The organism is Sphingobacterium sp. UBA7625 (genome assembly GCF_002484085.1).
GTDB classification, from domain to species: domain Bacteria; phylum Bacteroidota; class Bacteroidia; order Sphingobacteriales; family Sphingobacteriaceae; genus Sphingobacterium; species Sphingobacterium athyrii.
This window is the reverse complement of sequence record NZ_DLJD01000003.1, coordinates 345,733-394,109: the sequence shown is the minus strand read 5'-3', so window position 1 is coordinate 394,109 and position 48,377 is coordinate 345,733. Positions and strand designations below refer to the sequence as shown.

The following is a 48,377-nucleotide window of genomic DNA, read 5'->3' as shown; positions in this document are numbered from 1 at the left end:
CTGATCTATACCTCCGGCACCACAGGAAAGCCAAAAGGTGTCATGCTCTCCCATAATAATATTTTTTCGAACGTACTTGGTGCAGCTGAAATTACTCCATGTAAAGTATACGACCGGGGTCTCACTTTTCTACCTCCCTGTCACGCTTATGAACGAATGGTACTGTATACTTACATGTACTTAGGCTTTACCATACATATTGCCGAATCTTTTGACAAAATTGGTGATAATTTAAAAGAAGTAAAGCCGCATATCATGACTGTGGTTCCCCGTATTCTTGAGAAGGTTTATGAAAAAATCATGAAAACGGGACATGAACTCACCGGATTCAAAAGAAAAATATTTGATTGGGCAGTAACCGTTGCGGAAGAATATGATCCGAATCCCGCAAAAAGAAGTTTCGCTTATACAATGAAGCTTAAACTAGCCAAACAACTTGTGCTCAATAAATGGTATGAAGCACTCGGTGGCGAACTCTTGACTGTCGCCTCAGGATCAGCATCATTACATAACAGGCTGACAAGAGCGTTTTTGGCGGCAGGTATTCCGCTATACGAAGGATATGGCATGACCGAAGCTTCGCCTTTGATCTCTGTCAACCATTACATGAAAGGAGTCCGTATTGGTACAGTCGGGCTACCCGTGCGCTTTGTAGAAATCAAACTCGCCGAGGACGGAGAGATATTGGTCAAAGGACCCAATGTGATGATAGGATATTACAAAAATAAAGCTGAGACTGACAAAACCATTATTGATGGATGGTTGCATACCGGCGATATCGGCAAATGGGAAGACGAGAAATTCCTGAAAATCATAGACCGCAAAAAAGAAATGTTCAAAATATCCGGTGGCAAGTACGTGATTCCACAACCTATTGAAACAAAACTTGTCGAATCCAAATTTATTGAACAGGCCATGGTTATCGGTGATGGCATGAAATTCGCCTCTGCCTTTATTGTGCCCAATTACGCTCACTTATTGGATTGGGCCAAAAATGACGCACCTGAACTCGCCGATATGACCAAAGAGGACTTTCTGACAAATCCAGTCATTATCAAAAAGGTGAATCAGGAAGTGCGTCGCGCCAATCAGCATTTCGGCAACTGGGAACAAATCAAAAAACCTATTATTCTAAGAGATGAATTCACGGTTGAAAATGGCGAACTGACGCCGACATTAAAAATGAAACGTAAAGTCATTCTCGAACATCATCAGGAAGAATTCAATAATCTATATCAGATGGAGACCGATTGATCTCAATCACTCCTACTTTAATGTATTTTCGCAATTATCAATAAAAAGTATCACATGAAATTATTAAAGGATAGAATCCTTAATGACGGCAAAAGCCTCGCTGGGGGCATACTCAAAGTAGATAACTTCATCAACCACCAGATGGATCCCGTGTTGATGAAGTCTATTGCGGTAGAATTTGTCCGTCGTTTTGCAGATCTACCCATCAACAAGATCATAACGATTGAGGCCAGTGGCATCGCACCAGCTATTATGTTGGGATATCTCTTGGAACTCCCTGTTGTTTTTGTCAAAAAGGCTAAGCCCAAGACTATGGGCGATATGTATGTTAGTGAAGTACATTCTTTTACTAAAAACCGAACCTACGATATATGCGTAAGCAGAGAGTTTCTCGCTGCGGATGACAAGGTGCTCTTTATTGACGATTTTCTAGCCAATGGCAATGCAGCATTTGGCATATTAGATCTCATCCAACAGTCTGGCGCAACCTTATTGGGTATGGGCTTTATTATTGAAAAGTCCTTTCAGGAAGGAGGCAAAAGATTACGGGAATTATCCGATATCCGAATAGAATCTTTAGCACGCATAAAATCTTTGGAAGTGGATAAAGTCAGCTTCGAAGAAGATTAATGGCACAAATAAAAGCCTCATTTCTGTCAAGAGTGAGGCTTTTAAGCTTAAACAACAAGATAAATTATATTTTTAATCCCAACGGTAGTCATCGTAAAAATCTTCGGGGTGTCTGCTGATAGGCACATCTTTTACCACGCGTATATTAGCTGCACCCAGGTTAACATTCAACATAAAAGAAGGTACACTTGCAGAAAAACTCCATTGTCCATTTCTCATATAAACATATCCATTTCTATAAGGGTCGTAGAATGTTTTATAATCCCTAAAGTAAACGTGGTGTCTATTATCATATCGATGTGCCCTCGCCCATGCTGGAGGTCCATGTCGGTATCCTTTGCGGTAATTCTTGGCTACTTTATTGTAGTACTTCCGCTCTTCCTTTTCTCTTTTTTCCCAATATTTGCGTTCTTCCTTATCCCTTTTTTCCTCGTATTTTCTATACTCTTTATCATGTTTCCATTCTCTATCATTTCCGCGGTGTTGAGCTGACGATTCTTTTGGAGTTATCAAAGCAAGTCCTCCTATTGCCAATGCGAAGTATAATATCTTTTTCATAACAACACAATTAAATTTGTAAATCAAGTACCCTATCGCCTATTTTTTCACTTTTTTATAAGCGTTTCTATTGGTATGACTTTCGTGTTTGAACAAAGGTTTAATTGATCCCCATAAAATTAATTTGTCCGGATATGAATCCGTTCTCATTCCAGTCAATTTAACGTATCTTTGCAACATGTCCAATACAGGTTATATTACTGAAGATACGATTGTCGCATTGGCGACACCCTCCGGAGCTAATGGTGCGATTGCTGTAATTCGCGTTTCGGGTCAACAAGCAATTAAAATTACCAATGCTATTTTCAAGGGTAAAGACCTCAGTCAGCAAGCCTCCCACACGATTCATTTTGGAACCATCCGTGACGGTGATGAGATTATTGATGAGGTACTGGTATCCTTATTTGTCGCGCCCAATTCCTACACCAAAGAAAATTCAGTAGAAATATCTACGCATAATTCCAAATACATTATTGAGCGTGTTATTCATTTGCTTATCAAACAAGGCGCCCGGGCAGCCCGAGCTGGCGAATTCACGCTTCGTGCCTTCCTAAATGGCGGAATGGATCTTTCACAAGCCGAAGCTGTCGCTGATTTGATTGCCTCCAATTCCGCAGCATCACATCAAATAGCCATGCAACAAATGCGGGGTGGATTTTCCAACCAACTTAAATCCCTTCGCGAAGACTTGATTCATTTTGCCTCCCTCATTGAGCTCGAATTGGATTTTTCGGAGGAAGATGTAGAATTTGCTAATAGAGACCAGCTAAAGAATTTAATCAATAAAATTAAGGTCATTGTACAAAAATTGATTCTATCTTTTGAACAGGGAAATGTGTTAAAAAATGGCGTTCCCGTGGTTATTGCCGGTAAGCCAAATGTAGGCAAATCAACCTTATTAAATGCTTTTTTAAACGAAGAGCGGGCTATCGTGTCGGACATTGCAGGTACTACACGTGATACCATCGAAGATGAAATTAACATCCATGGGGTGACCTTTCGATTTATTGATACCGCAGGTATTCGTGAGACCGCAGATATTATTGAAGCAAAGGGAGTTGAGCGCACCCGTGCAAAAATGAAGCAAGCGAGACTTATTATTTATCTCTTTGATCCGCTACAGGACAAAGTAGACGAAGTGCAATCACAGTTGCAGGAAATTCAAAACCTTCAAATTCCATTTTTGACCATCATCAATAAGGCTGATCTATTATCTGACCAGCAAAAAGATGAATACGCTTCACTGAATCCCCTTTATATTTCGGCTAAAGAGCAAATCGGTGTTGAAGAATTAAAAGAAGAACTTATCAATAGGGTGCAGCTCGGAAATTTGAATACAGAGGATGTCATGGTCACTAATATCCGACATGTCGAAGCTTTGCAGAAAACATCTGACTCACTTGAGCGCGTACTTTTCGGCATTGATAATCCGGTCACCTCGGATTTTTTGGCGATGGATATCCGTCAGGCGCTATATCACCTTGGTGAGATCACGGGAACTGTGTCAACAGACGATTTACTGGATAATATTTTTTCCAAATTTTGTATCGGCAAATAAGTACGACAGATAAAACAAACTAAAACAAACCAAACGATTGATTATTAACTATTTACAAAAACATTGATTTTGTAGGAGTTTTTCAAAGTTTGGTTAGTTTTGTTCAATTTTGTCCCCCAGTTGTCCCTCAAACCAATAATATTTTATTTTTTTTAACCCGGGAGAGTTAGTGTCACTTAAGGTAATTTATTGTACCTAATTGTACTTAAATGTACCATAATGGACCTTAAGCCAAATTATCTCTTCCACAAATAAAATATTATGAAAATCAAGAAGATTTGCGAACATTGTGGACTTGAATTTATTGCCCAAACAACAGTAACCAGATACTGTTGCAAAACCTGTAATTCCAGAGCTTACAAGATTAATGTTAGGGAACTTAGAGAAAAATTGACTGAAGCAACTCAGGAAGTTTCCAAACCACAATCAAAACCTAAAGAAGATTTTAACTCTTATTTTGCACTCAAAACCCTTGATTACTTAACAGTCAAGGAAGCTGCTATTTTATTGAAATGTGATAGGAGAACAGTCTATCGAATGGTTAAAAATGGCAGTATTCCTGCAGCTAATTTATCTATCAGAAAGATTCGTCTATTAAAGAAAGATATCGATGCATTATTTGAAGTCAAGCCGAAAGTAATCCAAAATCCAACAGAAGATTTGGAAAAGATTGAGTGGACACCATTAAAAGATTGCTTCACAATGGGCCAAATTCAAAAAGAGTATAATATCTCTCCCACTTCCTTAAAAAATCTTATAGAAAGACATAGTATCCCAAAATTTCAGAAGGGCAAATTCGTATATGTACCAAGGGTTAAAATTGAGTATATTTTAAAGAGGATTGAGTTGGGTATCTATTCAGGATAACACTAATTTATTTGGCATTCTGACGCCAAATTTCTCCTAAGAGAGCCATAAAATCTGGCTTGCACTATCAATTTTTAATATTACTCAAAAATCCAAAATTATGTCAAAAGTAACATTAAGGAAAAAACCTATATCAAAAGGCAGACAATCTTTATTTCTGGACATATGGCCTCCCATTTATAATCCAGAAACAGGAAAAATGGAACGAAAACACTATCTAAAATTATATATCTATAATCGTCCCAAAAACGAAACTGAAAGGAAGTTCAATAAAGAAACTTTAGCTCTAGGAGAATATGTAAGAGCTCAAAGGCATATAGAATTACAAAGCAAGAGGTTTGATTTTATTTCTGAAGAAAAGATGAAATCAAACTTTATTGAATTCTTTGAAGCAGAAGCTAAAAAAAGGAACAACTGTTATAACTGGGTAATGTCTGTTAGATATTTTAAGACTTTTGTAGGGCCCGAAATTCCATTTAATGAATTGAATGAAACTATATGTGAGGAATATGCAGATTATTTGTTAACATGCCCCGCATTGGGACGCAGAAAAACCATAAAAAAGAATACGGCTGTAGCTTATTTTGGAAGATTTAAGCTGACATTAAAAGAGGCTTTTAAAAAGCGCTTTTTACCCACAGACTTAGGTTCAATAATTGACAGTATTGCACCGCAGGAAACCCATCGTCCATTTTTATTCATGGAGGAATTAGAAAGAATGGCAAATTCTGAGTGTCGAAATCCAATAGTAAAAAAGGCAGGACTTTTCTCTGCTATGACCGGTTTCAGATATTCAGATGTTGAAAAGCTATTATGGAGTGAAATTCATGGAACCGAAGGCAATTATTACATAGTTTATAATCAGGAAAAAACAGAAAATGCCGAATATCATCCAGTATCCGATCAAACTATAAAATTGTTAGGTTCACGAGGAAAGTCTGATTCAAAAGTATTTGAAGGGTTAAATTATCATAACACAGTAGCAGAGTTGAAAAAGTGGTTGGCAAATGCGGGTATAGAAAAACATTTCACCTTCCATGGTTTTAGACATACCTTTGCGACCTTACAAATTGCAGCTGGCACATCAATATATACAGTTTCAAAACTATTAGGTCATAAAGATATCAAAACAACGGAGATATATGCTAAGATAGTTGACAGTTTAAAGAAAGAAGCCTCTGAAAAAATTAAAATCAATTTGTTTGATATAGGTAAGAACATCGCGAATATCGATCAGATTGATCCTCCAACAGATAATATTAATATCTAATAATTTTCAGATTTAATTAAATATTTAATAGCGTTAAACACCTTTAAAAGACAAATTACGACAGATAAAGTCAATATTAAGCATTCTTTTCACTGTCTTCCTACCTTGAAAAAAAAAGTATGGAATATACATTTGATCAAATACCAAATATTCTTAAAAGAATTGAAGAAAGATTGGACAGTTTAGAAGAAATTCTATTGGATCGTATCCAAAATGAAATGCCGGAACTTGACTTTGTTGATGCAAAAGAAGCTTGCAAAATTTTAAAATTATCATTACCAACATTATATTCTAAAGTGTGTCTACGCGAAGTACCGTTCTACAAAAAAGGAAATAGACTGCATTTTTCTAAAACTGAATTATTAGAATGGATTCAAGGAGGAAAAGAAAAATCCTTACATGAATTAAGTAGTGATGGGAATGATATTTTAAAAAGAGTAACCAAAAAAAGATGGCCCTAGAAACCTTAGCAGAATTCAAAACCTTCCAATCATAAATTTGGAAGGTTTTTATTTACAATAGTTTGATCCTTTTAAGGGTTTTTCAAGTCACCTTGATATTTCTTCAATACTATGTCCCCTACTTGTACAAAACATGTTAATTAATTTATGTTTTATTAAACGGTAAGAGAATATCACACTACGAATATTTGCTAAACACACTCAAATATTAAACAGCAAATAATTACACCTTACATTAATTTAAATTGCTTTTGAATCAAATTATGAACGAATAAAATATTTCAATAAAAATTGAAGAATGTAATAAGGTTATTAGCAAAATAATATATAATTAATTGATAGATTAAATAATTCGCCACAAAGGGAAAAATATTATATTTTTAAGATTGCTGATATCACTGGACCTGATAATGAGAACCTTTCTAATATTTTTACCATGACAAAATCAATTTATGATACTATAGTAAAACGTATTGAAATTCAAGAATGCAAGATTACACTAACCAAGGAAAAAGTTATTAATGAAGCCTATCAAATGGCGACCTTTCTCCAAGAAATATTAAATGAGACAAAAGCTATTGTTTCTAATAAGGGTTTCATTGATAAGGAACAGGAGATCAATTTTTTTAAATACGTAAAACCACAACTTCTCGGAAAGCTTATTTACTATAACAAGATTTATAGGATTGAAACATCTTGTCCTGCGAAGGCTGGTGAACTTTATAAGATATATTTCGAAAAAGAACTTGAAAAATTAAACAATGAATTTCAAGAGCATTTTGTAGATTCAGATTTTTACCGATATATAAAATCAGGTCGTAAGGATCTTGATGAAAAATATTTTGCTTTAGGAAATATTGATATTATAGAAGGTCTAAATAGTTTTGTCTTTGAAATCGATCCGAATTTTTCAACATACTATGACTACAAAGTCGCTCATATTACCGCAGATGAACTATTATATACTTATATAAGAAATAGGCTGAGCCCAGAGAATGAATATGAATCACCATCGCTAACATATACCAATTACGATGATATGTTCTGGACCGATTCTAAGAACGCTCTAATAGAGCTAATATATGCACTTTACGCTGCCAGGTCTTTATCCAATGGTCGATTGGCAATATCAAAAATCAGTACCATCATTGAAACACTTTTCCAGATAGAGCTGGGCGATTTCCACCATGCTTTCCACCGAATGAAAGTCAGATCAGGAAGCAAGACAGCTTTTCTTGATCATCTTAAAGTAAGTTTAGAAGAATACATGAACAGAAATCTTTAAGATAATTAGATTGAGACAGCCAACAGGTTGTCTTTTCTTTACCAAGTTATGCCAAGATATGCCAAGTAGATCCAACAAACCAACAACATTGAAATCCTTCATTCATAAAAATTACAGTATCTGAAAATTAAAAATGACAAAAAAATATTTTCACTTTCCTTTGGCAGTACTTGATTAAACTTGGGTTACTGGACTATTTTACTCTAAGAAATTTGTCTGTGAACAAAAATTTTAAACAGATGAATATTGACAGATTAGAATTTATTGCTTGGATGGAAAGAATCATGGATCGATTCGATTTGATTTCCGAAAGCGTAAGAGAAATGAAGAAAACTAACAATGCAATTGATGGAGAAGAATTGCTAGACAATCAGGATTTGCTTCAAATGCTAAAAATTAGTAATCGTTCATTACAGAGATACAGGTCTGATGGTAAATTACTCTATTACACTATTAGTGGTAAGCTTTATTACAAATTATCAGATGTCCACCAATTTATTCGTGATAGTTTTAACACTCCCACTAAGCGTAAGAGGAAATTGAAAGCCGAATAATACCTTAAAATTCCAACTTAGTTATTGCTATTGATTTATAAAATACCTTGATCTGAGATTTACAAAAATTTAGAGTTATGAGTACTAATCAATCCAAAAATCAGAAATCTGATCAAGCAAATGATCTAACAGATACGTTGCTTGTCCATGATACAGAAACCAATAAAATTCTCGCTGTTAAAGGAATAAAGAAAAAGTCCGGCAAAAAACCTGGTGAAAAAGATGAGCTTGAAACGGTTGATCCAACTAAAAGAAAAGAAAATTCTTTTTTGAAACTCAACAAAAATGAAGATATGCTTTCCAATTTTTTAAAGAATTTTTTTAGTCAGATCGGCAATCCCACACGCTTCAATTTTTTTAAAGTTCCTATTGAAACTGCTGTCATGATAGCAAAAAAAATGCAGCAATTTATTGATACAGCAAAACTTGAAGGTAAAGAGCTCCTAGAAGGACTTAAGGATATTTTGAGTAAAAACAATAATAAAAATACTATGGCACAACAACAAAACAAAACGGAAAATAGTAATGGTAATCACTATTCCATTGAAAAAATCGACTGGAAAAGCTTAGAAAATCTTGGGTACAGCCGCGAGGAATTTGAGAAATTTAATCTTTTGGACTCTCTGTTAAAAGGTTTTAAAACAAATGACATGCTAACAGTATCGTTAAAGGTTGGAAATCAAGAAATTGAAACCCAAGCTAAGTTATGGCTTGAACAGGGAAAGGATGGTCTAGCAGTATTTAACATGCTTCCCAAAAAAAATGAAATTGAATTAGATAAGAAATTTCAAGGACATGAATTTACCGAAGAGGATAAAACCAACCTATTAGAAAGAGGAAATATGGGAAGAGCTGTAGAACTAATTACAGATAATAATACGAAGGCTTTCCATGTGATAACGCTAGATAAGGATACAAATCAATTAGTTTCTTTTCCGGTTGAAAAGATGCATATTGATGATATTATCAAAGGAGTGACCCTTACTCCCGATCAAAAAAATCTTTTATTGGAAGGTAAGCCTGTATATCTTGAAGGGATGCTTTCTAAAAGAGATACTTTATTTAATGGTGAAATCCAATTTAATGCTTTCAAAGGTCATATTGAATTTCAATTTGATAAAGGAAATATCAAAATTCAAAAACAGGATAACTCTCAAAACCAATCTGCAGAAATACCAAAAACTTTTAGAAGGAAAGAATTTACTTTCGACCAGTACAATAAACTTAGCAAGGGTGAAACAGTATATATCACCGATTTTAAGGATGGTGCTGGGAAGGAATATCCGGGATATGTATGGCTAAATAAAGAAAAAGGAGAATTAGATTTTAATTTTAAAAACCCCAATAAACTTAAACAAAATGCAACCACAGCTGAAACTCATAAAACCCAAGTCGCTGTTAATTCCGATGGGAAAACAAATGAAGCTACTAAAAATATCAAGAAGCCATTAAAATCAGGTCAAGGTACGCCTGCTAATAAAAGGCAGCAGAACACGCAAAAAGAAACCAACAATGCGCCTAAAAAAAGAGGTCGAAGAGTATCCTAAAATAAATTAATATGAAAGCAGTAATAGCAGAAAAACCAAGCGTTGCGCGAGAAATTGCAGCACTATTGGGAGCAACAGAAAAAAATGAAGGTTTTTTAAAAGGTAATGGTTATATCGTTACCTGGGCAATAGGTCATTTAATTTCTTTGGGAATGCCTTCGGAATACGGTATTACCGGATTTCAAAAAGACAACTTACCAATATTGCCAGATCCATTCTTACTTACAGTAAGAAAAGTCAAAAAAGAAAAAGGATATCTTGACGATCCAAGTGCTGTTAGGCAATTAAAAATAATAGAAACTATTTTTGAACAATGTGACAGTATAATTGTTGCAACTGACGCTGGTAGAGAAGGTGAACTTATATTTAGATATATCTATAATTATTTGAATTGTAAAAAACCTTTTGAACGACTATGGATTAGCTCGTTAACAGAAAAAGCTATTGACCAAGGCTTTGCCAATCTAAAGCCAGGAACCGATTTCGATGGTTTATTTTTTGCCGCCCAAGCCAGAAGTCGTGCGGATTGGCTTGTAGGGATAAATTCAACTCAGGCATTATCTATACAAGCTGGAAATGGAATTTATTCTTTAGGAAGAGTGCAAACCCCAACTTTGAGCTTGATTTGTAAGAGGTACATTGACAATAAAAATTTTAAAATTGAAACCTATTGGCAATTGGAGCTCAAATATTTAAAAGATGGATCGACTTTCTCCAGTATATCGAAGGAAAAATGGGATGATAAAGAAAGAGCAACCGAAGTTTTAAAATCGATTGAGCGTTTAGGAAGTTCTATTGTTAATTCAGTCGATAAACGTAATTCAAACGAACAGCCACCCTTATTATTCGATTTAACTTCTTTACAAAAAGAAGCCAATAAGAAATTAGACCTTACCGCTGAAGAGACTTTATCAATTGCACAAAGCTTATATGAGCAGAAATTCATTACATATCCCCGAACAGGAAGTAAATATATATCTAATGACATTTGGCCGGAGATCCCAGATTTAGTCAGAGCTTTGGAAAGTCGTGCTGGCTATAAAGAACGGATAAACAATGTAAAATGGGGCCGATTCAATAAAAGAATTGTAAATGATCTTAAAGTTACCGATCACCATGCATTACTGATAACAGATAAAATTCCTTCAGCGTTATCGAGTAAGGAAAATGCTATCTATGACATGATTGCTATTAGGCTTCTTGAAGCAATATGCTACCAGTGTACAAAAGAAATTACGGAAGTTAAGCTGGAATCACTGCACTTTGAATTTATTCTGAAAGGAGCCCGTGTGATTGATCCGGGATGGAGATCTATACAAAACCTCTTTAAAAATGAGGACAATGATGAAGAGGTAATATTGGATATACCAACATTAAAAGAGGGAGATTCACTCAGCATTAATGAGGCAAAGATTTTAGAAAAAAAGACGCGTCCACCAGTTCTTTACACTGAGGCAGGTCTCCTATCGGCAATGGAAAATGCAGGGAGGCAAATTGAAAATGAAGAAGAGCGTAAATCACTTAATAATATTGGGATTGGAACGCCAGCCACTCGCGCAGCTATCATTGAAGTTCTGTTTGATCGAAATTATATTGTCCGGGAGAAAAAAAATCTAGTTCCAACCAAAAAGGGAATTCAGGTTTATGAACTCGTAAAAGAAAAGAAAATAGCCGATGTCGCTATGACAGCGCAATGGGAGCTTGCTCTTCAAAAGATAGAAAATAATGAGTTAAATGCTAATCTATTTCAAAATGAAATGGAATCCTATGCTAAAGAGATTACCACAGAACTTCTATCTACTGAGTTTGTACCAAATACATTGCAATTAAAATGTCCAAAATGCAAAATTCATAATTTAATATTTAATGAGCATGTAGTTAAATGTCCGGATAAGAGCTGTGAATGGATTCAGTTTAAGAAGGTCTGTGAGGTTGCCCTAAGTGATAAGGAAATGGAAAACTTAATTACCAAAAAAAGGACATCACTTTTGAAAGGCATGAAAAGTAGGTCAGGAAATAAGTTTGATGCATACATCATACTGGACGAAAATGGTAAAACTTCATTTGAATTTGATAAAAAAAAGAAAAAAAATAAGTGATTTATAAGAATGGCGGTTCCAAAGACCGTCATTTTTGTTATTATTCTAGAATTATTATAATATGAATTTTTGCTTTGAATAAAGGAAAGTTATGGTGTTTTTCTAGAATCGTAACATCATTCTGTTGCATCATGTTGTTTTCTCCCTCTACATTTGTTTGAATTATTTCTCACGACAGTTTGAAATTTATATCGGAAAAAAATGGTAATGACCTTTAAATTTCAACTGTGAGAAATGAAAAAGCTAAAAAACCATTGTCATGCAAAAAAAGAGAATTTTTACGGAGATAGTAGTTGTATTATTGGTCATTTTGTTCCTCTATACTGGTGTAAGCAAATTTGTGGATTTTGAGGGGTTTACTTATGATTTAAATAATCAGCCCTTTCATAATAGCTTAACACCATTGTTAAGGTGGTTAATACCAATAACTGAAATTTCAATTGTGTTAGCTCTATTATTCGATAAAGCCAGATTGATGGGTTTATATGCATCATTGTTTTTGATGAGCTTATTTACAATTTATACAGCGCTAGTTCTATTTCATGTTTTTGAGTATGTGCCGTGTTCATGTGGAGGCGTCATAAAAAATCTAACATGGCCACAACATTTAATTTTTAACCTTTTTTTCGTTGTGATCACTTCACTCGCTATTCGAGTAAACAAGAAAAACTCGTCAGATCATTTACTTTATAACCAGTTACAATAATTTAGATCAGTATAAATGAATTAAAATTATTGGGTCCAAAATAAGGGGAAGCTGAAAACCTTCAAATTAGAGTAAGCAACAAATCAAAAACTTTTTATTATGAAAAATTTTAAATTATTATTAGGTGCGGCAGTAGTATTTGCCGTTGGAAGCGCTTTTACTGCTAGCAACAAAGCTTATGCAGGAGAATATGTTTTAATCGCTCCTAATACTTATGAGCTTAAAACAAATCGACCTGCCGGAGAATGCCGAGAAATGCCAAGTCAAATTTGTGATTATACCAAAATTAATCCATCTGGCAGTAATACAGATCCAAATAACTTCACCCCTAATACGAGAAATGCCCAATGGGTTGAAGGTGAGGACTAAAGAATATTTAAGGTGCTATCATTAATGGCACCTTAAATTTTGTAGTGAATTTATTAATTTAATCTCTTTCTTTATTAGAGTGCTTAGATTTTGACTCCCATTATAAAGATATTTTAAACTTCTAACAGATTGTAAATTTCTGTATTAATCGCTTTATTTCACTATAATCTCCATTGTATCTTGAAGTGGAAAATTAAAGGTCATACTCCAACTAAAGAGCTATTTTGATATTTTATGATTATGTTAATTACCATCCAGCAAACAAGATAAATTCGTCCAATCATTTACTTTATAACCAGCTAGAATAATTTAGATCAGTATAAGTGAATTAAAATTATTGGGTCCAAAATAAGGGGAAGCTGAAAACCTTCAACCAGAGTAAGCAACAAATCAAAAACTTTTTATTATGAAAAATTTTAAATTATTATTAGGTGCGGCAGTAGTATTTGCCGTTGGAAGCGCATTTACTGCAAGTAATAAAGCTGCTGGAGAATATGTGCTAATTGGTTCTACTTACCAATTAAAATCAAGTAGACCTTCGGGGGATTGTGTAACTCAATCTAGTCAAACCTGTGATTACACTAAAATCAATCCGTCAGGTAGTAATACCGATCCTAATAATTTCCAACCTTATCACACAAATGCTAGATGGGTTGAAGAATAGGAATAAGAACAGTTTAAGCCTAAGGTGATATCTATTGGTAAAACCTTAGGCTTAAAATTTTAAAGAAGTGAGTTTATTAATTGAATTAAATTCATCCTATTTTTTTCATCATATGGTCTAGGCGGATTTAAACTTGCAATCTTTCCCAACTTATCTATAATTAATACTGTTGGATATCCACGTATATTATAATGACTAATAAGTTTGTCTTCTGAACCATTTCCGTTAGTATATAAGTTTAGACTTCCTCGATGCGAATATTCTAAACTTCGCACAGATTTAATCCACTCATATTTACTCTTGTCGATACTAATATTGATAAATTTTATTTTAGGATTATCTTTATAGATATTATATATTTCAGTCATTTGATCGTTAAGAATACGGCAATTTGTGCAGCCTGTAAAATAAAAATCTATCAACAAAACTTTTCCTAAAAAATCACTTTGTTTTACGACGTTTCCTAGAGTATCCTGCAAAGAAAAATTATATGCTAAGCTTCCTGCCAAAGAACTATCGCGATATTTTGTTAATAAGTCAATACAGTAAGGTGTTTTAACTGAATTTGTAACTTCAATAATAATATCAGAATATTTGTCAGATTGTAATTTTTTAACAAGTAAATATGAGGTTAACAACCTATCCTGAAATAGTCCGCTAAAATCCTTTCTAATAAATGCAACTGCCTGAGGTGGAGGGAAGTCTTTTTTCCTTAAACCAGTTAATATAAAATCGTAGTAATAGTCAGAATACAGAAGAATATCTCTGTCAAATTTTTGGTCGAATTTTAATAAATTTTCAGAGTAAATCTTCTTTAGTTTTTTTATACAAGAATCAGCAAATTCTTTATTTTGAGCATTAGCTTCGGAAGTATAAAAGATGTAAGCTTGTTGGTAGTCATTTTTATACTTGAACGATATATTAGCCTTTAGTAATGAATAAATTGATTTAGATAATTTATCTCGGTATTTTTCCAATGCACCTAAAGCCGTCAACTTAGAATTTTCTAATGAGACAAAAGCATTATCAAACCTTCTTTCATAGCTTGTAATATCATTTTTTCTTAAAGCAAAGTATTCATAACCATATATTTTCTCTAACTTTCGAACCGAATCTAAAGTCTGAACGGACAATTTTTTTAAATCTTTTTGGATATCAAAAAAGAGTTCATATTTCTCTTTACCCTTTCCGGTAACAGAAATAATGTTCCTTTCAATATTAAAAGTTAAATCATCACCAGGTTCAATTATATAATTATTAAATATTGTCTGCCCATTTTCTACAGATAAATCAGCATACAAAAATGATTCATTGTTCTTAAATTCAATTTTTATTCTTTCTCCAGAGTTGCAAGTTAAATTTTTATTATTAACACCTGAATTAGCACCCCATCCGTTATCCCAATAAGATAATTTGATATTATTTTTTTTAGTTAAGTCATTTATGATAATTTTTAAATATGCCACTTTATTGCCGCCTTTCGAATTTGTTTGAATAGTTCGAGCATTAGCATAATTTACCAAAAGAATGACTAATATTATAAATTTGACTATCATTTTCATTATCGAATATTTTGAGTTAATGGATGAAAATTGATTTCTACAGGAGGGATTGGGAATACATACCTTGGACTATTGGCTTCTAGAGTGTAGATATTTACGCCTACATTACGTGTTAGTTTTTTTGCAAATTTATCATCCATATTTAAACGGCGTAAATCTTCCCATCTTAAATTGGCAGTAAAGGGTAGTTCTTTTCTGCGCTCATTAATTATTAATAACAAAGCTTCAGTAGGATTTGAAGCTGTTTTATTTGAATATGTACTTCGTCCATTTTCTTTTTTCCACCTCTCTTTTAAAAGCTTGTTTAAGTCGTTCATTGCTTCAACAAAATTCCCCGATCTAGCCAATGATTCTGATCTAATCAAAAATATCTCGTTAGTAGCTATTCCACAAAATAGTGCGCCTGCTCCTGTATATCTACCACCGAAGTTAATTGCGCCATTGGTATTTTTTTTGAAAAAAATTGCCTTACGAAGATCTTCATTTTCATATGTATCAAATAAATCTTTCATCACACATAATTCCTGTCTACTGTTAAAAGTATATGAAATAGTTTGTGCATAAAATATAATTTCAGTATTATTACCTCGAACAGTAGGAAATGGAAAATTCACAGTTGTACTTAAGGTATTGAAATCAATAAGTTCTGAATTTTTAGAAAGGACAATATCTGCAAATTCTTTAGCCTTAGTATAATTTTGCATATTAAAATATACTTTTGAAAGCATGCTTTCTGCCGCTAATTTTGTAGGCCGAGTTTTGTAACTGACTTGCAGAGGGAGTAAAGATTCGGCTTCAATAAGATCATTAATAATTCTATAATAAGTTTCTTTTAATGTGGAACGGTTTGGCAAATCATTTACATCGGAATTTAATTTAAGGGGAAGCCCTAGATCTGAATCTGCGGTACTTTCATTGTATTGTTTCGCATATAATTGTGCTAACTGATAATATGCAAAAGCTCTAAAAAATAATGCTGTTCCTTTTACTTCTGGTATTCGAGTATCATTAATATTTTTAATTTTTTCAATGCCTTCAAGTACTACATTAGAATATTCGATAACTTGGTAAGGATAAGTCCAGTCTGGAGCAAATAACTCTCCCTCATAAATGTCGCTTGACCACTTATATGCATTTCTTTCTTGTAATGTACCACCAGAGATGGCAGTTTGATCTAAAATATAGGAATTGTCAGCACCAATTAATCCAATTGCAGGGTATTTGGTATTCATCACATCAGTATTATCTAGTAAAGCCTGAAAATCTTCGACAGTAGATGGGATAATATCTGATTTATTTGATTTTTTCTCTAACCATTCATCTTGCTTTTTACAACCAACAAGGATAAATGTACATATTGCATAGATTATAATATTTTTCATAACTGCATTTATTTTAATGTTGTCCTAATACCAAATGATACTGTTGTCGGATTCGGGTAGGAATTGTAACCGGAAAGGTTATATTCACTAACATCCGGATCAATTCCTTTCTTATTTGCTCGCCATACTATACCAATATTATTTATATAACTATAAATTTGTAATGAGGAAATCGGAAGATTTCTAAGTAATTCCTTATTTAAATCATAACTAAGGCTAATATCCTGTAATCTTATATGGTCTCCTTTCTCAACAAGAGATTCGGAGCTTTGATAAAAAATATTGCGATTATAGTTGAATTCGTATAAGACTGAGGGAACTGAAGTATGGGTTTCGTCTCCTGATGCTTTCCATCTATCCATAAATTCTTGATTGGCATATCCGTTATTTACAACGTCTGACAGGTTTAATGAGGTTGACCTTCGTCGGAAATAATATCCAAATTTATATGTAACGTTAGCGGATAAAGAGATTCCTTTAAAAGAGAAAGTGTTACGTAATGCCCCAAAATTTCTTGGTCTTGATGAACCATGATATACAATATCTTCAGTATTTGAACTTGTAATTATATTGAGGTAGTCTTTACTTATAACACCATTTAAATATCCCTGAGGGTCTCCATTTGTTGGATCAAGACCCGCTGTTTTAAAACTATATACTCCGAAAAGACTATTTCCTTCTTGGATATATAATCCATATCTTGCAGGACCAGCAATATTAAGCCCCGTACTTGTTAGATATTGGGAAGTATATTTTGTATCATAAGATATTACTTTATCTCTATTGTAGCTGAATAAAAAGTTCGTATTCCATTTAAAATTACCATTAAGATTCACTGAATTTAAATTAATATCGAAACCCTTTGTCTTAACAGTTGCTGCATTTCCTTTGTAAGAAGAAAACCCAGTTGAATGTGCTAACAGAGCATCTTCGATAAGATCAGTACCCAACTTCTCATAAATTTCAAATGAACCATTCAAGCGATTGCCTTTAGATGAAAAATCTAAAGCGAGATTTTTGTTTCTAATTTTCTCCCATCTTAATTCTGCGTTTGGGGCACTCGTGATGTAGGCAATTGGTAGTCCAGTAATTGGGCTGACATCATAGGTTGCCGTCAAATAGGATGAGGCATTATATACATTTCCATTATATCCAAATGATGCCCTTAGTTTTAAATAAGGTATTAATGAAAATTTATAGAACGATTCTTTGCTGATATCATAAGCAACACCAGTTGACCAAAGTGGTGTCATTTTATCATTTGTTTTCACTCCAAAAATGTTTGCACCATCTTTTCTTCCACTCAGTGAAAAAGTATATTTACCTAAATACGTGTAAGCACCGTTTGCATAATAAGATATATATCTATTTGTATTACCTATAATTTTCCCAAGAGGAGACGGAAGAACCGTTGATCCAAGTGCCGATGGGTTGATTGGATAAGGAATATTATAATTTAAATTAGTTACGGAAGTTCCAAACTCATCATTGTAGCCATACAACGCTTTATCAGTACTCTCACTTACTATTTCTCTTATCTCTGCTCCCGCAATTGCAGATACTAAATGTTTTTGTGAAAATTCTTTATTAAAATTCAGTTGTGTTCTGAAGTTATTGGAATACAATTTTCTGTCTGTTAAATAGAGAATTCCTCCTTTTGGAAAAGGGTATGTAAATGAGCCCTCACTAGATCGCTGGCTGTACATATTAACGAAATTTCTTGCTTCATAACTTTCGGGACTTCTGTAACCACGATTATTTCCGAATTCATTTTCATGCTGATATTGAATTTCAGCATTTAAGAAATCAGTGAAATTATACCGGACAATGCCTCTTATAAGGATGTTATCAGTTTTAGTACTGGTATCATAAAGGTCTCTTTCTTGAATGGGCCTATATTTCCAATCTAAAAAGCCTAAATTTTGGCTATTTTCAAGATAACTGTCTCTTTTTCCATATGGTACTGCTAGCGGATTTTTACTATCATCAACGAAACTCATATATGGATACGGAGAAGTGTATTGATATCCAAATTTATTCTCACTCTTTGTATATAATACAGAACCTGTAATTTCCAAATTTTTAATGGGATGATATGTATTTGTAGAATTAATAGTAAACCTATTGTTTCCGGACCCAAACAATGTATTACGGTTTTTGTCATATCCTATCGAAAGTGAATAAATAGCTTTTTCCGAACCTCCTCTAAAACCCAATGAATATTGTTGATTAATGCTGGGACGATAAAAATATTCGGATGTTTGGTCGCGAACATCCACATTTCTCAATCTATTTATTTGGTCAGTAATATTCTCATTTGAAGGATCGTTTCTTTGTTTCGATAAAAGCTCAACTACTGGTGATATTACAGGGTAGTAATTGTTGTCGTTTAAATTGGGATCATAATACCCCTTATTAAAAAGAAACGTTTCGACATCTATAAATTCAGAGGATTTAAGAAAATTTCTTGAATATTTTAAATTTGGCCTTGCCCCTACGGTTAAATTTGAATTAAAATCAATCTTTAAAGGTTGATTAAATTTTCCTTTTTTGGTAGTGATTACAATGACACCATTCCCAGATCTCGAACCCCAGATCGAAGCTGCAGCAGCATCTTTAAGTACTGTGATGCTTTCAATGTCATTTGGATTTATATTATTAATATCTCCTTCATAGGGAAAATTGTCAAGTACAACCAGAGGATCAGCGCTAACTTTATCATCAATTGTAACCCTTCCTCTTATGCTTATTCCTAATTTTTCATTCGGAGGATTTAACCCTATTGGACCTGAAATTTTATTAAAAATCAATCCACTTGTAACACCGTCCAGTCTGTCTAAAATATTCGAGCTAACACGTCTGTTTAATAATTGGTTATCTATTTGTACAAATGAGCCTGTTGCTCTTTCTTTAGGTATGTTTTGATATCCGGTCGAAACAACATCTACTATTCCAATAATATTATCGTTTTGATGCATAATAATATTTCCTGAATTTATTACAGGAACTTCCACTGGTGTATAACCGATAAATGAAACTTGAAGTACTTCGTCTTTTAATGAAGCAGGGATCATAACAATTCCATTTGCATCTGTCATAAAGTTTACATTGCTTCCTTTTACCCGAAGAGAAGCTCCGGATAACGGTTCACCCCGTTCATTAGAAACCTTTCCTCTTATGGGAGTCTGATCTTTATCTATTTGGTTTTTAGAACCTGTTTCCTTCCCCCTATCGACAGAAACTATAATTTTTCCTTCAATAGAATAATCGAACGGTTGGCCATTGAAGATTTCATCTAGAACAGCTTTTAGATCTTTTTCCTTTGCAGATATAGTGACAGCCTTAGCAATCTTCATATGCCTGCTATTTATTGAAAAAGAATAGCCCGATTGCTGGTTAATCTGGCGAATAACAGTCCTGAAAGGTGCATCTTTTTGGATCAATGTTATTTTCTGTGCAGTAAGTTTTGTGCAAGCGAGAAAAATAATCAATATAAAAAATATTAGGTTTTTCATGACTTGTCTTTTTTCTAATTGTTTTTCATTGGTTTTCCGTTTCCATAGGGGAATAGAAATCGGTTTACCATTGTCGATAATGGTATTATTCATTACATTTGAGTTAGGGTTAGTAATTTGCTTTATTTAACTTTTAAAAACCCGCAGCCGTCCCGACTGGACCTCGGGACGGTATATTCTTACGAACTACGGGCATAAACACATATGAAACGTTCTTATCTGATGTCAACCTCCTTTCCATGTATTTCAGCTGTTACACCATAAGTTTTTTCGATTACCTTTAAAACAGAGGACAGATTTTCGTTTTTGCTGATAGTTAAGTAAGCTCTTTCAGCATTTTTAAAATTTGGTGAGAATCTAAAATCAACGTCCCACCAGCGCTCGATTTCTTTAGATAGATCCAACAGTGAAATGCTTCCAGATGATATCAAACCTTGTTTCCAAGTGAGAAAATCCAAAGCATCTACTTTTTGAATAGAAAGGCTATAATTATTTATTATAGCCTGCTCATTTGGCTTCATTTTCATTGTAGATGTAGAGCCATTCGCTTTAACTTCTACACTTCCTTGGACAAGCGTTGTGAATTGTTTGTCTTCATAGGCGCGAATATTAAATCTTGTTCCGAGAACTTTAATCTGCTGAATATCTGTCTTGACGAGAAATGGATGTTTTGGATCATGACGAACTTCAAAATATGCTTCACCACTCAATCTTACTTCTCTATTTCCTGAAAACTCTACTGGATACTCTAATGAAGAACCTGAGTTTAACCAAACTTTAGTTCCGTCAGATAAAATGATATGGTATTGCCCACCACGCGGTGTTTTAAGGACGGCTGAGCTTATATCATTTAGTGAGCGCACCAGTTTACCATCAGTATAGATAAAACCTTTTTCTGAAACTTTAATTCCGTCTAGATCTTGCAGATCAACTGACTTACCGTCTGAAAAGGTGATTGAAGCTTTATTGCAACCTGGAGGAACATCATTAATCGCAGTATTGGAAAATGTTTCTTTTTCAGATCTGGATTTATGAATATACAACAATAGACCTATATTCAAAATGACCAGAAATCCGGCAGCAACACTGATATGGCGGATAATTCTTCTTATTTTTTTCTGCTTCAGTTTTGCCTCTACAATACTAAATTGAATCTCGGATTCAGTTTTATATAGTTGTTTTATCGATTCAGCGAGATAGGCCGGATTTTGTACCTTCTGAAAAAAATCTTCATTTTTTTTGTCCTCTTTAAGCCAAGAATTTAAAACAATATGTTCATCGACAGTTAATGGATCGACTTGAACGATTTTTTTTAATATTCGACCTATTTCAAAACTGATATAGATATCTTTCCTCTCCATGATTCCACTTTTAATTAGAAACGGAAAATGAGATAGGCTTCTCTAAAGAAATTAAAAAAAAATTAAAGGTAAAATAGTAAAAGGGCGATTCCAGCACTCCCAAGTCTTTTTTTAATGATAGATATTGCTCGTGATTTTTGATTATTCACCGTGCTTATGCTAATTCCAAGATCCTCTGCGATTTCTTTGGCGCTTTTATCTTCATCTAAAAACTGCCTCATAATAATTCTACATTTTTCGGGCAATAAATCTATTTCTGCTCCGAGTTGGCTAATAAGCTCTGAATCAATAATATGTTTTAAGATATTTTCTTCCGATTCATTAAAATTTTGAATATATTTTTCAAATCGGTTTGAGCGGACTTTTTCTTTGGCTATCCTATCAAAACATGCATTTTTTGTGGAGATATAGAGGAAAGCTTTAATATTTTCAAAGGAACTGAAGGAAGTTCTTTTTTCATAGAGCTTAACAAATATATCCTGAACAATTTCCTCGGCTTCTGAATAAGTATCCGGATATAAAAGTTTGTTTGCAAAATAGACTATCGCCTTATGAAATTTTTGAAAGATTTGATGAAAAGCATAATGATCGCCATTTCGCAACCCCTGCAAAAGTAATTCATTGGCCATATTTTCAGCTTTCCTCATCATTTAGGTGGCTATAATATATAAAATTAGCTATTATTTCCATTATTTAAAAATTATAATTGCTAAGCTGTCAAACTAACCCCTAGAACTTACGGACTATAATAATTCTCATAAAGTCATTTCTATAACTGGATCGTCATCTAATTTTAAAGCTTTTCTTCTCTGTCTAATAAAATCAGCAGGCGTTAATTTATTAATTTTTAAAAATTTCTTATTAAAGTTGTCTCGTGAACCGATACCACATTCCTCCGTTAAGGTTTCAAGAGTATATGATAAGTACTTTTTATCATTATAAAGTTTCTCCGTTATATATGTTATTTTTAATCTGGTTAGGTAATCCGGAAAATGCAGTCCTTTATAATGTTTAATAACATACGTTAGATATTTAGAATTTGTATCAAATTGTTTTGCAAGAATTACAGATGTCAAACCTTTTGCAAGAAAGCCATTATTTTGCTCAAACTTTTCCAATTTTTTAAGAATGTCATCAATAGTATGTGGTGCAACATAGGGATTAGCAGACTTATTAACCTTTGGTGGATTATCATTTGTTGATTCTGCATTTTTATTCAAAATTTTTTGTTCAAGGGCATTATAATTTTTTATTAAAAGATCCTGCTGTCGTTTATGCCTTATTATCATAAGCAATAAGATAAAAAGACAACCGGCAATAATTAATACCGTGTAGGTCTTTCCTTCGGATATCTTCTTTTCTAAACAAAGTTTAGTTTCCAGCAGCATCGGAGTATCATATTCTTTGTGGATCTTAGATGTTAAATATCTAAAATCTTTATTTAACACCTTGTCTGCTTTTATTAGTTGCGTTGTGTAGAAATATTGTTTTTGAAGATTATTTTCACTTTTATAGTAGTTTATTAATGATTCATAATTGTTTCTCACTTCAGGCAATATAAAATGATGTTTTTGGAATACGGAATCAACCATTTTAAAATATGTGATCGCAAAATCATCTTTCCCTTTTGCAAGATATGCTTTACCTATATAAGAATAACAAACTGTTACCCAGGCAAAATCATTTACAGCTGAAATGGATTTTATGGATGAATTTATTGATGAAATAGCTTGATCATATTGCTTGTCTCTGAACTGCTGAATTCCTTTTTCTTTTAAAAAATACCCATATTCCTGCATATATTCTTTGCTGGATGCGCTTTGATAAAGCCCTTCGGAAACTATGGAATCTGCCTTTTTGAATTGCCCAAGATTCCGATAGCAAACCGCCATCTGATGCATTGAGTTAAAGTATCCTCTAAAATTATTATATAATAAGTTTGGATGCAGTGACTTTTGGGTTTCTGTTTTAAAAAATTTACATGTGGTTTTAAATTGTTCTAATGCCTGGTCATAATTGCCGGTATAGCTATTAACAACGCCCATTAGGTAAACCAATCTGTTTTTATAAAATTCATCTTTGATATCTTTAGAAAACTTAAAGGCTTTCAGATATTCATCTAATGCTAGATCGTATTTTTTAAACTGGAAATAATAAACAACGCCTTTTTCAAGATAGGCTGCGCTTATTTTTTCATTGTCTCCTGTTCGTTTAGACGCATAAATTGTGCTGTCAGCAAACTTTAGTTTTTGATATGGTGAAGGCGAATATAAAATTCCATCTAAATACCCCTGTACCAACTGTTGATAGTTTCTTTCTTTTTTAGCCTTAGCAATGTACTGATGTATAAACTTCAAAGCATGTGGGTCGTTTTCGGAGAGACCTTCATAATTTTTCCGCAGAAAATAATATTCACTGAACTCATTAGCATCTTGTGCTTTCACGGTCAACGCAAAAAAAATTGAAAAAAATACTAAATATAGTTTAAGGGAGGCTCTCATGGTAGGTGACTTTCATATAAAATTATAAAAATTCACCCATATATGACCTTTTAATGATTAAACATTAAAATTAGCGATAAATTAAGTCAACACCCAGAAACATAAATATTTACGATTGTACATTTTCTAGAATAAGTACACAAATCTTTTAGAAGCGTATCATACAACGGTTTTCAGGCCGAGAAAAGTCCTATAATTTCGATGTCAGAATTCTATTAAACCCCCGGGGATAAATCTTCTAAATATTATGACTATGAAAAAGATTATCTCAATTATTTCTACAATAATTACAATTTTAGCGGGAATTGTTTTTATGCATTCATGTAGACAGCAGGATGATGACCAAGCTTTAGACCAGGACTTTAAGATTGAAAAATCTGGAAGTAAACTAAGCAACAGAAATGCGGATAGTCTGCAGCAAGCATCGAATACAGATGAATTTGGTGTAGGCGAATTTGAATACAAAGATCCACCTCCTAAAAATGGTGGTCAGTGGAAAATTAATAAATAATCCGACTGTTTGTGTATATGCAGTGCGCAATGCATATATAACGAACAGATCTTTTGAGAAATTAAATAGTCATATAAAAAAGCTCAGAAATAGATTGGTACAGAGACAAATTTATCCTTAGAAAGCCAGTCTATGCCATATTTTAATGGCGTTTACATTACTTTTTTAAGTTTATCCATTATGAATAATAAAAATTTTATTGTATGGATATTTTACTTAAAAACCTCTCGTATTTTAGATCAAACCTTCAAGAATTATTACATACCAACTTTCCTGAAAAAGCTTACGATTCCAAATTTATTTCTCAACGTTCCAACTGGGCTTTCAAAGCTTATGAAGGTGCAATCCAGGGGGAGAATTCCGAGGAAGAAGCTGAAAGAATAGCAAATTCTATTCTTTTTGAAGATCTTTATTTTTCCAAGTTCAATACGATCTTTCAAGTTATCACTTACGAATTTGACACCTTTTTTATGGATGAAGAGATAAGACCATTTTCCCTTAAAATGCTGACTGTCTGCGGGGACTTATTTGAGAAATATGATCTAACGGACGATTTTGCATATAGTACTGACTATGATTATCTTTATAACGATATCAAAGTTTTTATTAGTGAATGGATTAAAATAAACTTTAATTTATAATCTCTAATAAAAAACATCCTACATCAGCTTATTGAAAATCCAAAGAACTGCTACATACTACTTGATAGCAGTTTTTTTTATTTTTTTTGTCAGAAACATAACTGATAATGCCAAATTATTCCTTAAAATTCCTTCAAAGGCCAATTTATTAAACGGGCACAGAATCCCAATAATTTCACTTGCAAATTTAATTTTCAGATATGCAAGGAGATGATGATTTAAGAGGATTAGCAAAAATTATTGCTTTTATGAGGGCAGTAAGTATCGTTCTGGTACTTATGCATTTTTATTGGTTTTGTTACAGTGCATTTGCAGATAAGGGCTGGAACATAGAGGTGGTCAACCGAATATTAAGCAACTTCCAAAGGACAGCAGGATTATTTTCACATACTCTTTATACAAAGGCTTTTGCATTCCTACTTCTTGCTTTAAGCTGTTTGGGAACGAAAGGAGTAAAAAATGAAAAAATTACCTGGACAAAAATTAATACCGTTTTATTAGTAGGATTTGTATTTTATTTTCTTAACACATCATTACTATTACTTTCTCCCGAAATAGGCTTCTTTCTATACATTCTTACGACAAGTATTGGATACATTTCATTGATGGTTGGCGGGATTTGGTTAAGTCGATTATTGAAAAATAATCTCATGGATGATGTTTTTAATAATGAAAATGAAAGTTTTCAGCAAGAAACAAAATTAATGAAGAATGAATACTCCATTAATCTTCCAACTAAATTTTATTACAAAGGGAAATGGAATGACGGCTGGATAAATATAGTAAATCCTTTTCGCGCAACAATCGTTTTAGGAACACCCGGATCTGGAAAATCATACGCTGTGGTTAATAACTACATAAAGCAACATATTGAAAAGGGTTTCAGCATGTATATTTACGACTTTAAGTTCGATGATCTTTCTACAATTGCTTATAACCATTTGTTAAAACATTCAGGGAATTATAAAGTTAAACCTAAATTTTATGTAATTAATTTTGATGATCCTCGCCGTAGTCACCGATGCAATCCCCTTAATCCAAGTTTTATGTCCGATATTTCGGATGCTTATGAGGCAGCTTACACGATTATGCTCAATCTCAATCGTAGCTGGATCCAAAAACAAGGCGACTTTTTTGTGGAGTCACCAATTATTTTATTGGCCGCAATTATATGGTATCTTAAAATTTATGATAATGGTAGATATTGTACTTTTCCTCATGCTATAGAACTTCTTAACAAAAAATATGCAGATGTTTTTACAATATTGACCTCGTATCCAGCATTAGAAAACTACTTATCTCCCTTTATGGATGCTTGGGAAGGCGGAGCCCAGGACCAACTGCAAGGACAAATTGCTTCCGCGAAGATTCCTTTATCAAGAATGATCAGCCCGCAACTATACTGGGTTATGACTGGTGATGACTTTTCGTTGGACATAAATAATCCGATGGACCCGAAGATTTTATGTGTAGGTAATAATCCGGACAGGCAAAACATCTATTCAGCTGCGCTGGGTCTCTATAATTCGAGGATTGTAAAGCTTATCAATAAGAAAGGACAGCTGAAAAGTTCGGTAATTATTGATGAACTGCCTACCATTTATTTTAGGGGACTTGATAATCTCATTGCTACAGCAAGAAGTAATAGAGTGTCCGTTTGTCTGGGTTTTCAGGACTATTCACAGCTAATCAGGGATTATGGAGATAAAGAAGCTAAAGTCATCCAAAATACAGTGGGTAATATATTTAGCGGACAAGTTGTAGGGGAAACCGCTAAAAACTTATCAGAGCGTTTTGGTAAAGTGCTCCAAAAAAGACAAAGTATGACCATCAACCGAAATGATAAATCAACGTCTATTTCTACCCAGTTGGATAGCCTGATCCCAGCGTCAAAAATATCAACTTTAACCCAAGGGCTATTTGTTGGAGCCGTAGCAGATAATTTTGATGAACGCATTGAACAAAAAATATTTCACGCTGAAATAGTAGTTGATAACGAAAAAGTTGCTAATGAACTAAAAGCCTTTAAAAAAATTCCGCAAATTCTGTCTTTTGAAGATGAAAATGGTATAGATAATATGCAGGAAATAATACAGGGGAATTACAAAAAGATCAAAGTCGATATTAACGGAATTATTGAACAGGAATTAGATCGCATAAGCAATGATCCATCATTATCTCATTTGATAAAAAAGGATTCTTAAGATATTAAAGAGTTGATATAACAAAGATTAATTTTATTTTTTTCTTAGAAAATCAAAATTATTTCATTACTTAGTAAAATATTGGATTTTCTTTTCTATAAGAAATTTGTTATACTAACTGGCCAATAATTATGAACACTTATTTAGTATCACTGGTCGAAAGTACGTTTAAGGACGCTATTGGAGAGTTTGCAAAACTTCCCTGGGTCTCTCCTGCATTTCACACTAATCAAATTGATGTGATTCAACTACAGTTGAATAAGCTCATGGATTTTTATATTGAATTCTTTCAAAAAACAGGGTTTCTGCCTAAAGAATTGGATATAGCAAAAAAATCTTGCGTTATTGAAAAAAGAATAAAAGACTTCAAGAAGGTAAAAGATGATGAAACTTTATTGGGTTTATCGTTTGTCATCGAAGAAATCGAAGATAATGTTAAAAACCGTATTGTTCCCATTCATACCCAATATCGTAAGCCCGAAAATTTAGCATTATTGACAGGAATTGCAGCGACTGATTCTTATGGCAAAACTATTACATTTTTGCTTCATGAATTTGAAATACCGAGGATTCTAATTGCTATAATTGCCCAGGATCTTGATTATATTGAAAGGCTTCTTGACTTGTACGATGCAAAGCTAGCACGTTCTTTAAAGGACTTTGTAACCTCATTTAATCGGAATTATAAGAAGTTCCAAAAAGACTGTAAGATTTATCTTGAAGATACCTTTTACCAATTTTATATAAAATTGAAGATGATTGGGGCTAATCTCGATATCCTTTTTTCAGATATGACAATGAAAGAGGTTGCCTATAATAATCAATTCGGAGACTATTTAAACCTATATAGATTATTTAATCAACATTATAAAATATCTCTGGATGAAATACCTAGATTCAAACAAATATTATATTATCGATAATAATATTCCTATTAGTGGGAATTTATTATAATAAAAAAGCATTTTTTTGAAATACATTAGCTCATTCTAGATATTTTTTTTCACAAAAGGTTTTGGAAATTTGATTATAAATAATCATTAAACCGATTGTGATGAAAAAGTATCTTGGAAAAGACTATGCAAGTATTGTAGCTTATTTTATAGCACTGCTTTTTGTATATGCAGCTATGAGTAAACTATTGGATTTTGAAAATTTCCAGGTTCAACTCGCGCAATCCCCACTGTTAAGTGCCTATGCAGGATTTATTTCCTATGCCGTAATTATAGTTGAATTTGCGTTGGCAGTTTATGTCTGTGTTCCAGATTATCAATTACTTGCATTATATGGCTCTTTGGGTTTAATGACAGCTTTTACTATCTATATATATCTGATAATAAATTATAGTGATTTTGTTCCGTGTTCATGCGGCGGAATATTAGAAAAATTAGGGTGGACTGAACACCTGATTTTTAATATCGTGGTCGTGCTACTAATTTTTACAGCAATTCTTTACAGGGAAAGAAAACAGAATCCACAAAATCGACTGATCTTACCCCTATCCAAATCTATTGCCATAAGTATTGTCAGTTGTGGAATTGTTGTATGCTTATTTTTAAGTTCCGAACACATTATTAAGCAGGAGAATAATTTTACAAGGCGATTTGTACCGCATCCACTTGTTAAAGAACAGATTTATGACCTGGGAGTAAATTCTTACTACTTTGCTGGGTTGGAGGATGGAAATATCTATTTGGGAAATACAACTGCACCGCTTTTCATAACAAAAATTGACACTGCACTAAGAGGAATGTCAGATATAAAGGTAAAATTGGACAATAAAAATCATGCATTCCGAAACTTAAAGTTAACAATCCGCAAACCATATTTTTATATGTATGATGGTTCTGTACCAGTAATTTATCAAGGGAAGCTGGAGGACTCATTAGCAAAAACAATAAGCTTTGGTGATGCATATTTTAATCAGCTTGCCATACTTGATTCAATGCGATTTGCCATTAGAACTCAGCGGAGGTCTGATAAACGGTATATTCTAGCTTCACTAGATTTAGATAAAAATAAAAAACTGGATTTGCAACCGGATATTTTAGAAAAACAGATTGACGGAATTTTTGATGTCGATGGAATTTTGAGTTCTGATAGTCAGAGCGGAAAACTGGTCTACACCTATGTCTATCGCAACCAATACATTGTGATGGATAACAATTTGAAGATATTGAATCGTTTAAATACCATTGATACAACAAGCCGTGCAAAAATTTCTGTAGTACGTTTATCCAATGGCAATAATAAAATGAGTGCTCCGCCTTTTAGCGTAAATAAAGGTTCACTGGTTTCGGGTAATTTATTATTTAATCAATCCAACCTGAAAGGCAAACATGAGCCCGCAAAATCCTGGAAAACATCTTCCATAATTGATGTATACAGCACTGATCAACAGCAATATATTGGTAGTTTTTACATTCGACACAAAAACAATATACCAATGTCTGCAATGATCGTTCAGGACAACAACCTTTTCGTCCTCATTGGAAATGAACTGGTTCGTTATAAAATCAGGGATGGTGCTTTTGACATGAATTCAAAACGAAACAGGCCACTCAGGGAGCAGCCTGTTGATAAGGAACCCAAAAAAGGGATTGCCGAAAACCTTGAAAAGATTAGGCATAAACCAATAAACACTTAATATGAAAAAGATATTATTGCCAGCACTTATTGTAGCAATGGGTGCAGGAGCTGCTTTCGCTACCAATATGGCAAGTAAAGCCTCTAAAGTAATTCCGACCTATCGTATTGACGAGAACGACAAATGTGTTCAGGTACAACAGGATTGTAATGCCACAACTGGATTTGTTTGTACTTGGGATGGAGACGGTATTTCGCAATTACATCAGTTTATGGATAGTGAAACACAATGTTCAGTCGAACTATTCAGAACTACACCGTAACTTCGGAGAGAGGGCGTTTAAAAAAGCGCCTTCTTTTTTATTTGCCTATTGATCCATGGAACTTCTTTTTGATCTTTTAGAAAGTAGTCGAACCATTCCAAAATTCTCCTATCCCTGTCTATTTCTTCTGATGTGTGATGAAGAAAATCGTGATCTCCTTTTGGATAAAAGAGGGCAATAACCTGTTTCTGATAACGCCTTAAACCAATATAAAATTCCATTATTTGCCCCAATGGTACATTTTCATCTTTCTTTCCTGCCCATAATAAAATAGGGGCATTGACATTTTCAACGTTTAGAACGGGACTATTCAATAAATAGCGTTGTTTATCTTCTGCTACTGAGTTTGCCATTTTGAACTGCTCAGTTTCATAATAAAAATAATACGGTTTAACATACTGATAGCTATAAGAATAATAACTGCTGATCAAATCACTTAAACCTGCTCCTGAAACATATGTCTTAAAGCGATGCGAGTGGGTAGCGATGAAATTGGTTTCATAACCACCATAGGAATGTCCTATAAGCGCAATTCTGTCCTGATCAATTAGAGGGTTTTTCATTACAGTATCCAGCGCATTGTTCACGCATTCCAGCGCAGATATGCCGGGTCCATCCTTGCCTTGTTCGATATCAGGCAGATAAACAAAATAACCTCGTTCCAATAAAGTCCTGATCTGGAATCCTACAGGTGATACATTATTTGGAGAAAGATAATCATTGCTTAAAGTGCGTTGTACCTGATAGATATGGACTACCATCGGGTATTTTTTCTTTGCATCATATTCTACTGGATAATATAAAATGCCCTTTAGATTCTTACCTACGGCATTGAAATTATAGATTTCTTGTTTGATCCTTTGTGCTTCAACATCCTTAATTCCGGCATTGAACAATTTATTTTTATGTCCATTGACATAGGAATACAATGTAGGTGGATGGTTGAAATTTCTTTCCAACGTATAAAAGGTTGTCATATTTCTGTTGAAAAGTAGATGATCAGAGTCAATCCTGTTTTCCGTTTCCGGTACAACCTCTTTCCATTTTCCCTTGCGGTACATATTGTAAGAAGTTTTATTTGAATAATTATCATATACTTCCAGCAATATGGAATCTTCCGGTAAAAATGAATTTAATGTACTTTCACCAAATTCGTTAGTTTGATTTTTAATTTTGACTTTATTTCCTTTTGCAATGCCCAAAGCGATCAACTTCTTTCTATTGATGTCATATTTCCAGAGGTCGTCACTGCTTTCAAAATAAATTTGCTTGCTGTTTGCCGTAAAAACAGGTTTTTCAAGACCAATTTGTTTTATTAGGGCTTCTTTCTTGCCCGAAGCACTGAACAAAGACCAATTTTTACCATCATTGCTCGCTAGGAACAACCTGCCATCCTTGGAACAAAAAAAACTATTTCCCACAAAGTCGGGTCTCCAACCTTTTGTTAAAGTATGTATTTGTTTTAAGCTACCGATTGCAGTTAAACTTTCTGCTGCTTTATCAAATATGTAGGCATCATTGATATCTGGCGTAAACGTAATAAAATTGTAATCTTTTCTAGGTAGATAGGTCAGAAAATATCGATCATTATTTAAAGATTCAAGTACATGGTTCTCCTGAATTTTTAATGACTGCAGTTTATTCGTTATCGTATCCCATATCCAGTATTCGTTATTTACGTACATTCTTTTATGTAGGTTGACAAATGGATCATTGCCATACCAAATGTCAACCAAGGAAGACTGCTCTTCGGAGCATCTTACTCTAGAATTGATGAGAAAGTACTTTCCATCCTGAATTTCCGTCAAACTTACTTCTGATTTGGTTGGAACCTCTAATTGAATTACCTTTTTATAGTCATGTTCTGAATCGAGTATAGTCAATTGATTATGTCCTTTCTGAACCTGAACTTCTGTAATGATAAGCTGTTTGCCAGATTGCGTAAGTTCGATCTTTGTAATTCGATTTTCTGTCGAGTACACAACCTTCTGTTTTGTACCTGCTGTTTCAAGGATCTTGGTTTTTCCTTCATGCTGCTTTACAATATATAGTTTACTTTTTGAGTCTGTTACCAGAAGACCATCAATGTCTGCTATTTCCAGCAGCTGATTTCCTGTAAGATCATAAAAACGAAGTCGCTTATCTTTTGAGTAAATAGCATATTTATCTAAGTTGACCAGCCGATAAAAATTGTTGATATTATTATACTGGTATAATTTACCAGTCTTAAGGTTCACAAACTGTACTTGATCGGCTTTTCTTCCAAAAACTCCTTCTTCCTTAAGAAACTCCAAAATTCCCGTCGATATAATCTTATGTACTGTCTTGTCCTTTGTGCTTACAACATAAGCCGAATCACCACCGAGTTTATATTGCTTATTGATTCCTATCCATGTTCCTTCAGGTGAAATCTTGGGAACCCCACCCAATGTTGCAAATTTTGCCTTCCATTGGGTTAAGGTATCCCCCTGCTGTTGAGCAGGTATAAAAATGAAACCGTTAAAAATTATGGATAACAGTAAATATTTGATCTTAATAGCCATTATTCTGAGGTTTGAGATTTAGATTGAGTAGAATTTCATTTTGGGGGATTGGCCAAAGTTTATGAAAATCCTTCCAGTTAGGCTTTGCAGTTGACAATAAATTGAGTTTATCCATTCTCTTCAGATCAAGAAACCTATGTCCTGTTTCAGTAAAGAATTCACGTCTATCTTCCAAAAGGATTTCATTAAGGAGATCTGCTTGGCTTAAGTTGCTTAATGCCGCTAAACCTGCCCTTTGTCTTATCGCATTTAAATAAATAAGCCCTTCTGTGAGTTTACTCTGCTGAGCCAAAGATTCTGACAATAAAAGATAAGCTTCTTCCACCCTGAATATGATAGAATACTCATTAGCATTTGTATTATCGCGATTTTTGTATTTTTCAGCTCTATACCATATTGATCCATTATAGGATACTGACGCCACCCACTGCTGTTTTCTTAGGTCATTAGAGTTGAAGGAGTTTACAAGATTCATACTCAAAGCATAAGAACTAGGCTTTGCATTTGAGAAATAGTATAAGGTAGCCTGTTTCAGTGAAGCATTATTAATAGGTTTTAATTGCCAAAGAATGTGTTTACCTGACTTTTGAAATACTTTTGTTATATCGGTTTCTATTTGATAAAGCGAAGATTGGGTAATTTCTTTTAACAATTGCTCTGCTTGATTCCAATTTTTCTGTGCCATATAGATCTTTGCCAGTAGAAGCCTTGCCGTCATTTTATTGGCATATATCCGTTCAGCATTTCGATAGTCATCCTGCAATAGTGTCATGACCTGTTGAAGATCATCTATCATTTTTTTCAATGCATCATTTGAAGGTGTTTTATTTAGGATCTGATTTATTGTGTAATCTGTTGTTTGAGGATATGGAATATCCCCCCAAAGTTGGTTCAAATAAAAAAACATTAACGTTCTAATAAATAAAGCTTCTCCCTTCAAATACCTTTTGTCAGACAGTGAAATCCCGGTAGATTTATCAACACCTTCAATAATAGCATTAGCTGTATAAATATGTTTAAACGATGAAACCCAGATATTGTATACAGTTTGATTCGTGTCAGTTTGTTGGTTTAGATAAAGTTCCCTAGTTGGAGTAATCGTTGTACTGAATTCATCCAGTTCATCCGTATAAACGCCTAGGGCGGCATCAAGATTCACACCTGAAACCGGGGAATTTGACATTACATCGGCATATAAAGCAGATAACGCAGCGTTGGCTGTTTGAAGATCCTGAAATACTTCGTTGCTGGCAATCTGATTATTCGGTAGATCAACGTCAATCAATTTTTCGCACGAAATCGAAAAATACAATGAGAAAGATGTGAAAATGCATGTATATAAATATTTAAAATTTTTCATGAGATTAGAAATTAAAAATTTAACTGTAGTCCGAAAGAGTATGTTCTTAAGGGAGGAAGAAAACCTGAGATTATTGCCTCTGGATCGACACCAAAGAATTTAGTCCATGTTATTAAATTCTGGCCCTGAAAGTAAATTTTAGCACTTTTAAAAGGACTTGAAGACATCGGTATATTATAACCAAATTCTAGGTTTTTTAATCTTACAAAGGATGCATCTGAAACAGCAGCTGTACTTCCTTTAAATAGGTTATGACTTAGCAAATTTTTTGATGCACTATAGGGCATATATGTTCCGTTAGGATTCTCGGCAGACCAGACATCCAGTACTTCCACAGGTTGGTTAACCATTGTACCCGGAAGAGGCATAATTGAATTTTGGTTATAGTTTTTCTTTTTGACGAATTGGAATAAAAAAGATAAATCCCAATTTTTATATCGAATACTGTTATTTATACCACCAAAAAATTTAATTTGAAGATCTTCAATAACCTGACGGTCATCTGGCGACGATATTTTACCGTCTCCATTAAAATCAGTGAACTGATAAAGTCCTGTCTGCGGATTAATACCTTCCAATTGATATAGCTTAACAATCTGCGTTGAAGAGCCAATGGAATATTGACTTGCATAAGGTGAACCGGCAAGACCTGGAAATGATAACAGTTTATTTTTCGGGAATGTTATATTAAGATTAGATTCCCAATTAAAGTTCTTAGTTGAAATTGGCCTTGCATTTATTTCAAATTCCAGTCCGGTATTCTGCACTGTGGCGTCCAGATTTGCTGTCACACTTGGAAATCCAGTGACGGCAGAAAGTTGGTAGCCAACCAATTGATTTGAAGATCTATTACGATAATATGCTAAATTAGTAGTAATACGGTTCTCAAAAAAGCCTAGTTCAATAGCAGTTTCAAACTTTCTTGTTTTTTCCCAACTGTAGTTGGGATTAAATAGTCTGGCAGGTAAAAGTCCAGTAATTCCATTGTATATTAATGTTGAGGAAACAGTATAATTGTCCAAAAATTGAAAATCCCCGATATTATCACTTCCTGTCGAACCATAGCTACCGCGAATCTTTCCAAAAGATAGCCATCTGGAATCTTTTAGAAATTCCTCTTTTGAGAATAACCATGCAATTCCAAGAGCTCCAAAATTTGCAAATCTGTTATTTGGTCCAAAACGACTACTACCATCACGTCGTCCAGTAACATTCAGTATATAACGATTTTTATATTGATAATTTAACCTACCAAATAATGCGGCATATCTGTATTCAGTAGATGATTGGTCACCCATTCTTATCGTTTTTGCCGCGGAAACATTTGTAATAAACTGATTGCTTTCAAATCCTATTCCTGTAATTTCATCAGTATTCCTTACATTTCTCTGAAAACTTCCCCCTATCAAAAAATCAATTTTATGGTTCCCCCAATTTTTTGTCCAGTTTAATTGAGGTTCAATAATGAAAGAAAAAATATCCTGATCTTTTTTTCTTGATTGGGAAGTAGCGCTGGAAGCACCGCTTGCAAGGGATGGATTATTGACCGTATTGGGAAGTAGAGATAATTCATTTATTGCAGTGTAATTTAAACCTGCATTAATCTTAAATTTCATATCCGAATAAAGTTTGTAATCAGCGTTTATATTAGTTTGAAAGAGCTTGGTATCGTTACTATAAGTGGCATTAAAGGCCGCTAAAGGATTGTTAAAAGTATTTCCGGCCCAATTTAAACTTCCATCTTCATTATAGAGCAGAGGTGATACAGGTGGTAGCGTATAACTACTGCCAGTAATATCAGTTCTAACAACATTGTTTTTCTGATTGGTAAACATATTGGATAAACTGAGCTGAAAGCGGTTATCCTTTGAACGATGGGACAGATTAGAATTAAAAGTATTACTGAGATATTTATAACCCTGTCCAAAAGGAGTTGTCTGCTCGTTGTGTCCGAGGCTGACTAAAAAACTGGTTGTTTCACTACCTCCGCTCAATGAAAGTTGGGTGTTACTATAGGTCGCTTTGTTTCCGATCAATGTTTTTTGCCAATCTATTTCATTGTTTCCCCAAGCTCCATTAAGATCATAGGCTGTTGCAGGATAGTTTACAACTCCGTCATTATGGTAAGCTGTACGGCGCATGTTCAGGTATTGATCCCTGTTCAATAATTTGAGGTTCGAAACAGCCTCACTTATACCGTAATTGGTTGTAAGACGTACGTTTAACCGACCTGATTTACCTTTTTTAGTGGTTATTAAAATAACTCCATTTGCTCCTCTGGAACCGTAGATTGCAGTCGCATCAGCATCTTTTAATACTTCGATGCTCTCGATATCATTGGGATTTATACTATTTAATGGATTAATTTTGCCGGAAGGCATCACTGTAGCACCTATTTGCGTGTTTTCAGCTGTTATTTCACTTAAAGGTACACCATCAACGACATAGAGTGGTAGATTACCGTCTATGGAGGAATTCATACTTGTTCTCAAACTATTCTGTCCCCGGATCTGTATTGTAAATCCTCCACCGGGAATCCCAGAATTTTGCGTGATATTAACTCCTGACATGCGCCCCTGTAAAGAGGATAATACATTAATTACAGGTTGATTTTCGATATCTTTTGCAGTAACCTTTGCAATACTTCCTGTTCTGTTCTTTTCGGTGACTTTATAGTATCCGGCATTTAAAGTGATTTCTTCAATTTTGGTTTCTTTACCCGAAAAAGACCCTGATTTTAATGTGTCAACAGGTAAACTTTGATCTTGTGGAGCTATTTGACTAATTGCTTTGATTTTCTTTTCGCGAATGACAACCGTGTTATTAAAAATGGTTGTTTCAAAGGGTAATTCCTTGAATAACTTCGCAAGGCAATCCATTAAAAGTTCGTTATTGCATTTTGTACCTGGTACTTTGTAATTTATAAATGACTTCTTCTTGTAAGAAAAGCGACGTACTTTATTTTCCTTCAAAAAAAGCTCAATAGCATCTACTGCAGGTAGTGATTCCGCTTCATAATTTACCCTCATGGTAGAGAGGTTTTCTTGGGCATAGAGGCCCTGCCATCCGATCAAAAAGAACACGGCGGCTTTGTACAAAATTTTCATATTTTTGTAAAGTATTTTAAATTAATATCTAACCGAGATTTTAGTTGAATACAGGACCGACGGGGCCAACCGTCGGTCATTTCCTTATCCAACATTTTAAATTTTACTGGGTCATGTGTCGTCATTGAGCGAGGGCATAATTAAAACCCATAGTTTTTCACTCCAATTGAAATGTTTTATCATTAATTTGTTTTATGTTGAAATCCAGCTGGAAAGCAATTATTTCAAGAAGGGATTTAGCGGTAGAATTAGTGGAAGAAATCGTAATCTTAACCTCCTTATCTTTATCAGGAACTATTATTTTTACATTATAAGTTTCCTCTATGATTTGGGCTACTTTAATTAGGGAGCAATCGTTAAAGGACAAACTAGATTTAAGATGAGATTCAGTTGATCTTGATGTGGCAGATATTCTTGCGACTTGTGCAGTTCCCAAATTTGAAAACGTTTCTTTTGGCTTTAGTTCAAATGATTCATTAGGCTTTTCAGATCTATAGACCAATACCTTACCTTCATACAGATCCACGCTGAAAGTTTTTTCATTTTGGTAAATCTTAAAAACTGTTCCCAATACTTTAGTCTCATAATTTCTACCATGAACTATAAAAGGATGTTCTTTTGATTTAGAAATTTTAAAGATTGCGTCTCCATCCAGTGTAACTTCACGTGTATCGGAAGAAAATGACTTTTCAACGGTCAGCTTCGCTCCTTTTTGTAATACTACTTCTGATTTGTCGGGCAGTAAGACCTTACGGGAATCAGAAACAGCCATATAGACATCTGGCTTAATCAAAAAATTATAGCCAAAAACGCAACCGCTAAAGATCACTACTGCAGCAATGCCGCCGTACATTATAGTTTTACGCTTCCTCTTTTGCTTTTCTTTACGACGAATAGCGATTAAAGCATTTGTCCATACTTTATTATCTTCTTCCTCTGTGAGATAGGGAACATTGTCTTTCATAAAAAGAGCCTTTTTTATGTATAGGAGAAAAGAGGAAAAAACCACATGGTTTTTATGGAAAATTAACTTATTTTATGATACTTTAACATCATTTAGTAATTTTCACTTTGCTTTTCAGGTAGATCATAGATTGTGAGATATGCTCTTCAACCGTTCTTTTGGAGATCTTAAAATTAGCGGCAATTTTCTCTTGCGTAACTCCATCTATTTTATTCATTTTGAAAATTTTTCTGCGAAGCGGAGGAAAAAGCTCTTCAATCGCTGTTTCGATTTCTGAGAGATTTTCCTCTTTATTTTGTGCAATGACTAAATCTTCATGCGAAGGATCAGATAAATGTATGGGTAGATCGCTAGTTTTATCGATTTTTGCGTTCCTATAAAAATGTGCTATTTCTTGTTGGCAGGTTTTTATGACGATGCTTTCAATATTGGTAGAGTCCAGTTTAGACCGATATTCCCATATATGGATAATGACATTCTGAAAGACATCCAAAACATCGTCCCTATTACTGATCTTTTTATAAATGAGAGAAAATATTAGCGGATTAAATTTATGAAGAAGCTTATGATATTGTTGTTCTTCAATTCTGATATGTCGGTTAAGAGACCACATTGTGCTAATAGCAAAATTAGTAATTTTTTAATAGATAATTAAATTTATCGAAATATTTTTTAATTATACTGGAAAAATATGCCACAACATCAGTATTATTCATAATTATATTTTCAACAATAAAACACCATCACCAATTAGAATATTTATTTCTAAAAAATTAATATATTAGCAGTCGGAATATTTAATAGAATATTAAGATATAAACGAGCGTAAGCTATCGAAAATTTAATCTAAGAAAACCGCTAATTTTCAAAAACAGATGCAATTCGATAGACTTACGCCTGTGCCTACTATTGGCATGGGCTAAGTCTTTTCGGCATCTGGGTTCTTAGCGGTACCTCTTAGACGATTGGCTTCAGTACCATGCCTTTCTTTGTTTATCCCCAATAAATACGTAAGAAAGATAATTAAACTTCCCAAAGTTTAAAATGCGACAGGTTCTGACGTTTTCTAGTTATAATTTCGCTCCATATATTTTTTGAATGAGAATTTAAAAGTAAAATTCCGTGAAAATACCTAGAGCCGAAAAACATAAATAGAATTAAATTGCAAATCCCTCCGACAAAAAGCACAGTTATACCGATGAGATATATTATTTTACTATTTTTTAATGTCAGTTCCATTTGTCTCGCACAAATACCCAAGTTTCCTGAAATGCCCCAGCAGAATAATCTATTTAGGGTGCAGGAGACCCCAACGACCAATCCTGGTCGCTATAATCATTCTCGAATTAATTCCCATGCCGATCCTCGGATAAATCAACAAGCAGATCAAGAGCAGATTAATAAGGAGGTTGAACGTCAGATTGCTGAGCTAAGGGCCGAATCCTTCGCTAAAAACTTTAAACTTGCTTCATTAGCAAATCAAAAAGGTACCTCCGCATATTATGCAGCGTATGAAAATCTGTCACAACTTGATCCCGAAAGCTATTCCATAGCTGATGCTGTCTTTATAGTTGAAAACGCCTATTACGATAACAATAAAAACTTCCATGAATCTTACCAAAATCAAATCCAAAAAGCAACGAACATTATAAGAAATGATCTAAAGAAAAACCGTGTGGTAGATTCTGACAACGTTTCCAAGAATCTATCAATTTTTAGGTATTTCGCTGAGGACAGTAAACAGGGTGGCAAAGTAGTTCATAAGGCAATGAAATACGATTTTGATGATTATATGGGCGCCAAAGATTATTCAAAAATGTTTGTATCCAAACTGATGAAAACTAATTCTGGTCAGTGTCACTCAATGCCGTTACTATATCTAATATTGGCAGAGCAAATTGGAGCGGATGCATATTTGGTAATGTCGCCGAATCACTCCTATATCAGATTTAAAAATGATGATGGAGAAGTACTGAGTATTGAATTGACCAATGGAATGTTTTCTGCCAATTCCTTTGTACTCAATTCAGGATATATTAAAGCAGAGGCATTAAAGAATAAGATATACATGCAAAACTTAAATAAACGGGAAGTTTTATCGCAGACATACGTGGATTTGGCAAGTGGCTATATTCATAAATTTGGCTATGATGAATTTGTTTCGAAAGTTCTTGATAAGGCTTTGCTTTTAAATCCGCAGAATATCAATGCGACTTTATGGAAAAGCAATACTGATCAAGTGCGTTTTATGCAGTCTTGCGCGAGATTTGGAATTGATCCTCAGATTAAGGAGCAGCTGCAAAATATCCGTAATTACCCACCATTGGAAGACCAATTTCGTCAAATAAATTTGAGCTTTGACTATATTGATCAATCGGGTTTTACCCAGATGCCACTAGATCAATATGAAAAATGGCTCGGCTCATTAAGGAGTACGGAGAACAAACAAAAAAGTGATGAAATTGCCGAAAGGATCAAAATTATTAATGCCCAAAAGCAGAAAGAAGCCAAAAATAAACCTAAACCGATCACACCTAAAAAAGAATCCTCTAAGATCTACAAAATTCCAAAGGAATTTTTATAACAGATAATCAAAAAACAAATAAATTATGAGAAAGATTTTATTTTTTGTTTTCCTGCTTCTCGTGAGTTATTCGCAAGGACAGTTAAAACAAAAGAAAAAAACCATTAAACAGGAAGAATGGGTAAATCCGGTTAATCTATCTAAAGAAGAGCGTTCCCGCCCGTATATGTCGGAAGTTCTCAAAACCAGAGATAGCTTAAGTCCTGCAGAAGCTGAAAGAAGAAGAAAAAATATAGAAGCAGGAAACCCATTTAAAAAATATGGTTACTACCCCAAGGTAGCCACATTAAGTAAGGGAAAATACCTTGAATTTCATGATCAGGATAGTATTGTTACGATAGGATCAGTAAAATTCAACGTCAAAAAAGGTGAGGTTGTTGATTTCATTGAAATAGATCTTGAAGATCCTGACGCACAACCGACCGGTGATACTCATGGACGCTGGATGAGTCCTGACCCCTTGAGTGAAGAGTTTTCAAGTTGGACGCCTTACAACTATGTTTTTAATAATCCTATCAGTAATATTGACCCTGATGGAAGAGAAGGGCTTGGATGGGGACTAGGTAAAGATAATGTTTGGCAGTGGCAAAGTGACCTGACTTCGGACAATTATCAGTCAAGAGGCTTTACTAACTACAAAGATGATGGTACTGTAATAAGTAACGCTACAATTCAAGGCCAGGGAGGGGATGCTGGCGCTGTTTACTTAGGATTTAATGGGCAGGCTCAATCATTACCAGCTGGGGGAACGACAGGGCTGTTGCAATTATCGAATTTTACAAGAGATGCGATTGCTTCTACACTATCAGGAATAGGTTCCGCTATTAATGGTCTTTACGATGTTTGGATGATTGCGACGTTTAGTCCAGATCCAAATATGAACCTTAATCCTCCAAGCGCAACTACACCTGCAGGAAAAGCTCTGGAAATGGCAGGAAGTGTTTCGCCATTGTTGGGAGCTGAAGCAAGTGGCACAAAAAATGCTCTTTCAGAGCCAGTCACGAATACTATATATAAGCGACCTAATAATGCAACAACGGCAGCCCAAAGAGCAGCTGTGCAAGGTGAGCCTTGTGTCACTTGTGGGGCAACCGACACAAAAATGGTGGCAAATCATAAGTATGAACTTGTCAAAGAACATTATCAAACAGGAACTATTGATACTAAAAGAATGCGATCTTTAAATGCTGTAAATTCGCAATGCCAAACTTGTTCTGCTCAACAAGGAGCTGCAATGAGTAAATATTCAAAGGAGATGAAAAAAATCATAAATCAGAGAACAAATGGACAATAATTATAAAGAAGAACAACAGGAGATTTGTATAAAATATAATCAGGAATTTTTCGAAACTGATCTTAATTTGAAAATTGGTATATCTGAAAATTTTGGTAGTGGTGAAATGCCATTGAATGGCTTAAGACATTTCCCAGAAGGAGACACTTCGGGATGGTATATTTGGGCAGGCGAATATTCAGAAGCAGCTGATTTTTTTAAACCAATTCATATTTCTCATTTGTTTGAGACTTTCCCAGAAATAGTAAAATATCTAGGACTTCCTCCTGGATGTCGTTTTTTGGCAGACAATAAAGGTTATGAAGATATTTGGTTCGATCAGGGCCTTTTGGTGTATGATACTCAAAGATCATAATCTAATATTTACTTAAGAATGGAGGAACAGTATCTAATTTTTAAAAATGACGATCTTGAGAAATCTAGAATTCTAGCTAAACGGCTAGATATTTCGGATAACGATTATACCAAAGTACAAGATTGGTTTGACTTATTGCTTTTAAAGCATCAAGAATTAAGCAATGATAAGGAAGAGCAATTACAAGCAGAAAAAGAATTAGAGAATAGATTCAATGAACTTGTTTCATCCGAAATTGAAAAGAAAAGTTATAAATACATCTTACCAAAGTTATTGCATTTTAACAATGAATTTAATGGAGCCTTTTTAAGATCATTATATGTGGCAAGATTAGGTGCATTGCTCCGAGAAAATCTTATAGTGAGATTTGTAAATGATAAGGCTATTAGCTACACACCAGAAGACTTTTATTATACAACGGCTTATCTTAAACAGAACTATTTTGTTTCGCCTAATAGCAACTTTTTAGAAGATATTATAAAGATCGAGCAAGTCCGATCTATTTTTAAACAGGGCACTGTCGAAGTTAAGTTAGCGACTTTTAAAAATATTTTGTGCATCGTACAACATAAAGAGTTTCATCATGATATTATCTGTTTTAAAAAGATTCTAAAATTGGTAACTGTGAAAGACATTGGAATGATTGATTATCTTAAAAACATTAGAGTTGAAAATCAACAAGGCTGCTATACCATTATTAACAATGTTTTGAATCTAGAGATTTCAGAAAATACCTGGGACGATTTTGAAATTAAAGTTCAGCTTATTCATTTTTTGGATACAGCTCGGGGCGCAAATCCGACCGCAAGTTGGAGCAAAAAATTTCAAGAACTTTCAGGGAATATTGATAATACAATATTTTTACAGGTTGCACATATCGTTTTGGAAAATGAAAGTTGTAAAAACTACGAGTTTAATTATGGAGCGATATGGGGCGACGATACGGCAAAACGATTTTTGAAATCGGCGCAATGGATTAAAGACTTTTTGCGGTGAAAATTCAGCATTAAGTTACGATCAGCTTAAATAGTAACCAGGTAATGTTCCCAAAGCATTAAGATACCAAATGGAGAATCACATAACAATTCAGGTTGATGATAAATTCATATATAATTTATACAAGGCCGACAGTACCCTATGGCATTTCGATAATTTGATCGAAAGTGGATTTACTGGGTATAATTCTATAAAGTTCAAAAATAAAAATGATGTTTTTGTTTGGTTAGAAAATATAAGAATCGAAGAAGTATATTATGTAGGAACCCTAGTTGAAACAGGTCAGACGGAAACCATACTCCGAAGTGAAGCTGTTGACTGGATGTTGATAGATAATCAACGAATGATTGGAGGTTACACCATACGCCATTATTACAATATGTTATCAGACGATGAAAGAATAAATTTCGAAATACACTGTGGATATCGTATTGATAATGGGAATGACTTTTTCAGATCAGACCGTTCAACCCCTGAAGGTGCGATAATAACGTTGGAAAATTTTTACAGTGAAAATAATATGGAAGGTATTTTATCCTGTAAGGACTTTCATCTGGAAGCGGAAAATGTGATGCAAGAACACAATATGCAATGGGATTCAAAAATCCATTCTAAAGTAGCCAGTGTGCTGAGAGTTTCTCTGTTAGAAGAGTTGGAGATTAACGGTTTTCCAAATTTTGAGACCATTGAGCGCGTATTCAACCTTTTAGAAAGAAGAAAAGACCAGGAGCTCATTGAAGAAACACTTTACTATCCGGACGGATTTATATCGGTCAATAAATTTTGGGTAGGTTTAACAAAAGCTGATGGGTGGAAAGTGTTGAATCTTGTCGAATAAAAATAAATGTATGTAGCCATGAAATTAGATGAAATTATAAAAGCAATTAGAAGACATACAATCAATGATTTACTTATTGAAGACCTGAGCGAAATGGATCATGAGAAAATAATTCTTTATGCAGAATACTCAGTGGGAATTGACACGACCTATCATTTATTCAAATTTAAAAGGGGAATGAAGGAAATACTCAATGAAAATGGAATGACATATGAACGTCTTTGTTCACTAAAAGAACTTCGCTTTCTAATTGATTTTTATCTTTCAAAGTATGATCGAAAGACAGATGACATACTAGCAATTGACATTATCGACCATATTCAAAATCCAGATTTTTAAATGTACCCCATGTTGGGAACCAAACTTATGAAATACTTATATCTCTCTTTATTTATCTTTATCGCAGGTTTAATCAAAGCCCAGGAGAACCAGTTTTATAACGACGCCTACCAGACTATTGATAATATGCTGGGCGATAAGCAGAAATACAGTTTTAAAACTGCTGTGTTGAGTGTGGAAAATGCATATTATCAGGGCAAACTGGATACGGTTGAGCTTGACAGGAAAATTCGCTTTATGGCTAACTTTTGTAGAACAATTATTAAGGGCCGAGATCTTACCTACAATGAAAAAGATAAGGAGACGGTGAGCAAATATGCTGCGATTTTTTCGGTGATCTGCGAGGAAACGCCAATTTTATTAAACCAGGACACAATTCGATACAAACCATTTTCTTATGATTTTGAGGATGTCTTTGGACACAAAGAGCTCGCAAATCTGTTTGTTTCCAAACTGATAAATACACAGAAAGGAAACTGCAACTCGTTGCCCTATCTATATAAGATCCTCGCCGAAGAAATCGGTGTAAATGCTAATTTAGCCCTGGCTCCCAATCATATTTATATAAAGCATAACATTAAGTCAATAGGATGGTATAACACCGAACTTACCAGTGGTATATTCCCGCAGGATTCCTGGCTAATGGCATCGGGGTTTATCCATTTGGATGCCATTGAAAATGGTGTTTATATGAAAGCGCTTGATGATAAAGAAAGCTTAGCGTTGTGCCTGGTAGATCTTGCAATTGCATTTAATAGGTCTTTTCCGGATAATGATGGTAGCTTCGCTTTAAAATGTGCTGATCGTGCGGTACATATATTTCCGAATCTGATAACGGCCTTGATTCTAAAAGCGGAAACGCATAAAAACCAATATTTAAAGCTTGAAAAAACTTCTTCATCTGCTGTTAAGCTACTGTCAGTAATAAATACTGAATACAGTTATATACATAAAATCGGTTATAGAAATATGCCACAAGGAATGTATTTAGAATGGTTAACCTCATTAAAAAAGGAAAGAAAGAAATATAGTGATCAGCGAGTAAATCTTTGAATTCATATGTAGCTATCAAAGTTTTCTACGTTTACGTTTACTCTTTCTTTTCATCCGGTTTTCAAAATCAATTTCCTCAAAATCTTCTCCCTGTGACCCTGGTATCATTGAGCCCGTTCCCTCAATAAAATTCTCGGTAAGATTGGTTAAAATTCCTTCATCTATGAAATCAAATAATTTATGGATCGGCAGGTCATTTTTTTGATCAATACCGTAATCATCACTGAATGGCCTTGCCCCTATCGACCAATACTCGTTAAAGAAATTTGCAGAGAGGTTCTTCCCTAACTGTGAACCGTTCCAGACAGAATGACTTTCATGGTCGATAAAAGTTACACCATAAATTCTACCTTCATCATTTCTGCGTACTACAATATTGATTCCCTGTTTTGCCAACTGTTTTTTAAATTCTGTCTCGCTATTTGTAATTGCTAGAACAGATTCACAGGTATTTTTTAAAATTGATTTTGCAGGTCTGGATTTCATGGAGGCTTTGCATTCTTCAAAATGACTGTTTAGAAATTCCATTCCCGCCTTTTTTCCGAATAATGAAGCTTTAAAAGGATTGCTCGCTTTATTACCTTTTTCATCCAACGCAAAATAAACAAGACCACTTTTAGGCTGTCCCTGAATTTCTCCTTTAACCTCTTCGGCTGTGATATTAAATAATGATAAAAGCGCGTTATACCCCCCAAGAGTCTGAAATTGGTAGTGTTGGGGTAGATATCGGACCACCGCCGAAATCTGGCTCTTGATATTTCCTTTTTTATGGTTAACAGGTCTGAAATTAAGCTCATCTTTAGTTAATTTTTCAGTTGCGGGCAATAACCCATAATCCTTTTCAATATTTCTGCAGATGGCCATCGATTTACCGTGATCGTTGTAATCGGGAATTTTCTTTCCGTCAGATTTTACGCAAGTGGTGACTATATGCATATGTGTTCTTTCAATATCTGTATGTTTAAATATAATATAAGGCTGATTTTCGAATCCCATTTTTTCCATATATTCATTTGCAATAGCAATAAGATCATCGTCCACTACTTTATCATTCGGATCAGGATTTAAAGAAATATGACGGATTGGTTTCTCTGTTTTATTGTTAGCTGTAAGATATGGATCAAAACATTTCATCAGATAACTGACCGAATAAGTTCCATCGAAACTTTCCGGCATGTTATTAAGACCAAGAATCTGCCCATTTTCACTTGCTACTTTTTGAAAATTGTAAGTAATTACTCCATAAAGGTTTGCCCCTTTTCCAATTTTAGCGATCATTTTTCAAGGTGTTTTTTTTCAAATTCGAGTGTTAAGTCAATGATTTTTCGACAAAGTTCTGCAAGTTCAGCAGTTTGATTTTCCAATTTGAAAAGATATGCCGCGGCCTTTTTCTCTGAAAAATTGCGGTACAAAATTTTTACTATCTGGTTATAATTTACGCCTATTGATCGAAATTGGCTATATAAATTGGTTAACCTGGTATGATAATCCACTGCATTCATGTCAATTTTTACTGTCTTTATTGTTCTATCAAACATGCAAGCTGTGATAAAATGTGCCATTACTTTCATACCTGACTTCTCAAATAACGATAAGAAACGATCATTCTCCTTATCGTTCAAACTTACGGAATACCGGTGTCTTGCCGGATCAACCTTGGGCTTACGCCCAGACTTTTTGATTTGCTCTTTTTTTTGATTGTCCATTGTCAAAAATTAATGTTTTAATGAAAACCTCGACTTCGGAGAGTGTTTTTAAAGTCCCGCTAGGGCAAGTTGTTTTGAGCGGTGGAATTTATTTCGAGCTGCTCAAAAGATAACTTGCTCCTTTCCGATGAAAGGATTCCGCCAACAATGGCGGATTGAGTAACAAAGATTAATGGATTGATTTCTTAAATCCATCAAAAGTAAATAGCGTATTACCTTCCTTCCACAAATTCAATACAAAGTAAAGGCTAGTTTTTCAAAGGCTCACCATATCAATAAGAGCCAAAAACCGCCGCTTCTGGTCAATCAATTCCAGGTAATTATAGTGCATTAAATAATACTTCTTCTTTGTGCTATCAAGCAAGATAAGCTGATTGTTTTCCGGATATCAGGCAGGCAAAAATTCATGAGGGCAAATCATCAGGCCAGTTATACAGCGAACCTGTTTTCAAGCCTGCCAGAAAACAAGGTTTCAAGATGACAGTCCGGTTAAAGTTCTGTCCCGCCCGAAAAATATCTGGGATTCAGGGATGAGGGAAGAAATGAAGGACAGATGGCTTTCCGGAAATAAATAAGATCGGCAGGATGGATAGAAAGTCTGAAGGATAGGATGAGAATCGGCAAGCATGCAGGCTTGACGGGTTCCTTTTGGGAAATCAGTCAGTCATGCTTTCCGGAAAGAGAAGAATAAATAGGGCAAGCGATCACGCGGAAGATCCGGCTTGCAGTATAGACCAAATACTACTTTATAATAATTTTTAAAAATCAAGAAAAATGGAAAAAAAGAAAAAAACATTATTTGTGGCATTCTCCAGCCAAAAGGGAGGTGT

The 48,377-nt window shown here is 34.2% G+C and carries 41 protein-coding genes (1 of these 41 running past the window's edge); 27 read left to right on the top strand and 14 right to left on the bottom strand.

What is annotated here, in order from left to right:
- Both B4G94_RS01760 and xpt read left to right on the top strand, forming a co-directional pair.
- A partial coding sequence (locus B4G94_RS01760; protein ID WP_286856745.1) for an AMP-dependent synthetase/ligase occupies positions 1-1,254 on the top strand: 1,254 nt, incomplete at its 5' end.
- Positions 1,255-1,308: 54 nt separating this feature from the next.
- Entirely contained in the window at positions 1,309-1,884 is a 576-nt protein-coding gene (xpt, locus tag B4G94_RS01755; RefSeq protein WP_286856743.1) for a xanthine phosphoribosyltransferase, read from the top strand.
- A 72-nt stretch (positions 1,885-1,956) separates the two neighbouring features.
- Here the strand turns inward: xpt and B4G94_RS01750 are convergent, their stop codons facing one another.
- A complete protein-coding gene (locus B4G94_RS01750) occupies positions 1,957-2,442 on the bottom strand; it encodes a hypothetical protein (protein WP_165307321.1) in 486 nt (161 codons plus the stop codon).
- A gap of 178 nt (positions 2,443-2,620) precedes the next feature.
- On the opposite strand from B4G94_RS01750, the gene mnmE reads away from it, so the two are divergent.
- The 11 genes from mnmE (at position 2,621) to B4G94_RS01700 (ending at position 13,822) form a co-directional block, all read left to right on the top strand.
- Positions 2,621-4,000 (top strand): tRNA uridine-5-carboxymethylaminomethyl(34) synthesis GTPase MnmE, encoded by a 1,380-nt coding sequence (gene mnmE, locus B4G94_RS01745; RefSeq protein ID WP_108633654.1) that lies wholly within the window; start codon positions 2,621-2,623, stop codon positions 3,998-4,000.
- A gap of 261 nt (positions 4,001-4,261) precedes the next feature.
- Positions 4,262-4,867, top strand: a complete 606-nt coding sequence (locus tag B4G94_RS01740; RefSeq protein ID WP_286856740.1) for a helix-turn-helix domain-containing protein — start codon at positions 4,262-4,264, stop codon at positions 4,865-4,867.
- A 100-nt stretch (positions 4,868-4,967) separates the two neighbouring features.
- Positions 4,968-6,137 carry a site-specific integrase gene (locus B4G94_RS01735; protein ID WP_286856739.1) on the top strand — a complete coding sequence of 390 codons (1,170 nt, stop codon included), beginning with the start codon at positions 4,968-4,970 and terminating at the stop codon, positions 6,135-6,137.
- Between the two features lie 119 nt (positions 6,138-6,256).
- Positions 6,257-6,598 carry a helix-turn-helix domain-containing protein gene (locus tag B4G94_RS01730; protein ID WP_286856738.1) on the top strand — a complete coding sequence of 114 codons (342 nt, stop codon included), beginning with the start codon at positions 6,257-6,259 and terminating at the stop codon, positions 6,596-6,598.
- Positions 6,599-7,034: 436 nt separating this feature from the next.
- Positions 7,035-7,883 (top strand): RteC domain-containing protein, encoded by an 849-nt coding sequence (locus tag B4G94_RS01725; protein WP_286856737.1) that lies wholly within the window; start codon positions 7,035-7,037, stop codon positions 7,881-7,883.
- A 239-nt stretch (positions 7,884-8,122) separates the two neighbouring features.
- Complete coding sequence (locus tag B4G94_RS01720) at positions 8,123-8,437, top strand: helix-turn-helix domain-containing protein (protein ID WP_048506288.1); 315 nt, start codon at positions 8,123-8,125, stop codon at positions 8,435-8,437.
- Between the two features lie 77 nt (positions 8,438-8,514).
- Positions 8,515-9,984 carry a DUF3945 domain-containing protein gene (locus B4G94_RS01715; RefSeq protein WP_286856736.1) on the top strand — a complete coding sequence of 490 codons (1,470 nt, stop codon included), beginning with the start codon at positions 8,515-8,517 and terminating at the stop codon, positions 9,982-9,984.
- Positions 9,985-9,995: 11 nt separating this feature from the next.
- Positions 9,996-12,083, top strand: a complete 2,088-nt coding sequence (locus tag B4G94_RS01710) for a type IA DNA topoisomerase (RefSeq protein WP_286856734.1) — start codon at positions 9,996-9,998, stop codon at positions 12,081-12,083.
- Positions 12,084-12,342: 259 nt separating this feature from the next.
- Entirely contained in the window at positions 12,343-12,789 is a 447-nt protein-coding gene (locus B4G94_RS28040) for a MauE/DoxX family redox-associated membrane protein (RefSeq protein ID WP_376786631.1), read from the top strand.
- A gap of 99 nt (positions 12,790-12,888) precedes the next feature.
- On the top strand, positions 12,889-13,158 hold the full coding sequence (locus B4G94_RS01705; RefSeq protein ID WP_048506292.1) for a DUF6520 family protein: 270 nt from the start codon (positions 12,889-12,891) through the stop codon (positions 13,156-13,158).
- 406 nt (positions 13,159-13,564) lie between these two features.
- Positions 13,565-13,822 carry a DUF6520 family protein gene (locus tag B4G94_RS01700; RefSeq protein WP_048506293.1) on the top strand — a complete coding sequence of 86 codons (258 nt, stop codon included), beginning with the start codon at positions 13,565-13,567 and terminating at the stop codon, positions 13,820-13,822.
- 59 nt (positions 13,823-13,881) lie between these two features.
- On the opposite strand, the gene B4G94_RS01695 is transcribed toward B4G94_RS01700, so the two are convergent.
- From B4G94_RS01695 to B4G94_RS01670, 6 genes are all read right to left on the bottom strand, one after another.
- Positions 13,882-15,384, bottom strand: a complete 1,503-nt coding sequence (locus B4G94_RS01695) for a TlpA family protein disulfide reductase (RefSeq protein ID WP_286856733.1) — start codon at positions 15,382-15,384, stop codon at positions 13,882-13,884.
- On the bottom strand, positions 15,384-16,766 hold the full coding sequence (locus B4G94_RS01690; protein ID WP_286856732.1) for a RagB/SusD family nutrient uptake outer membrane protein: 1,383 nt from the start codon (positions 16,764-16,766) through the stop codon (positions 15,384-15,386). The genes B4G94_RS01695 and B4G94_RS01690 overlap by 1 nt, the downstream gene beginning before the upstream one ends.
- Positions 16,767-16,774: 8 nt before the next feature.
- Positions 16,775-20,374: a SusC/RagA family TonB-linked outer membrane protein gene (locus B4G94_RS01685; protein ID WP_286856731.1), complete on the bottom strand. Its 3,600-nt coding sequence runs from the start codon at positions 20,372-20,374 to the stop codon at positions 16,775-16,777.
- 122 nt (positions 20,375-20,496) lie between these two features.
- Positions 20,497-21,642, bottom strand: a complete 1,146-nt coding sequence (locus B4G94_RS01680) for a FecR family protein (protein WP_286856730.1) — start codon at positions 21,640-21,642, stop codon at positions 20,497-20,499.
- Positions 21,643-21,704: 62 nt separating this feature from the next.
- Positions 21,705-22,292: an RNA polymerase sigma factor gene (locus tag B4G94_RS01675; RefSeq protein WP_286856729.1), complete on the bottom strand. Its 588-nt coding sequence runs from the start codon at positions 22,290-22,292 to the stop codon at positions 21,705-21,707.
- A gap of 105 nt (positions 22,293-22,397) precedes the next feature.
- Positions 22,398-24,086 carry a hypothetical protein gene (locus B4G94_RS01670; RefSeq protein WP_286856728.1) on the bottom strand — a complete coding sequence of 563 codons (1,689 nt, stop codon included), beginning with the start codon at positions 24,084-24,086 and terminating at the stop codon, positions 22,398-22,400.
- A 310-nt stretch (positions 24,087-24,396) separates the two neighbouring features.
- Between B4G94_RS01670 and B4G94_RS01665 the strand changes: the two genes are divergently transcribed.
- The 6 genes from B4G94_RS01665 to B4G94_RS01640 all read left to right on the top strand — a co-directional run bounded on the left by B4G94_RS01665 (position 24,397) and on the right by B4G94_RS01640 (position 30,408).
- Positions 24,397-24,654, top strand: coding sequence for a hypothetical protein (locus B4G94_RS01665; RefSeq protein ID WP_124533437.1), 258 nt, complete (start codon positions 24,397-24,399; stop codon positions 24,652-24,654).
- Positions 24,655-24,857: 203 nt separating this feature from the next.
- Entirely contained in the window at positions 24,858-25,295 is a 438-nt protein-coding gene (locus B4G94_RS01660) for a DUF1896 family protein (RefSeq protein WP_124533439.1), read from the top strand.
- A gap of 200 nt (positions 25,296-25,495) precedes the next feature.
- On the top strand, positions 25,496-27,499 hold the full coding sequence (mobC, locus tag B4G94_RS01655; protein WP_124533440.1) for a conjugal transfer protein MobC: 2,004 nt from the start codon (positions 25,496-25,498) through the stop codon (positions 27,497-27,499).
- A gap of 131 nt (positions 27,500-27,630) precedes the next feature.
- Complete coding sequence (locus B4G94_RS01650; RefSeq protein WP_286856727.1) at positions 27,631-28,422, top strand: hypothetical protein; 792 nt, start codon at positions 27,631-27,633, stop codon at positions 28,420-28,422.
- Between the two features lie 131 nt (positions 28,423-28,553).
- Positions 28,554-30,146 (top strand): DoxX family protein, encoded by a 1,593-nt coding sequence (locus B4G94_RS01645; protein ID WP_124533444.1) that lies wholly within the window; start codon positions 28,554-28,556, stop codon positions 30,144-30,146.
- A gap of 1 nt (position 30,147) precedes the next feature.
- A complete protein-coding gene (locus B4G94_RS01640) occupies positions 30,148-30,408 on the top strand; it encodes a DUF6520 family protein (protein ID WP_228447826.1) in 261 nt (86 codons plus the stop codon).
- 17 nt (positions 30,409-30,425) lie between these two features.
- On the opposite strand, the gene B4G94_RS01635 is transcribed toward B4G94_RS01640, so the two are convergent.
- The 5 genes from B4G94_RS01635 to B4G94_RS01615 form a co-directional block, all read right to left on the bottom strand.
- A complete protein-coding gene (locus B4G94_RS01635) occupies positions 30,426-32,951 on the bottom strand; it encodes an alpha/beta hydrolase family protein (RefSeq protein ID WP_286856726.1) in 2,526 nt (841 codons plus the stop codon).
- The gene (locus B4G94_RS01630) at positions 32,941-34,311 is read right to left on the bottom strand and encodes a RagB/SusD family nutrient uptake outer membrane protein (protein ID WP_286856725.1); all 1,371 of its coding nucleotides are present in this window, start codon (positions 34,309-34,311) and stop codon (positions 32,941-32,943) included. Before B4G94_RS01630 ends, B4G94_RS01635 begins: the two co-directional genes overlap by 11 nt.
- Positions 34,312-34,322: 11 nt before the next feature.
- Complete coding sequence (locus tag B4G94_RS01625; protein WP_286856723.1) at positions 34,323-37,418, bottom strand: SusC/RagA family TonB-linked outer membrane protein; 3,096 nt, start codon at positions 37,416-37,418, stop codon at positions 34,323-34,325.
- Between the two features lie 157 nt (positions 37,419-37,575).
- Entirely contained in the window at positions 37,576-38,382 is an 807-nt protein-coding gene (locus tag B4G94_RS01620) for a FecR family protein (RefSeq protein WP_286856722.1), read from the bottom strand.
- Between the two features lie 88 nt (positions 38,383-38,470).
- Positions 38,471-38,995 (bottom strand): RNA polymerase sigma factor, encoded by a 525-nt coding sequence (locus B4G94_RS01615; protein WP_124533456.1) that lies wholly within the window; start codon positions 38,993-38,995, stop codon positions 38,471-38,473.
- A 585-nt stretch (positions 38,996-39,580) separates the two neighbouring features.
- Here B4G94_RS01615 and B4G94_RS01610 point away from each other — a divergent pair.
- The 7 genes from B4G94_RS01610 (at position 39,581) to B4G94_RS01580 (ending at position 45,841) form a co-directional block, all read left to right on the top strand.
- Positions 39,581-40,966, top strand: coding sequence for a transglutaminase family protein (locus tag B4G94_RS01610; protein ID WP_286856720.1), 1,386 nt, complete (start codon positions 39,581-39,583; stop codon positions 40,964-40,966).
- Positions 40,967-40,991: 25 nt separating this feature from the next.
- Positions 40,992-42,260, top strand: a complete 1,269-nt coding sequence (locus B4G94_RS01605) for an RHS repeat domain-containing protein (protein WP_286856719.1) — start codon at positions 40,992-40,994, stop codon at positions 42,258-42,260.
- On the top strand, positions 42,250-42,615 hold the full coding sequence (locus B4G94_RS01600) for an immunity protein Imm33 domain-containing protein (RefSeq protein WP_286856718.1): 366 nt from the start codon (positions 42,250-42,252) through the stop codon (positions 42,613-42,615). Before B4G94_RS01605 ends, B4G94_RS01600 begins: the two co-directional genes overlap by 11 nt.
- Before the next feature lie 18 nt (positions 42,616-42,633).
- On the top strand, positions 42,634-43,611 hold the full coding sequence (locus B4G94_RS01595; protein WP_286856717.1) for a hypothetical protein: 978 nt from the start codon (positions 42,634-42,636) through the stop codon (positions 43,609-43,611).
- A 70-nt stretch (positions 43,612-43,681) separates the two neighbouring features.
- Positions 43,682-44,449, top strand: a complete 768-nt coding sequence (locus B4G94_RS01590) for a DUF2314 domain-containing protein (RefSeq protein ID WP_286856715.1) — start codon at positions 43,682-43,684, stop codon at positions 44,447-44,449.
- A gap of 18 nt (positions 44,450-44,467) precedes the next feature.
- Positions 44,468-44,788: a hypothetical protein gene (locus tag B4G94_RS01585; protein ID WP_124533470.1), complete on the top strand. Its 321-nt coding sequence runs from the start codon at positions 44,468-44,470 to the stop codon at positions 44,786-44,788.
- 27 nt (positions 44,789-44,815) lie between these two features.
- On the top strand, positions 44,816-45,841 hold the full coding sequence (locus tag B4G94_RS01580) for a hypothetical protein (RefSeq protein ID WP_286856714.1): 1,026 nt from the start codon (positions 44,816-44,818) through the stop codon (positions 45,839-45,841).
- 15 nt (positions 45,842-45,856) lie between these two features.
- Here B4G94_RS01580 and mobB read toward each other — a convergent pair whose 3' ends face one another.
- Together mobB and mobA are read right to left on the bottom strand one after the other, a co-directional pair.
- Positions 45,857-47,119, bottom strand: a complete 1,263-nt coding sequence (gene mobB, locus B4G94_RS01575) for a conjugal transfer protein MobB (protein ID WP_124533472.1) — start codon at positions 47,117-47,119, stop codon at positions 45,857-45,859.
- Positions 47,116-47,547 (bottom strand): conjugal transfer protein MobA, encoded by a 432-nt coding sequence (gene mobA, locus B4G94_RS01570; protein ID WP_286856713.1) that lies wholly within the window; start codon positions 47,545-47,547, stop codon positions 47,116-47,118. The genes mobB and mobA overlap by 4 nt, the downstream gene beginning before the upstream one ends.
- Before the next feature lie 774 nt (positions 47,548-48,321).
- Here mobA and B4G94_RS01565 point away from each other — a divergent pair.
- On the top strand, positions 48,322-48,377 hold the beginning of the coding sequence (locus tag B4G94_RS01565; protein ID WP_286856712.1) for a ParA family protein. Its footprint extends 724 nt past the window's final position; the window shows 56 of its 780 coding nt (coding positions 1-56); the start codon lies at positions 48,322-48,324; the stop codon falls past the right edge of the window.

What these genes read in the sequence shown, in the direction of transcription:
- B4G94_RS01605 (WP_286856719.1), top strand. Translation starts at nt 40,992, where the DNA reads ATGAGAAAGATTTTATTTTTTGTTTTCCTGCTTCTCGTGAGTTATTCG.
- B4G94_RS01735 (WP_286856739.1), top strand. Translation starts at nt 4,968, where the DNA reads ATGTCAAAAGTAACATTAAGGAAAAAACCTATATCAAAAGGCAGACAA.
- B4G94_RS01640 (WP_228447826.1), top strand. Translation starts at nt 30,148, where the DNA reads ATGAAAAAGATATTATTGCCAGCACTTATTGTAGCAATGGGTGCAGGA.
- B4G94_RS01665 (WP_124533437.1), top strand. Translation starts at nt 24,397, where the DNA reads ATGAAAAAGATTATCTCAATTATTTCTACAATAATTACAATTTTAGCG.
- B4G94_RS01625 (WP_286856723.1), bottom strand. Translation starts at nt 37,418, where the DNA reads ATGAAAATTTTGTACAAAGCCGCCGTGTTCTTTTTGATCGGATGGCAG.
- B4G94_RS01635 (WP_286856726.1), bottom strand. Translation starts at nt 32,951, where the DNA reads ATGGCTATTAAGATCAAATATTTACTGTTATCCATAATTTTTAACGGT.
- B4G94_RS01660 (WP_124533439.1), top strand. Translation starts at nt 24,858, where the DNA reads ATGGATATTTTACTTAAAAACCTCTCGTATTTTAGATCAAACCTTCAA.
- B4G94_RS01615 (WP_124533456.1), bottom strand. Translation starts at nt 38,995, where the DNA reads ATGTGGTCTCTTAACCGACATATCAGAATTGAAGAACAACAATATCAT.
- B4G94_RS01685 (WP_286856731.1), bottom strand. Translation starts at nt 20,374, where the DNA reads ATGAATAATACCATTATCGACAATGGTAAACCGATTTCTATTCCCCTA.
- B4G94_RS01630 (WP_286856725.1), bottom strand. Translation starts at nt 34,311, where the DNA reads ATGAAAAATTTTAAATATTTATATACATGCATTTTCACATCTTTCTCA.
- B4G94_RS01720 (WP_048506288.1), top strand. Translation starts at nt 8,123, where the DNA reads ATGAATATTGACAGATTAGAATTTATTGCTTGGATGGAAAGAATCATG.
- B4G94_RS01680 (WP_286856730.1), bottom strand. Translation starts at nt 21,642, where the DNA reads ATGGAGAGGAAAGATATCTATATCAGTTTTGAAATAGGTCGAATATTA.
- mnmE (WP_108633654.1), top strand. Translation starts at nt 2,621, where the DNA reads ATGTCCAATACAGGTTATATTACTGAAGATACGATTGTCGCATTGGCG.
- B4G94_RS01750 (WP_165307321.1), bottom strand. Translation starts at nt 2,442, where the DNA reads ATGAAAAAGATATTATACTTCGCATTGGCAATAGGAGGACTTGCTTTG.
- B4G94_RS01675 (WP_286856729.1), bottom strand. Translation starts at nt 22,292, where the DNA reads ATGATGAGGAAAGCTGAAAATATGGCCAATGAATTACTTTTGCAGGGG.
- B4G94_RS01645 (WP_124533444.1), top strand. Translation starts at nt 28,554, where the DNA reads ATGAAAAAGTATCTTGGAAAAGACTATGCAAGTATTGTAGCTTATTTT.
- B4G94_RS01610 (WP_286856720.1), top strand. Translation starts at nt 39,581, where the DNA reads ATGAGATATATTATTTTACTATTTTTTAATGTCAGTTCCATTTGTCTC.
- mobA (WP_286856713.1), bottom strand. Translation starts at nt 47,547, where the DNA reads ATGGACAATCAAAAAAAAGAGCAAATCAAAAAGTCTGGGCGTAAGCCC.
- B4G94_RS01600 (WP_286856718.1), top strand. Translation starts at nt 42,250, where the DNA reads ATGGACAATAATTATAAAGAAGAACAACAGGAGATTTGTATAAAATAT.
- B4G94_RS01700 (WP_048506293.1), top strand. Translation starts at nt 13,565, where the DNA reads ATGAAAAATTTTAAATTATTATTAGGTGCGGCAGTAGTATTTGCCGTT.
- B4G94_RS01690 (WP_286856732.1), bottom strand. Translation starts at nt 16,766, where the DNA reads ATGAAAAATATTATAATCTATGCAATATGTACATTTATCCTTGTTGGT.
- xpt (WP_286856743.1), top strand. Translation starts at nt 1,309, where the DNA reads ATGAAATTATTAAAGGATAGAATCCTTAATGACGGCAAAAGCCTCGCT.
- mobC (WP_124533440.1), top strand. Translation starts at nt 25,496, where the DNA reads ATGCAAGGAGATGATGATTTAAGAGGATTAGCAAAAATTATTGCTTTT.
- B4G94_RS01705 (WP_048506292.1), top strand. Translation starts at nt 12,889, where the DNA reads ATGAAAAATTTTAAATTATTATTAGGTGCGGCAGTAGTATTTGCCGTT.
- mobB (WP_124533472.1), bottom strand. Translation starts at nt 47,119, where the DNA reads ATGATCGCTAAAATTGGAAAAGGGGCAAACCTTTATGGAGTAATTACT.
- B4G94_RS01715 (WP_286856736.1), top strand. Translation starts at nt 8,515, where the DNA reads ATGAGTACTAATCAATCCAAAAATCAGAAATCTGATCAAGCAAATGAT.
- B4G94_RS01595 (WP_286856717.1), top strand. Translation starts at nt 42,634, where the DNA reads ATGGAGGAACAGTATCTAATTTTTAAAAATGACGATCTTGAGAAATCT.
- B4G94_RS01650 (WP_286856727.1), top strand. Translation starts at nt 27,631, where the DNA reads ATGAACACTTATTTAGTATCACTGGTCGAAAGTACGTTTAAGGACGCT.
- B4G94_RS01590 (WP_286856715.1), top strand. Translation starts at nt 43,682, where the DNA reads ATGGAGAATCACATAACAATTCAGGTTGATGATAAATTCATATATAAT.
- B4G94_RS01725 (WP_286856737.1), top strand. Translation starts at nt 7,035, where the DNA reads ATGACAAAATCAATTTATGATACTATAGTAAAACGTATTGAAATTCAA.
- B4G94_RS01620 (WP_286856722.1), bottom strand. Translation starts at nt 38,382, where the DNA reads ATGAAAGACAATGTTCCCTATCTCACAGAGGAAGAAGATAATAAAGTA.
- B4G94_RS01585 (WP_124533470.1), top strand. Translation starts at nt 44,468, where the DNA reads ATGAAATTAGATGAAATTATAAAAGCAATTAGAAGACATACAATCAAT.
- B4G94_RS01695 (WP_286856733.1), bottom strand. Translation starts at nt 15,384, where the DNA reads ATGAAAATGATAGTCAAATTTATAATATTAGTCATTCTTTTGGTAAAT.
- B4G94_RS01740 (WP_286856740.1), top strand. Translation starts at nt 4,262, where the DNA reads ATGAAAATCAAGAAGATTTGCGAACATTGTGGACTTGAATTTATTGCC.
- B4G94_RS28040 (WP_376786631.1), top strand. Translation starts at nt 12,343, where the DNA reads ATGCAAAAAAAGAGAATTTTTACGGAGATAGTAGTTGTATTATTGGTC.
- B4G94_RS01580 (WP_286856714.1), top strand. Translation starts at nt 44,816, where the DNA reads ATGAAATACTTATATCTCTCTTTATTTATCTTTATCGCAGGTTTAATC.
- B4G94_RS01730 (WP_286856738.1), top strand. Translation starts at nt 6,257, where the DNA reads ATGGAATATACATTTGATCAAATACCAAATATTCTTAAAAGAATTGAA.
- B4G94_RS01710 (WP_286856734.1), top strand. Translation starts at nt 9,996, where the DNA reads ATGAAAGCAGTAATAGCAGAAAAACCAAGCGTTGCGCGAGAAATTGCA.